The 56993-nt window shown below is 73.4% G+C and carries 49 protein-coding genes (2 of these 49 running past the window's edge); 27 read left to right on the top strand and 22 right to left on the bottom strand.

Annotated features, from left to right (window positions below; genetic code table 11):
• The 6 genes from NLU66_RS14065 to NLU66_RS14040 all read right to left on the bottom strand — a co-directional run.
• Positions 1–260, bottom strand: partial view of a carboxylate--amine ligase gene (locus tag NLU66_RS14065; protein ID WP_259360261.1) — the start only. It extends 1000 nt beyond the left edge of the window; only the first 260 of its 1260 coding nucleotides appear in the window; the start codon lies at positions 258–260; its stop codon lies beyond the left edge, outside the window.
• Between the two features lie 80 nt (positions 261–340).
• Positions 341–2035 (bottom strand): glycoside hydrolase family 13 protein, encoded by a 1695-nt coding sequence (locus NLU66_RS14060; RefSeq protein WP_259360260.1) that lies wholly within the window; start codon positions 2033–2035, stop codon positions 341–343.
• Between the two features lie 89 nt (positions 2036–2124).
• On the bottom strand, positions 2125–4110 hold the full coding sequence (locus NLU66_RS14055; RefSeq protein ID WP_259360259.1) for a glycoside hydrolase family 13 protein: 1986 nt from the start codon (positions 4108–4110) through the stop codon (positions 2125–2127).
• 5 nt (positions 4111–4115) lie between these two features.
• A complete protein-coding gene (locus NLU66_RS14050) occupies positions 4116–5009 on the bottom strand; it encodes a sugar ABC transporter permease (protein WP_259360258.1) in 894 nt (297 codons plus the stop codon).
• Positions 5010–5021: 12 nt separating this feature from the next.
• Entirely contained in the window at positions 5022–6608 is a 1587-nt protein-coding gene (locus tag NLU66_RS14045; protein WP_259360257.1) for an ABC transporter permease subunit, read from the bottom strand.
• Positions 6609–6716: 108 nt separating this feature from the next.
• Positions 6717–8012: a sugar ABC transporter substrate-binding protein gene (locus NLU66_RS14040; protein WP_259360256.1), complete on the bottom strand. Its 1296-nt coding sequence runs from the start codon at positions 8010–8012 to the stop codon at positions 6717–6719.
• A gap of 160 nt (positions 8013–8172) precedes the next feature.
• Between NLU66_RS14040 and NLU66_RS14035 the strand changes: the two genes are divergently transcribed.
• Positions 8173–9180, top strand: coding sequence for a LacI family DNA-binding transcriptional regulator (locus tag NLU66_RS14035; protein ID WP_259360255.1), 1008 nt, complete (start codon positions 8173–8175; stop codon positions 9178–9180).
• Positions 9177–10250, top strand: coding sequence for a tryptophan--tRNA ligase (gene trpS / locus NLU66_RS14030; RefSeq protein WP_259360254.1), 1074 nt, complete (start codon positions 9177–9179; stop codon positions 10248–10250). The genes NLU66_RS14035 and trpS overlap by 4 nt, the downstream gene beginning before the upstream one ends.
• An 86-nt stretch (positions 10251–10336) precedes the next feature.
• Here trpS and NLU66_RS14025 read toward each other — a convergent pair whose 3' ends face one another.
• Positions 10337–11887: a DUF5129 domain-containing protein gene (locus tag NLU66_RS14025; RefSeq protein ID WP_259360253.1), complete on the bottom strand. Its 1551-nt coding sequence runs from the start codon at positions 11885–11887 to the stop codon at positions 10337–10339.
• 202 nt (positions 11888–12089) lie between these two features.
• Between NLU66_RS14025 and cysK the strand changes: the two genes are divergently transcribed.
• Together cysK and epsC are read left to right on the top strand one after the other, a co-directional pair.
• On the top strand, positions 12090–13019 hold the full coding sequence (gene cysK / locus NLU66_RS14020) for a cysteine synthase A (RefSeq protein WP_259360252.1): 930 nt from the start codon (positions 12090–12092) through the stop codon (positions 13017–13019).
• Positions 13020–13022: 3 nt separating this feature from the next.
• Entirely contained in the window at positions 13023–13616 is a 594-nt protein-coding gene (epsC, locus tag NLU66_RS14015; RefSeq protein WP_259360251.1) for a serine O-acetyltransferase EpsC, read from the top strand.
• A gap of 15 nt (positions 13617–13631) precedes the next feature.
• On the opposite strand, the gene NLU66_RS14010 is transcribed toward epsC, so the two are convergent.
• Positions 13632–14423, bottom strand: coding sequence for an SIR2 family NAD-dependent protein deacylase (locus NLU66_RS14010; protein ID WP_259360250.1), 792 nt, complete (start codon positions 14421–14423; stop codon positions 13632–13634).
• Complete coding sequence (locus NLU66_RS14005; protein WP_259360249.1) at positions 14420–15268, bottom strand: aldo/keto reductase; 849 nt, start codon at positions 15266–15268, stop codon at positions 14420–14422. The genes NLU66_RS14010 and NLU66_RS14005 overlap by 4 nt, the downstream gene beginning before the upstream one ends.
• 117 nt (positions 15269–15385) lie before the next feature.
• Here NLU66_RS14005 and NLU66_RS14000 point away from each other — a divergent pair, with 117 nt between their 5' ends.
• Positions 15386–16675 (top strand): arginine deiminase family protein, encoded by a 1290-nt coding sequence (locus NLU66_RS14000; protein WP_259360248.1) that lies wholly within the window; start codon positions 15386–15388, stop codon positions 16673–16675.
• 21 nt (positions 16676–16696) lie between these two features.
• On the opposite strand, the gene NLU66_RS13995 is transcribed toward NLU66_RS14000, so the two are convergent.
• Positions 16697–17275: a GNAT family N-acetyltransferase gene (locus NLU66_RS13995; RefSeq protein WP_259360247.1), complete on the bottom strand. Its 579-nt coding sequence runs from the start codon at positions 17273–17275 to the stop codon at positions 16697–16699.
• A gap of 136 nt (positions 17276–17411) precedes the next feature.
• On the opposite strand from NLU66_RS13995, the gene gcvT reads away from it, so the two are divergent.
• The 7 genes from gcvT to NLU66_RS13960 all read left to right on the top strand — a co-directional run bounded on the left by gcvT (position 17412) and on the right by NLU66_RS13960 (position 25862).
• On the top strand, positions 17412–18545 hold the full coding sequence (gcvT, locus tag NLU66_RS13990; protein ID WP_259360246.1) for a glycine cleavage system aminomethyltransferase GcvT: 1134 nt from the start codon (positions 17412–17414) through the stop codon (positions 18543–18545).
• Between the two features lie 43 nt (positions 18546–18588).
• The gene (gene gcvH / locus NLU66_RS13985) at positions 18589–18960 is read left to right on the top strand and encodes a glycine cleavage system protein GcvH (RefSeq protein WP_259360245.1); all 372 of its coding nucleotides are present in this window, start codon (positions 18589–18591) and stop codon (positions 18958–18960) included.
• Between the two features lie 116 nt (positions 18961–19076).
• A complete protein-coding gene (gcvP, locus tag NLU66_RS13980) occupies positions 19077–22013 on the top strand; it encodes an aminomethyl-transferring glycine dehydrogenase (protein WP_259360244.1) in 2937 nt (978 codons plus the stop codon).
• Positions 22014–22174: 161 nt separating this feature from the next.
• Entirely contained in the window at positions 22175–23386 is a 1212-nt protein-coding gene (locus NLU66_RS13975) for a cobalamin-independent methionine synthase II family protein (RefSeq protein ID WP_259360243.1), read from the top strand.
• Positions 23387–23485: 99 nt separating this feature from the next.
• Positions 23486–24637, top strand: a complete 1152-nt coding sequence (locus NLU66_RS13970) for a glycosyltransferase family 4 protein (protein WP_259360242.1) — start codon at positions 23486–23488, stop codon at positions 24635–24637.
• Between the two features lie 128 nt (positions 24638–24765).
• Complete coding sequence (locus tag NLU66_RS13965; protein WP_259360241.1) at positions 24766–25521, top strand: gamma-glutamyl-gamma-aminobutyrate hydrolase family protein; 756 nt, start codon at positions 24766–24768, stop codon at positions 25519–25521.
• Between the two features lie 77 nt (positions 25522–25598).
• On the top strand, positions 25599–25862 hold the full coding sequence (locus NLU66_RS13960; protein WP_259360240.1) for a hypothetical protein: 264 nt from the start codon (positions 25599–25601) through the stop codon (positions 25860–25862).
• A gap of 93 nt (positions 25863–25955) precedes the next feature.
• On the opposite strand, the gene deoD is transcribed toward NLU66_RS13960, so the two are convergent.
• A complete protein-coding gene (deoD, locus tag NLU66_RS13955) occupies positions 25956–26678 on the bottom strand; it encodes a purine-nucleoside phosphorylase (protein ID WP_259360239.1) in 723 nt (240 codons plus the stop codon).
• An 81-nt stretch (positions 26679–26759) separates the two neighbouring features.
• On the opposite strand from deoD, the gene NLU66_RS13950 reads away from it, so the two are divergent.
• On the top strand, positions 26760–28085 hold the full coding sequence (locus tag NLU66_RS13950) for an MFS transporter (RefSeq protein WP_259360238.1): 1326 nt from the start codon (positions 26760–26762) through the stop codon (positions 28083–28085).
• Here NLU66_RS13950 and NLU66_RS13945 read toward each other — a convergent pair.
• A complete protein-coding gene (locus NLU66_RS13945; RefSeq protein ID WP_259360237.1) occupies positions 28072–28698 on the bottom strand; it encodes an L-threonylcarbamoyladenylate synthase in 627 nt (208 codons plus the stop codon). The genes NLU66_RS13950 and NLU66_RS13945 overlap by 14 nt on opposite strands.
• A 159-nt stretch (positions 28699–28857) precedes the next feature.
• Positions 28858–29223: a DUF952 domain-containing protein gene (locus NLU66_RS13940; RefSeq protein ID WP_259360236.1), complete on the bottom strand. Its 366-nt coding sequence runs from the start codon at positions 29221–29223 to the stop codon at positions 28858–28860.
• A 24-nt stretch (positions 29224–29247) separates the two neighbouring features.
• Here NLU66_RS13940 and NLU66_RS13935 point away from each other — a divergent pair, with 24 nt between their 5' ends.
• The 4 genes from NLU66_RS13935 to NLU66_RS13920 all read left to right on the top strand — a co-directional run bounded on the left by NLU66_RS13935 (position 29248) and on the right by NLU66_RS13920 (position 32037).
• Positions 29248–29589: a GNAT family N-acetyltransferase gene (locus tag NLU66_RS13935; protein ID WP_259360235.1), complete on the top strand. Its 342-nt coding sequence runs from the start codon at positions 29248–29250 to the stop codon at positions 29587–29589.
• Positions 29586–30089 carry a low molecular weight protein-tyrosine-phosphatase gene (locus tag NLU66_RS13930; protein WP_259360234.1) on the top strand — a complete coding sequence of 168 codons (504 nt, stop codon included), beginning with the start codon at positions 29586–29588 and terminating at the stop codon, positions 30087–30089. The genes NLU66_RS13935 and NLU66_RS13930 overlap by 4 nt, the downstream gene beginning before the upstream one ends.
• The gene (locus tag NLU66_RS13925; RefSeq protein WP_259360233.1) at positions 30086–31537 is read left to right on the top strand and encodes an amidase; all 1452 of its coding nucleotides are present in this window, start codon (positions 30086–30088) and stop codon (positions 31535–31537) included. Before NLU66_RS13930 ends, NLU66_RS13925 begins: the two co-directional genes overlap by 4 nt.
• Positions 31538–31635: 98 nt before the next feature.
• Positions 31636–32037 carry an RNA-binding S4 domain-containing protein gene (locus tag NLU66_RS13920; RefSeq protein WP_259362599.1) on the top strand — a complete coding sequence of 134 codons (402 nt, stop codon included), beginning with the start codon at positions 31636–31638 and terminating at the stop codon, positions 32035–32037.
• A 79-nt stretch (positions 32038–32116) separates the two neighbouring features.
• Here the strand turns inward: NLU66_RS13920 and NLU66_RS13915 are convergent, their stop codons facing one another.
• On the bottom strand, positions 32117–33550 hold the full coding sequence (locus tag NLU66_RS13915; RefSeq protein WP_267136235.1) for a PrsW family intramembrane metalloprotease: 1434 nt from the start codon (positions 33548–33550) through the stop codon (positions 32117–32119).
• Positions 33551–33830: 280 nt separating this feature from the next.
• Between NLU66_RS13915 and clpB the strand changes: the two genes are divergently transcribed.
• The gene (gene clpB, locus NLU66_RS13910) at positions 33831–36557 is read left to right on the top strand and encodes an ATP-dependent chaperone ClpB (protein ID WP_259360232.1); all 2727 of its coding nucleotides are present in this window, start codon (positions 33831–33833) and stop codon (positions 36555–36557) included.
• 57 nt (positions 36558–36614) lie between these two features.
• Here clpB and NLU66_RS13905 read toward each other — a convergent pair whose 3' ends face one another.
• Positions 36615–37892 carry a hypothetical protein gene (locus NLU66_RS13905; protein ID WP_259360231.1) on the bottom strand — a complete coding sequence of 426 codons (1278 nt, stop codon included), beginning with the start codon at positions 37890–37892 and terminating at the stop codon, positions 36615–36617.
• 121 nt (positions 37893–38013) lie between these two features.
• Between NLU66_RS13905 and NLU66_RS13900 the strand changes: the two genes are divergently transcribed.
• Positions 38014–39354 carry an MFS transporter gene (locus NLU66_RS13900; protein WP_259360230.1) on the top strand — a complete coding sequence of 447 codons (1341 nt, stop codon included), beginning with the start codon at positions 38014–38016 and terminating at the stop codon, positions 39352–39354.
• A 93-nt stretch (positions 39355–39447) separates the two neighbouring features.
• On the opposite strand, the gene leuS is transcribed toward NLU66_RS13900, so the two are convergent.
• The 3 genes from leuS to panD all read right to left on the bottom strand — a co-directional run bounded on the left by leuS (position 39448) and on the right by panD (position 44065).
• On the bottom strand, positions 39448–42369 hold the full coding sequence (leuS, locus tag NLU66_RS13895; protein WP_259360229.1) for a leucine--tRNA ligase: 2922 nt from the start codon (positions 42367–42369) through the stop codon (positions 39448–39450).
• A 236-nt stretch (positions 42370–42605) separates the two neighbouring features.
• Complete coding sequence (locus NLU66_RS13890; RefSeq protein ID WP_259360228.1) at positions 42606–43532, bottom strand: AEC family transporter; 927 nt, start codon at positions 43530–43532, stop codon at positions 42606–42608.
• A gap of 107 nt (positions 43533–43639) precedes the next feature.
• Entirely contained in the window at positions 43640–44065 is a 426-nt protein-coding gene (gene panD / locus NLU66_RS13885; protein ID WP_259360227.1) for an aspartate 1-decarboxylase, read from the bottom strand.
• Positions 44066–44123: 58 nt separating this feature from the next.
• Here panD and NLU66_RS13880 point away from each other — a divergent pair, with 58 nt between their 5' ends.
• A complete protein-coding gene (locus tag NLU66_RS13880) occupies positions 44124–45785 on the top strand; it encodes a DEAD/DEAH box helicase (protein WP_259360226.1) in 1662 nt (553 codons plus the stop codon).
• On the top strand, positions 45782–47185 hold the full coding sequence (locus NLU66_RS13875) for an L-serine ammonia-lyase (protein WP_259360225.1): 1404 nt from the start codon (positions 45782–45784) through the stop codon (positions 47183–47185). Before NLU66_RS13880 ends, NLU66_RS13875 begins: the two co-directional genes overlap by 4 nt.
• Here the strand turns inward: NLU66_RS13875 and NLU66_RS13870 are convergent.
• The gene (locus NLU66_RS13870; protein ID WP_259360224.1) at positions 47166–48287 is read right to left on the bottom strand and encodes an AMP-binding protein; all 1122 of its coding nucleotides are present in this window, start codon (positions 48285–48287) and stop codon (positions 47166–47168) included. The genes NLU66_RS13875 and NLU66_RS13870 overlap by 20 nt on opposite strands.
• A gap of 273 nt (positions 48288–48560) precedes the next feature.
• Between NLU66_RS13870 and NLU66_RS13865 the strand changes: the two genes are divergently transcribed.
• The 3 genes from NLU66_RS13865 to acs all read left to right on the top strand — a co-directional run bounded on the left by NLU66_RS13865 (position 48561) and on the right by acs (position 51674).
• The gene (locus tag NLU66_RS13865) at positions 48561–48728 is read left to right on the top strand and encodes a CopG family transcriptional regulator (RefSeq protein WP_259360223.1); all 168 of its coding nucleotides are present in this window, start codon (positions 48561–48563) and stop codon (positions 48726–48728) included.
• 33 nt (positions 48729–48761) lie between these two features.
• Positions 48762–49559, top strand: a complete 798-nt coding sequence (locus NLU66_RS13860; protein ID WP_259360222.1) for a hypothetical protein — start codon at positions 48762–48764, stop codon at positions 49557–49559.
• A 135-nt stretch (positions 49560–49694) separates the two neighbouring features.
• Positions 49695–51674 (top strand): acetate--CoA ligase, encoded by a 1980-nt coding sequence (acs, locus tag NLU66_RS13855; RefSeq protein ID WP_259360221.1) that lies wholly within the window; start codon positions 49695–49697, stop codon positions 51672–51674.
• Positions 51675–51774: 100 nt separating this feature from the next.
• On the opposite strand, the gene NLU66_RS13850 is transcribed toward acs, so the two are convergent.
• From NLU66_RS13850 to NLU66_RS13840, 3 genes are read right to left on the bottom strand one after another with little or no spacing between them, the layout of a single operon-like run.
• On the bottom strand, positions 51775–52713 hold the full coding sequence (locus NLU66_RS13850) for a DUF4097 domain-containing protein (protein ID WP_259360220.1): 939 nt from the start codon (positions 52711–52713) through the stop codon (positions 51775–51777).
• Positions 52710–53366, bottom strand: a complete 657-nt coding sequence (locus tag NLU66_RS13845) for a response regulator transcription factor (RefSeq protein ID WP_137771083.1) — start codon at positions 53364–53366, stop codon at positions 52710–52712. Before NLU66_RS13845 ends, NLU66_RS13850 begins: the two co-directional genes overlap by 4 nt.
• Positions 53363–54706, bottom strand: coding sequence for a sensor histidine kinase (locus NLU66_RS13840; protein ID WP_259360219.1), 1344 nt, complete (start codon positions 54704–54706; stop codon positions 53363–53365). The genes NLU66_RS13845 and NLU66_RS13840 overlap by 4 nt, the downstream gene beginning before the upstream one ends.
• Positions 54707–54848: 142 nt before the next feature.
• Between NLU66_RS13840 and NLU66_RS13835 the strand changes: the two genes are divergently transcribed.
• The 3 genes in view from NLU66_RS13835 to cysS are tightly spaced (at most 57 nt apart) and all read left to right on the top strand, a layout consistent with a single transcriptional unit that may run on beyond the window.
• Positions 54849–55973, top strand: a complete 1125-nt coding sequence (locus NLU66_RS13835) for a LacI family DNA-binding transcriptional regulator (RefSeq protein ID WP_259360218.1) — start codon at positions 54849–54851, stop codon at positions 55971–55973.
• A gap of 57 nt (positions 55974–56030) precedes the next feature.
• On the top strand, positions 56031–56528 hold the full coding sequence (locus NLU66_RS13830) for a phage holin family protein (protein ID WP_259360217.1): 498 nt from the start codon (positions 56031–56033) through the stop codon (positions 56526–56528).
• Positions 56529–56582: 54 nt separating this feature from the next.
• A protein-coding gene (gene cysS / locus NLU66_RS13825; RefSeq protein ID WP_259360216.1) for a cysteine--tRNA ligase crosses the window boundary here: on the top strand, positions 56583–56993 show its beginning. The gene runs 1038 nt beyond the window's last position; the window shows 411 of its 1449 coding nt (coding positions 1–411); its start codon is at positions 56583–56585; its stop codon lies off the right edge, out of view.

Genomic DNA, 56993 nt, shown 5'->3' with positions numbered 1-56993 from the left:
AGGGCGGGGCGGCCCTCGGGGCGCTGCGCGGCGAGGTCGAGGAGCGCGTCGCGCATGTCCTCGTCGGTCGCGTCGGCGCCGAGCGCGACGAGGTCGGTGGAGACGGTGCGGGCGTTCATCTCCACGGGGATCCGCACCACGGTGGTGCATCGCATCCCGTACTGCTGGTGGAAGGCGATCGTGAGGTTCAGGGAGTTCAGTCCCGCCCCGAGGACGACGACGTCGAAGCCGGGATCGGTCGGCGTGGAGGGCGTGCGCATAGGGGCGATCCTAACGAGGGCGCGGGCCCGGGCCGCGCAGCCACACGGCTGCGCGGCCCAGGTCACGCCGGGAGCCGGTGTCAGGCCGTGCGCAGCCAGACGGCGGTGTCCGCGGGGAGCTCGCCGGCGGGAGCCGGGTGCTCCCCGGAGCCGACGAGCACCTCGGCGCCCGCGAGCGCGGAGGGCAGGGCGACGGTCTCCTCCGAGGTGTTCACGAGCACCGTGACCTCGCCGCGGCGCACGCCGAGCACGCCCGCGGGCAGGCCGTCGAGGAAGGCGACGCCCGCCTCGGGACGCCCCAGTCCGAGCTCCGAGCGCAGCGCGAGGGCGCGGCGGTACATCTCCAGCGTCGAGCCCTCGCGGCCGGACTGGGCGTCCGCCGCGAGCGGTCCGAACTCGGCGGGCTGGGGGAGCCAGGACTCCCCGGTCGCGGAGAAGCCGAAGGCGGGGGCGTGCTGCTCCCAGGGCAGCGGCACCCGGCAGCCGTCGCGGCCGGGGACGCCCGCGCGGTGGTGGGAGGGGTCCTCGCGCAGCTCGTCGGGGATGTCGCGCACCTCCGGCAGGCCCAGCTCCTCCCCCTGGTACAGGTAGGCGGCGCCCGGCAGGGCCAGCATGAGCAGCGTCGCGGCGCGGGCGCGGGCGAGGCCCAACGCGGCGTCGGGCTCCTCGTCGCGGGCGAGGCCCTCGCCGAAGGCGTGGTCGGGGGCGAAGCCGTAGCGGGAGGCGTGGCGGATGACGTCGTGGTTGGAGAGCACCCAGGTGGTGGGGGCGTCGACGGCGTCGGCGAGGGCGAGCGGCTTCTCGATCGCGGCGCGCATCGTCTCCACGCCCCAGCGCGCCTGGAGGAAGCCGAAGTTGAAGGACTGGTGCGCCTCCTCCCGGCCGATGTAGAGCGGCAGGCGGTGCTCGGGGATCCAGGCCTCGAGCACCATCATGCGATCGCCCTCGTAGGAGTCGACGATCGGCCGCCACTCGCGGTAGATGTCCAGCACGCCGTCGTTGTCGAAGTAGACGGGGACCTCGCCCTCGGGGATGTCGATGAGCCCCTCGGCGTTGACGGTCGCGTCCGGCAGCCCCTCGGGCTTGACCATGCCGTGCGCGACGTCGACCCGGAAGCCGTCGGCCCCGCGGTCCAGCCAGAAGCGCAGCACGCCCTGGAACATCTCGTGGACGGCGGGGTTCTCCCAGTTCCAGTCCGGCTGGGTGGTGTCGAAGATGTGCAGGTACCACTGGCCGGGGGTGCCGTCGGCCTCCGTCACGCGGGTCCAGGCGGGTCCGTGGAAGATCGAGGTCCAGTTGTTCGGCGGCAGCTCGCCGTGCTCGCCGCGTCCCTCGCGGAACACGTACATGTCCCGCTCGGGGGAGCCGGGGGCGGCGGCGAGCGCCTGCTGGAAGAGCACGTGGTCGCTCGAGGAGTGGTTCGGGACGAGGTCCACGATCACCTTGAGGCCCAGGGCGTGCGCCTGCTCGATCAGGGCGTCGGCGTCGGCGAGGGTGCCGAAGCGGGGGTCGACGTCCGTGTAGTCGGCGACGTCGTAGCCGGCGTCGTTCTGGGGCGAGGTGTAGAAGGGGGACAGCCAGAGGGCGTCGACCCCGAGATCGCGGAGGTAGGGCAGGCGGGCGGTCACGCCGGGGAGGTCGCCCATGCCGTCGCCGTCGCTGTCGGCGAAGGAGCGCGGGTACACCTGGTACACGACGGCGTCGCGCCACCATTCGGCGCGGGCGGCCTGCTCGGACGATGCGGACTGCTCGAGGGGCGCGGGGGCGAGGGTCATGGGGTCCTTCCGGGGTGGGCCTGAGTCTCGGGACAGCTTCTCAGGAGTGGGGAGCGGGTGAGGCAGATCGGGAGCGGCGCGGACGCCGCTCAGGAGAGGGAGAGCACGATCGCGCCGGGGGCGGTGGCCGCGAGGCGGAGCACGGGCCCGTCGACGTCGGCGGTGACCGCGCCGACGGACTCCCGCACGGTGGGGGTCCCCACCGGCCCGGGGCCCTGCGGGTCCAGCAGGACCGGCGGATGGGCGTCGCGCGCGAGGTGCACGAGCACGTCGCCGTCCGGGTGCGTGCGCACGAAGGTGAGGGAGTCGGCCCCGGCATGGAGCCAGCGCAGGCCGCCGCGGCGCAGCGCGACCTGCTCGCGGCGCAGGCCCAGCAGTGCGCGGGTCGCGGCGAGCACCTCGGTGTCCACGGCCGTCGCGTCCTCGGCGGCGATCGCGTCCCAGGGCATCGGGGTGCGGGAGTGCTCCCCGGTGAGGCCCTCGGCGCCGATCTCGTCCCCGGCGAAGAGGGTCGGCACGCCGGGGAGGGTCGCGAGGGCGGCGACGGCGACGAGCTGCCGCTCCCGGGTCCCGACGACCGAGCGCGTGCGCGGGGTGTCGTGGCTCGAGAGCTGGTTCTGGGAGTGCAGGCGGGAGGGCCAGGGCAGGTGGGCGCCGTAGCCGGCGAGGGTGCGGCGCACGGCGGTGCCCGGCAGGGACGGCAGGGTCATCGGCAGTCCGAGCCAGTTGAGGGTCGAGGCGGGATCGGCGAGCCAGGCCCAGAGCGGGCGGGTGAAGCCCGCGTAGTTCATGGTGCCGTGCCAGCCGTCGCCGGCGAGGTCCCCCGAGGCGTCGTGGCCGTGCTCGGCGATCAGCCAGGTCTCCCGGCCGGTGCGCTCCTGCGCCTCCCGCAGGGTGCCGCGGATCTCGCGCGCGACCTCGTGGGTCACGTCCACGTCGCGGTGGCGGCCGGTCATGTTGGCGACGTCGATGCGCCAGCCGTCGGCCTCGATCGGCGCGTCGAGGTAGCGGCCCACCACCGATCCGGGGCCGCGGGTGAGGCGGTCCCGGAGCGCCTCGGAGCGCAGGTCGAGCTTGGGCAGCGAGGCGACGTCGAGCCAGCTGACGTAGCCGTCCGGGTGATCGGTGAAGAGGTAGAAGCCGGCCTCCTCGGAGGCAGGGTCCGCCTGGGCGGCGCGGAACCATTCGTGGGTGGCGCCCGTGTGGTTCGTGGTGAGGTCCAGCAGCAGGCGCATGCCGCGCTCGTGCAGCGCCGCGGAGAGCCGGGCGAGCGCCTCGTCTCCGCCCAGCAGCGGGTCCACGCGGTCGAAGGTCGAGGCGTCGTAGCGGTGCACGGAGCCGGCGGGGAAGACGGGCGTGAGGTAGAGGGTGTCCGCACCGAGGGAGGCGATGTGGTCGAGCCGGTCGATGACCCCGTCGAGGTCGCCGCCGTAGTACTGGCGGCCCGTGAGATCGCCGCGCACGGCGGGCTCCTCGTCCCAGGCCATGGGCACCGCCCAGCCCGGCAGCTCGGCGGGGGCGGGGCGGCCCCCGGCGTCGACGGGCACGCGGGCGCTGCGGGAGAAGCGGTCCGGGAAGACCTGATAGACGACCGCGTCGTCGACCCACTCCGGCGCGCCGTCGTGGGCCACGAGGCGGAAGTCGGTCGCGTCGGCCACGTCCCAGGGGACCAGGCCCGCGGCGGTGAGCCAGGCGTAGGCGGGCACGGGGGCGCCGGAGGCGGTCACCGCGCCGGGATCGGCGAGCACGCAGAAGCGGTAGCCCACCACGGGGTTCGCGGCGACGAGGGTCGTCGTGAACCAGCGGCCGCGCTCGCCGGGGGAGACCGGCTCCTCCTCGAGCGTGGCGGTGAGGATCTCCCCGTCGACCATGGCCCGCAGCGCGAGGGTGCGCGCCGGGTACGCGGCGGGCACCCACACGCGCAGGACGGCGGGGTCTCCGAGGCGCAGCGCGCCCTCGTGCCGCACGTGGCGGGGGCCGCCGTCGTGGTGCGGCTGCTCCGCGAGCGGCACGCCCGAGTCGTCGACGGGCAGGAGGCCGACGGGGCCGACGGGGCCGACGGGGAGATCGGTCACGGGGATCAGCCCTTCACGGCGCCGGCGGTCGAGCCGCCGACGATGTAGCGCTGGAGGAACTGGTACAGCACGATCACCGGGATCATGATCATCACGGAGCCCGCGGCGAAGACGCCGAGGTTGTTCGAGCGGTCCCCCGAGAGCAGGCCGTACAGGCCCACCGCGAGGGTCTTCTTGTCGTTCGCCGTGAGGAAGATCGAGCCCAGCAGGAACTCGCTGAGGACGCCCACGAGGGCGAGCAGCACGGTCGTGGCGAGGATCGGGGTGAGCGTGGGCAGCAGGATCCGGGAGAAGACCTGCCAGTGGCTCGCGCCGTCGATGATCGCGGCCTCGTCGAGCTCCTTCGGCACGGTGTCGAAGAAGCCCTTGATGAGCCACACCTGGCCCAGGGACCCGCCGAGCAGGACCACGATGTAGCCGGGAAGCGAGTTCAGGCCCAGGCCCGGGAAGATCTGGCCGAGGCCCGAGATCATCGTGTACACGGCGATCATCGCGAGCACCGAGGGGAACATCATGATCAGCAGCAGCGAGAGCAGGCCGATCCGGCGGCCCGCGAAGCGGAAGCGGCTGAACGCGTAGGCGGCGAGGGTCGAGAGGAACACCTGGACCACGGCGACGACGACGCACACGATGATCGTGTTGAGGTACCAGGTGAGGAACGGCCCGCGCGCGCCGGAGAGGAGCTCGCGGTAGTGCACGAGGCTGAAGGACTTCGGGATGATCCCGGTCGAGGAGACCGTGCCGAGCGGGTTCAGCGAGGCGGAGACCACGAAGAGGATCGGGAAGACCGCGAAGAGGACGGCGATGATGCCGACGACGTGGCGCCAGCCGATCTCGGCGAACCAGCGGCCGAGGGGGAGGCGCCGCTGCCGGGTGACGGAGGTGGGGGGAGTGCTCATGGTGGCCGCCTCTCAGTTGACGTCTTCGAGGACGTTCGTGAACCGGAACTGGATCGCCGCGAGGATGCCGGTGAGGGCGAACAGGGCGACGGAGACGGCGGAGGCGAAGCCGAAGTCGGCCCCCGAGCCGCCGAAGGCGATGCGGTAGATCATCGAGATGAGGATGTCCGTGCCGCCGCGCGTGTACTCGCCGGGGAGGAACGGTCCGCCCTCGGTGAGCAGCTGGATCGCGTTGAAGTTGTTGAAGTTGAAGGCGAAGCTCGCCACGAGCAGCGGGGAGACCGCGACCAGCAGCAGCGGCGTGACGACCTTGACGGTGGTCTGGAGGCGGTTCGCCCCGTCCATCCGCGCGGCCTCCATGACGTCGTTCGGGATCGCCTGCAGCGCGCCGGTGGAGACGATGAACATGTAGGGGAAGCCCATCCACAGGTTCGTCAGCAGCACCGCCGCCTTGGCGAGGGTCGGGTCGCCCATCCAGTTCAGCGACAGGCCCAGGGTCTCGTTGATGAGGCCGAAGTCCTTGTTGTAGAAGCTCGACCACACGAGCAGCGAGATGAAGCCGGGCACCGCGTAGGGCAGCAGCAGCACGGAGCGGTACAGGCGCCGGCCCTTCATCCGCTCGTCGTTGAGCACGAGCGCGAGGGCGAAGCCGACCACGAAGGTCAGCAGCACGGAGCCGAGCGCGAAGACGAGGGTCCACACGAAGGCGGCGCCGAACTGCTTGGCGATCGCGCCGTTGGTGAACAGGCGCAGGTAGTTCTCGCCGCCCACGCCCTGCAGCCAGGACTGGCTGAAGGCGCGCTTGCCGTCCGCGCCCACGAAGTACTCGGAGTCGCCGACCTTGCCGACCGTGTAGGTCTCGCCGGTGGCCGCGTTCGTGATGGTGTCGCTCGCCTCGTCGTAGGAGAGGGCGGTGGTGCCGACGAAGGCCTGGTTCGCGCCCTGGACGCGCACCGCGGAGGTGTCGTCGACGGGGACCGCGAGCTCCTGGAGCGCCTTGTAGGCGGTGTTGACCTGGCGGGCGTCGAGCACCTCGTAGTCCTTCGCGGCGGTGACGAAGCCCGAGGCGACGGTGACGTCGGAGGCGGGGACCGGCTCGAGGGAGGTCTCGGCGTCGCCCGCGAGCACCTCGCCGCTCGCGGGGTCCACGAGCAGGAGGGTGAAGGGACCGGCGGCGGGGTCGCCGCCCGGGTCGACGGCGACGGACATGTTGTACCAGGTCGAGTCGTCCGTCTGCTGCACGGAGTTCGCGACGATCTGCTCGATCGCCTGCTCCTTCGTGCCGCGGGTGCCGTCGCCGAAGTTCGTGAACGAGTAGCCGATCGTGAGGACGATCGGGGTGATGAGGAAGACGGCGAGGAAGAGCGTGCCCGGGAGCAGGTACTTCCCCGGGATGAAGCGCTTGGTCGAGTAGACGACGAAGATCGCGACCGCGGCGAGCAGCATGACCACGAGCCACATCCACTGCTGCTGGGCGACGGCGATCGGGACGGTGAAGGCGACCACCGCGAGGACGGCGCCGAGCAGCACCACGCGGGCGATCACGGCGGGGATGGTCGTGGTGCGCTCGCGGTGCGCGGGCGCCTGGGCGGAGGACATGGCGGCGTTGCCTTTCGGTCACGGCGGAGGGCCGGCGGGGTGCCGGCGGAGGGGGAGCGGGGTGCGGCGTGATCGCGCCGCACCCCGCTCGGGGTCACCCGGGGGCGGTCAGCCGCCGATCTGCTTGGTGATCTCCTCACCGGCGGAGGTCATGGTCGACTCCGGGTCGGCGCCGCCGACGATGTTGGCGTCGGCCTGGCCGAGCGGGCCCCAGATCGCGGCCATCTCGGGGATCGCGGGCATCGGCTCCGCGCTGCCGGCGAGCTCCGCGATCTTCACGATCTCGGGGTAGTCGCCGGAGAGCTTCTCCTGCAGCTCGAGGTTGATCGGGGGCAGCTCGTTCTTGGGGAACATCTGCTCGGCGATGTCCGCGGAGGAGGCGACGGCGGTCGCGAACTGCTGCGCGAAGGCGGGGTTCTTGCCGTTGGTCGCGACGTAGAAGGCGTTGACGCCGGCGAAGGGCACCGCGGGGTCCATGCCCTCGAAGCCGGGGACGGCGCTCATGGCGAAGTCGATCTTCGCGGTGCGGATGTCCTCGAGCGCCCACGGGCCGGAGACCAGGTAGGCCGCCTTGCCGTCGGTGAACAGGGAGATCGCGTTGTCACCGGAGATCGAGGTCTTCAGCACGCCGTCCTTGCCGAGCTCGCCGATCTTCTCGGCGGCCGTGATCGAGCCCTCCTTGCCGACGCCGACGTCGGAGGGGTCGAGGTTGCCCTCGCCGTCCTTGCCGAAGAGGTACCCGCCGGCCGAGGTGTAGAAGGGCTCCATGTGGTAGGCGTCGCCCTGCTCGCCGACCGGGAGCGCGAGGACGTTCTCGGCGCCGCCGGCCTTCGCGGCCTCGACGAGCTCCTCGACGGTCTTCGGCTCGGGGACGTCGGTGAGCGCCTTGTTCGCGAAGAGCACGAGGGTCTCGACCGCGTAGGGGGCGCCGTAGGTCTGGCCGTCGTAGGTCACGGCCTCGAGGCCGATCGGTGCGATGGCCTCCGTCGCGGCGGCCGGGAGCTGCACGGGCTGGATGGAGCCGTTCTGGACCAGGTTCCCGATCCAGTCGTGGGCCGCGACGATCATGTCCGGGCCGTTGCCGGCCTGGTTGGCGGTGATGAAGTTGGGCTGGAGGTCCTCGGCGACGGTCTGCACCGCGACGGTGAGGCCGTTGGCCTCGCCCCAGGCCTTCGCCGGCTCCTCGAGGGAGACGGCCTTCTCCTCGTCGGTCCAGATGACGAGGTCGGCGTCGGCGCGGGTGACGGCGCCGCCCGCGTCGGAGGCGCCCGAGGCCCCGCCGGCGTCGGAGGCGCCGCCGGTGGTGCCCGCGTCGTCGGAGGAGCCACCGCCGCAGGCGGCGAGCAGGGCAGTGGCGGTGGCGGCACCGCTGAGGGCCAGGAAGTTCTTGCGACGGATCAGCACGTCTTCTCCTTCGAATCGTGTCATGCCGGTCCACCCTTGGGCCGGCGAATGATGTGAGCACTGTAGATCCACGGATGGAAGATGTGCAAGAATGCGCAAGATCTTGCAGGCAACGAATCGGTCACGGGCGATGGCGCCACGATCGGAGAGGATGGGCGGCATGGCACGACTCATCGACATCGCCCAGGAGGCCGGCGTCAGCGAGGCGACCGTCTCGCGGGTGCTCAACGGCCGCAGCGGCGTCAACGAGGAGACCCGGCGGGTCGTGATCGACGTCGCCCGGCGGCTCGGCCGCGACGTGGGCCTCGACGCCGTCCGCAGCGGCCCGCTCGTGGGCCTGCTCGTCCCGGACCTCGAGAACCAGGTCTTCACCGCCTGGGCGGAGCGGATCGAGGCGGAGCTCTTCGAGCGCGGCGCCTCGCTGCTGGTCGGGATGCGCGCGCGGACCGTGGACCGCGAGCGGGAGATCCTCCAGCGCTTCCTCTCGAGCGGGGCGGAGGCGATCATCGTCGTCTCCGGCCACCACGCCCAGGAGGTCGGCCCCATGGACCACTACCGCGAGGTGATCGCCGCAGGGACCCCGCTCGTGCTCGTCAACGGCGTGCGCGACGACCTCGACGCCTCCTACCTCTCCACGGACGACGAGCACGCCGTGCGCTCCGCCCTCAGCCACCTCCAGGACCTCGGCCATCGCCGGATCGGCCTCGCGATGGGCGACGAGCACACCTGGCCCGTGCGCGAGAAGCTCCGCGCCTTCGACGAGGGCATGGCCGCCGCCGCGCCCGAGGACCGTCCCGTCGCCTTCACGGACTTCTCCTACGCGGGCGGGTACGAGGCGGCGCGCGATCTCGTGGACCGCGGCGCGACCGCGATCGTCTGCGGCTCCGACGTCATGGCGGCCGGCGCCCTCGAGGCGATCCGCGCCATGGGCCTGAGCGTGCCCGGCGACGTCTCCGTCGTCGGCTACGACGACGTCTTCTGGGCGGCGCTGACGAACCCGCCGCTGACCACCGTGCGACAGGCCGTGCCGGCGCTCGCGCGCGCCGCCGTGCGCGCGGCCCTCGGCGGCGGGGAGCAGTCCCGCCGGCCCGCCCGCACCGAGGTCGTGGTCCGGCCCCAGCTCGTGGCCCGCGGCTCGACCGGCGCGGCCGCTAGCATGGGGCGGTGACCGAGACAGACCGCACCGACAGCTACTCCACCTCCCAGCAGCGCAGCGACGCCCTCTGGGAGAAGATCCGCACCGATCCCTCCGGGCTGCGGATGCTCACCGGCGACCGCCCCACCGGCGCCCTGCACATCGGCCACTACTTCGGCTCGCTGCGCAACCGGGTGCGGCTCCAGGACGCCGGGGTGGAGAGCTGGGTCATCGTCGCGGACTACCAGGTCATCACCGACCGCGAGATCCTCGGCGACATCCAGGGCTCCGTGCGCGAGCTGCTCACCGACTACCTCGCCGCCGGGATCGACCCGGAGCGCTCCACGATCTTCACGCACTCCGCGGTCCCGGCCCTGAACCAGCTCATGCTGCCGTTCCTGTCCCTGGTCACCCAGCCCGAGCTCGAGCGCAACCCCACCGTGAAGGCGGAGCTGCAGGCCGCGGGCAAGACGGCCATGGGCGGCCTCATGCTCACCTACCCCGTGCACCAGGCGGCGGACATCCTCTTCTGCCACGGCAACCTCGTCCCCGTGGGCAAGGACCAGCTGCCGCACATCGAGCAGACCCGCGTCATCGCCCGCCGGTTCAACGAGCGCTACGCGGGCGGCGAGGCGTACTTCCCCGAGCCCGACGCCCTGCTCTCCGAGGCGCCCACGATCCTGGGCCTCGACGGCTCCGCGAAGATGAGCAAGTCCCTCGGCAACACCGTCATGCTGCGCATGAGCCCCGAGGAGACGCTCAAGAAGATCAAGAAGGCCAAGACGGACTCGGAGCGGCTGATCACCTACGACCCCGAGAACCGCCCCGAGGTCGCGAACCTGCTCATGCTCTCCTCCCTCTGCTCCGATCGCACGCCGCAGGAGATCGCGGAGGAGATCGGCGACAAGGGCGCGGGCACCCTCAAGATCATGACCGCGGAGCTGCTCAACGAGCACCTCGCCCCGCTGCGCGCCCGCCGTGCGGAGCTCGAGAGGGATCCCGGCCACCTCTTCTCCGTGCTCCGTGCGGGCAACGAGCGCGCGAACGCCGTGGCCGAGGAGACCCTCGCGCACGTGCGCGAGGTCATGGGGATGGTCTACTGATCCGCTGAGCCACCGGATGCCGAGGCGGCCCGGACCCCGTCACGGGGTCCGGGCCGCCTCTCGATCCCCGCGCGACGGGGACGGGCTCAGAAGCTGCTCGAGCTGCCCGCGCCGGAGAAGCCGCCGCTCGAGTAGCCGCTCGTGCTGCCGCTCGAGGTGGCCGGCGGGTGGCGGTGGGTGTCCAGGGCCGACGTCGCCCCGCCGTACCAGGCGCCCGTCCACAGCACGGGGCTCAGCGAGTAGTCCGTGGCGTAGGCCTCCGGGTGCCGGGCCCGGCGACGGCCCCGCACCGAGCTGGGGAACTCGCTCACGAAGCCCTTCTCCGGCTCGGCCTCCCGCATCAGCTCGATCTCGTCCCGGTCCTCCGCGCGGGCGCCGATGACCTCCTCCCGCAGCCGGGCGCTCGCCGTCGCCAGGCGCGTGGTCAGCTCGTCGAGCCGTTCCAGGCACTCGTCCGGGGTCCGGGCGCCCTCGAGGTAGTCGCGCGAGACCTGCTCGAGCTCCGGGGCGACCTCGCGGGCGGTCGCGCGCAGGGCATCCGCGGCCGCGCTGCGTCCCTTCTCCTCGACCTCGGCCTCGCGGATCGTCTCCTCGACCGCGGCGAGGGACTCGTCGAGCGGGCGCCGCTCCTCCTGCCAGGCCGCGCGGTGATCGCCCGTGCGGCCCAGCAGATGGGCCGCGGCGATGATGGTGTCGTCCGCGTCGTCGGCGATGCCCACCGCCTCCTCGTACTCCTTCCCGAGCCGGGAGGTGGCGGTGGAGATGCCCCAGAGCGGCCCCGGGCGCTCCGGGAGCCGCTGGACCAGGCGCTCCGCCTCGTCGGCCGAGCGGCGATGGTCCTCGACGTCCGCGAGGACCGCGGCGCCGTAGGCGGAGTCGCGGGGGATCCGCGCGGCCGCGTCCTCCGTCTCCCGGCGGCGGGCGCGGACGTCCTCGTGCCGCGCCCGGGCCTCGGCGACGCGGTGACGGACGCCCGCGCCGCGCCAGAGGGCGGAGATCGCGCCGATCGCGGCGAGGACGAGGGCGACGGCCGCGCCGAGGATCCCCCCGGGGCTCCGCCACCAGGGCCGTCCCAGGAGGTCCGCGTACTCCTGCGCCCCGGCCTCGAGCGCGTCCTCCCAGGCGCCGTCGGCCGCGTCCTCGCGCATCGCGTCCTGGACGTCCTCGAAGCCGCCGTCGGAGAGCGTGACGTCGTCGCCGGCATAGGTGCCGAGCTTGCGCTGGACCGGGTCGAGCGCGACGATCACGACGCCGTCCGCCCAGGTGTCCCCGTCGATCCACTCCGGGTGCTCCGCACGGGCGTAGGCGAGGACGGCGTCGTTGAGGACACGGTCGTCCGAGGTGTCCACGTCCTGGGTCGCGGAGTCGAGGGTGAGCACCTCGAGCTGCACCTCCTCGCGGAAGGTGACCTCGGTGATGCGGTCCTCGAGCGCCTGCGCATCGTCGAGCACCCCGGCCTCGTCGAGGACCTCGACCGCGGGCGGCGTCGCGTGCGCGGCGGGGACCGCCGCGAGCGGGGCGAGGAGGGCCAGCAGCGCGAGGGCGAGCAGCAGCAGGCGGTGGCTCCGCTCGCGCGGGCGGCCTCCGGTGCCCGGCGGCAGGGCGTCGGCGATGACGGGGACGGGTGATGCGCTCATGACCCCACCGTAGGCAGACCCTCGTCGCCGACGGGCCGACGATCGTCGGGAGCTCCGTCCGACACCGGTCGTCGCCGCATGACGCAGGGTGGACGGGGCTGCCCGATGTCCAGCTGGTCCCACCTATACTCCCCAGAAGCAGAACTTTGCACGGACTCCGCGGACCGCCGTGGCGGCCGCCCCAGGACAGGAGAGAACCCGCATGCCCATCTATGAGAACGTCTCCGAGCTCGTCGGCCGCACCCCGCTCGTCCGCCTGAACCATCTGGGCGAGGACGTCAAGGCGACCGTGCTCGCGAAGCTCGAGTTCTACAACCCCGCCAACTCCGTCAAGGACCGCATCGGCGTGGCCATGATCGACGCCGCGGAGAAGTCCGGCCAGCTGCAGCCCGGCGGCACCATCGTCGAGGCGACCTCCGGCAACACCGGCATCGCGCTCGCCATGATCGGCAGCTCGCGCGGCTACAAGGTCGTCCTCACGATGCCCGAGTCGATGTCCAAGGAGCGCCGCGCGCTGCTGCGCGCCTTCGGTGCGGAGCTCGTGCTCACCGAGGCCCCCAAGGGCATGAAGGGCGCCGTCGAGAAGGCCCAGGAGATCGCCGCGGAGACCGGCGCCGTCCAGGTCAAGCAGTTCGAGAACGAGGCGAACGCCCAGATCCACCGCGACACCACCGCGGAGGAGATCTGGTCCGACACCGAGGGCGAGGTCGACGCGATCGTCGCCGGCATCGGCACCGGCGGCACCATCACCGGCGTGGGTCAGGTGCTCAAGGAGCGCAAGCCCGGTGTGAAGGTCTTCGCGGTCGAGCCCGAGGAGTCCGCGATCCTCAACGGCGGCCAGCCCGGCCCCCACAAGATCCAGGGCATCGGCGCGAACTTCGTGCCCGCCCTCCTGGACACCGAGGTCTACGACGAGGTCCTCGACATCGACGCCGAGACCGCCATGGAGCGTGCCCGCGCCGTCGCCCGCAGCGAGGGCCTGCTCGTGGGCATCTCCTCCGGCGCCGCGATCGAGGCCGCCGTGCGCGTGGGCTCCCGCGAGGAGCTCGCCGGCAGGACGATCGTCGTGATCGTCCCGTCCTTCGGCGAGCGGTACCTCTCCACCCCGCTGTACGCCGAGTACATGGACTGACGGGTGCCCCGTCCCCTCGACCGCGTCCTCGACGCCGTCGCGAGCGTCCGCGAGGACCTCGCGGCGGCGCGTCGACGTGACCCCGCCTCGACCGACGACCTCACGATGCTCCTGAGCTCGCCGGGGCTGCACGCGATCTGGGTGCACCGCGCGGCCCACCGCCTGTGGGCGCGCGGCGACCGCGCCTCGCGCACCGCCGCGGTGGTGCTCGCGCAGGGCGCCCGCTCGATCACCGGCGTGGAGATCCACCCCGGCGCGACCCTCGGCCGACGCTTCTTCATCGACCACGGCATGGGTGTCGTGATCGGGGAGACGGCGGAGGTGGGCGACGACGTCATGCTCTACCACGGGGTCACGCTGGGCGGCCGCTCCATGCAGCGGGTCAAGCGCCACCCCACCGTGGGGGACGGCGCGGTCATCGGCGCAGGTGCCCGCATCATCGGCCCCGTGCTGGTCGGCGCGGGCGCGCAGATCGGCGCCAACGCCGTCGTCGTCAAGGACGTGCCCGACGGCGCCACCGCCGTGGGTGTCCCGGCGACCGTGCGGCGCGGTGCCGCCCATCCGCAGGAGCAGATGGATCCCGCGATCTACATCTGAGCCCGCGCCGCGGGATTAGGAGCCGAAGGGGTCCAGGAAGCTGCGCTGGGCGACGCCGTTGACGGCGCGCTCCCACGCGGGGAGCACCTCATGGGCGTCGCCCTCGATCACGAGGTCGAAGCCCGTGCGCGGCCCGGCCTGCGACGGCGGGTCGAGGTCGACGAGCACGGTCAGCGCGCCCGCCTCCCGCGCGAGCGGCGCGAGCTGCGCCGCCGGGAAGACGACGCCGCTCGTGCCGACCGCGGCGAAGAGATCCGCCGAGCGGGCCAGCTCGAGGGCGAGGTCGAGATCCGCCGCGGGCAGCTGCTCGTCGAAGAGCACCACGTCCGGACGGGTCGGAGCCCCGCACACGGGGCACGCCGCGGGCACGCCGTGGTCCTCCGCGCGCTCACCCGGCCCGGGGGCCGCGGGGGCGCGCCAGTCGCAGCGCAAGTCCAGACAGGTGGCCCGCAGTGCGCTGCCGTGCAGCTCCGCGACGCCCTCGCTCCCCGCCGCCTGGTGCAGCCCGTCGATGTTCTGCGTGATCACGTGCGCGCCCATCCGGGCGAGCGCACGATGACCGGGGGTGGGGCCGTGGGCCGCGGCGATCCCCGCCATGCGGCCCCACACGCTCCACAGCTGCGGGATCGAGCCGGGGAGCCGGCCGGCGTGCATGGCCGCCTCGAGCTCGGGCTCGAGGTCCCACACGCCGCCCGGCCCCCGGAACGTGCCCAGCCCCGTCCGGGCGCTCAGCCCCGCCCCGGTGAGCACCACGATGCGGTGGTGCTCAGGGCCGGGGACGAACGCGCCGCGACGGGGGGAGGTCACCACTCCTCGTGCTCGCGGGAGTCCCAGGCGGTCTCCTCGCCGAGGTCGAGGGAGGCGAGCAGCGCGCGGTCCGCGTCGTCCAGGACCAGCTGGTCGAGGGTCGCGTTCTCCCGGCGGCGCTCCGGGTTCGAGGAGCGGGGGATCACGACGACGCCCTGGTCGATCGTCCAGCGCAGGATGACGCGGGAGGTGCTCACGCCGTGCTTCTCGGCGACCTTGCGCAGCGCGAACTGCTCGCCCAGACCCTCACGGCCGCCGAGCGGGCCCCAGGCCTCGGTGACGATGCCGTGCTCGGCGTGGAAGGCGAGCGACTCCTGGCGGGGCAGGGCGGGGGAGAGCTGGATCTGGTTGACCTCGGGCCACACGCCGGTCGCGTCGAAGAGCTCCTGGAGCTGCTCGGGACGGAAGTTGGAGACGCCGATGTGCTGGGCGAGTCCCTCCTCCTTGAGGTCGATGAGCGTGCGCCAGGTGTCCAGGGCGAGACCGCGAGAGGGGTTCGGCCAGTGGATGAGCAGCAGCGCCACGCGGTCCAGGCCCAGCCGGCGCAGGGACTCCTGGAAGCCGACGCGGGCCTCCGCACGGCCCTGGTCGCCGCCCGCGATCTTGGTCGCGACGAGCACCTCGTCGAGGTCGACGCCGGAGCGGCGCACGCCCTCGCCCACGGCCGTCTCGTTGCCGTACTGGGCGGCGGTGTCGACGAGGCGGTAGCCCTCGCGCAGCGCGGCCGCGACGACCTCGGCGCCCGCGGGACCCTTGGGCTGACCGGTGCCGAGACCGATCAGCGGGAAGGGCGTGCCGTCGGCGAGGGTCGTGGTGGGGATGGTGAGGCCGGTGGTCTCGGACATGGGTTCTCCTCCGGGGAGCGGGTCACGGACGCCACCAGGCTAGTCCGAACGGCGAGGTCCGGGTGCACCGGGGAGGGCCGCTGGTAGCGTGCACGCACCGCGAGGTGAAGGAGAGCCATGACCGCCGCGCCGCCCGCCCGTCCCGCCCGTCCGGTCCTCGGGGTCCTCGACGAGATCTCGCCCCTGCGCTCGGTGATCGTCCACACGCCCGGGCCGGAGATCGACCGGCTCACCCCGGACACCCGCGAGCGCTTCCTCTTCGACGAGGTCCTGTGGGGCGACCGCGCCCGCGCCCAGCACGAGGACTTCATCACCCTGCTCGAGGGGGAGGGGGCGGAGGTGCTGCGCCTCGCGGACCTCCTCCGGGACGTGCTCGCCGATCCCACGGCCCGCGAGGAGCTGCTGGACGGCACCCTGGACCCGTGGGTGCTCGGCGACATGGCCGCCGCCGACCTCCGCGCCGCCTTCCGGACACTCGACCCCGAGCGTCTGCTCACGATCCTCCTCGGCGGGATCACGGTGGGCGAGCTGCGGGCGCTGGGCGTCGCCCCCCGCTCCCTCGCCCTGCAGCTCGCGGCCGAGGACGACATGGTGCTCGACCCGCTGCCGAACCACCTGTTCACCCGGGACCCCTCGGCCTGGATCGGGGACACCGCGGTGCTGAGCCCCATGCGCCGGGGTGCGCGTCGGCGCGAGTCCCTCCACCTCGAGGCGGTCTACCGTCACCACCCGCGCTTCGTCGGCACGGGCGAGGGCGCCGGGGCCGGATCGACGGGACTGCGACGTGTGCACGCACCGGGCCACGGCGGCGGCCGCGCGACCCTCGAGGGCGGCGACGTCATGGTGCTCTCGCCGCGGACCGTCGCGGTGGGGCTCTCCGAGCGCACGAGCGCGGTGGGGGTCGAGCACCTCGCCGCGGCCCTGCTCGAGGACGCCGCCCGCGGGGAGGGCACCGTCGAGAGGGTCGTCGCGATCGCCCTCCCGCACCGGCGCTCGATGATGCACCTGGACACGGTCACCACCGTCGTGGACCACGAGTCGATGCTGCGCTACGGACCGCTCGGCCCGCTGGAGACCATCGAGATCGAGCACGGTCCCGGAGGGCTCGTCACCCGGGCGCACCCGGCGGCGGAGATGGATGCGGTGCTCGCCCGCGGGATGGGGGTCGGGGCGCTGCGGGTGATCACGCCCCCGCTCGATCCGACGGCCGCGGCGCGGGAGCAGTGGGACGACGGCTGCAACGTGCTCGCGGTCGCCCCCGGCCGCGTCGTCGCCTACGCCCGCGCGAGCGCGACCAACGACCACCTGCGTTCGCTCGGCATCGAGGTGCTCGAGCTCGACGGGGACGAGCTGGGGCGCGGCCGCGGCGGACCGCGCTGCATGAGCTGCCCCGTCTCCCGCGGCTGAGGGGGCGTTCCGGGGGACCGCTCAGGCCCGGCGGCGCGTGGGCGGCGGCGGGTCGGCGGAGGTCTGCAGCGCGGCGGGGAGCGTGGGCAGGGCCTCGAGCAGCGAGCGCTCCATGAGCAGCTGCTGGGCCCCGAACTCCTCGAGCCCCTGGCGCACGGTGAAGCCGAGCCGACGCAGCAGGGCCACGCTCCGCTTGTTCCGGGTCTGGGTGACGGCGATGACGTGGCGGTCCTCGAGATGCGCCTGTGCCCAGGCGAGCACGGTGAGGCACGCCTCCGCGGCGTAGCCCTGGCCGGTGCGCTCGGGCAGCAGCGCGTAGCTGAGCGAGAGCTCCCCGCGGTCGCGGTCCAGGCTGATCGAGCCGATCATCGCGTCGTCCTCGCGCAGCGCGAGCGCCCACTGGCCCCAGCTGAGGCCGAGGGGGGAGAGCTCGAGCGCCTGGCGCGAGGCGTAGTCGACGCTGCCGCCCAGGTACTCCCGCGTCACGGGGTCCGTCATGAGGCGGATATGGGCGGGACGGTCGGCTTCGCGGGCCTCGCGGATCGAGAGCCTGTCGCTCTGCATCCGCACCGGCCATTCCCCTGCGCCCGTCGTCGTCACGCCCCCACCGTACCGGTCGGCGGTGGCGGGGCGGCGGGCTCCGCCGAACTCGCCGTGACCACCGCGGGCTGGCGGTAGGGTGACCCTGCGTCCGGCCGTGCCGGGCGCGTCAGGGCCAGCACCTCGAAGGAGACCCATGTCCACGTCGGACCTCCGCAGCACCCCCCTCGAGCAGGTGCACGAGCGCCTCGGTGCGACGTTCACCGACTTCGCCGGCTGGAGGATGCCCGTCCGCTACGGCTCCGACCTCGCCGAGCACGCCGCCGTGCGCACCTCCGCGGGGCTCTTCGACCTCTCGCACATGGGGGAGATCCACGTGCGCGGTCCGCAGGCGGGGGAGCTGCTCGACCATGCGCTCGCCGGGAAGCTCTCCTCGATGAGCGTGGGCCGGGCGAAGTACTCGCTGCTGCTCGCCGAGGACGGCGGCGTCATCGACGACCTCATCACCTACCGCCTCGCCGAGGACCACTTCCTCACGGTCCCCAACGCCTCGAACGCCGCGGCGGACCTCGCCGCGCTGCAGGAGCGCGCCGCCGGCTTCGATGCCGAGGTGCGCGACGCCTCCCTCGAGACCGCGCTGATCGCCGTGCAGGGGCCCGCGAGCGAGGAGATCCTCGTGGCGGCGCTGCTCGGGGCCGACGGCGGCGTGGACGGGTTCGGCGCGGAGGACCTCGCGGCGCTGCGCTACTACCGGGCGCTCGCGGGCACCTACCGCGGTGAGGAGCTGCTGGTCGCGCGCACCGGGTACACCGGCGAGGACGGCTTCGAGCTCTACGTGCCGAACGGCCTCGCCGAGCAGCTGTGGGAGCAGCTCGCCGCCGCCGGCGGGGACCGCCTCACGCCGTGCGGCCTCGCCTGCCGCGACACCCTCCGCCTCGAGGCGGGCATGCCGCTGTACGGGCACGAGCTCTCCCTCGACCTCGATCCCCGCCAGGCGAACCTCGGCCCCGTCGTCGTGCTGCGCTCCAAGGAGGACTTCGTGGGCCGCGCCGCCTACGAGGCCGCGGATCCCTCCGCCCTGCCCGTGCTCGTCGGCCTCGCCGGCGAGGGCCGCCGCGCCGGCCGCGCCGAGGCCGCCGTGCGGACCCCCGAGGGCGAGGAGATCGGCCGGGTGACCTCCGGGGCGCTCTCGCCGACCCTCGGTCACCCGATCGCGCTCGCGCTCGTGCGGCCCGACCTCGCCGCCGTCGGCACCCCGCTCGTGATCGACGTGCGCGGCAAGGACCTCCCGGTCGCCGTCGTCGAGCTCCCCTTCTACTCCCGCGCCTGACGCCGTCCGGCACGACCTCCGCACCCCGAGGAAGGACCACCCCATGTCCGACGAGATCCGCTACAGCAAGGACCACGAGTGGGTCCGCATCGACGCCGATGGCCACGCCGTCATCGGCGTCACCGACTTCGCCGCCGGCCAGCTGGGCGACGTCGTCTACGTCGACCTGCCCGCCGTGGGCGACGAGCTCACCGCCGGCACCGAGATGGGCGAGATCGAGTCGACGAAGTCCGTCTCGGACCTGTTCTCACCGATCGACGGCACCGTCCTCGAGCAGAACCAGGAGGTCGTCGACGCGCCCGAGCTCGTGAACTCCTCGCCCTTCGAGCAGGGATGGCTCCTCAGGGCGAGCTTCGAGGAGCTCCCGGAGGATCTGCTCTCCGCGGACGAGTACCGCCAGCTCACCCAGTCCTGAGCGGAGCCGACGGCCTCGCGGCACCCGCCGCGGGGCCGTCGGTCGTCCCGCCGCCGGCACGGCCCACCCCCGCCGTGCACCGCCGCCCGCCCCTCACCCCCGGGAGCCTCAGCTCGATGACCGCCCAGCCCGTCCCCTCCCACGAGTCCTTCGTGCCGCGGCACGTGGGCACCGACCCCGCCGCCCAGGAGCGCATGCTCGCCGCGCTCGGCTATGCCTCGCTCGACGAGATGCTGCAGGCCGCCGTCCCCTCGACGATCCTGCTCGACGAGGAGACCCGCGAGGCCACCTCCGTCCCCTCCGGCGTCGCCGAGCCGATCGCGCTCGCCGAGCTGCGCGCCCTCGCCGACCGCAACACCGTGCGGCGCTCGCTCCTCGGCACCGGCTACTTCGGCACCCACACCCCCGCGGTCATCCAGCGCAACGTGCTCGAGAACCCCGCCTGGTACACGGCCTACACGCCCTACCAGCCCGAGATCTCCCAGGGCCGCCTCGAGGCGCTCCTGACCTTCCAGACGATGATCTGCGACCTCACCGGGATGGACGTCTCCAACGCCTCGACCCTCGACGAGGCGACCTCCGCCGCGGAGGCGCTCATGCTCGCCCGCCGCACCGCGAAGCGGAAGGCGCCCGTGTTCCTCGTCGACGCGGACGCGCTGCCCGCCACGAAGGACGTGCTCGCGGGCCGGGCCGCGGGGCTCGGCATCGAGCTGCGCGAGGTGGACTTCGCGGTCGACGGCGCCCCCGAGGGGGAGGACTACCTCGGCGCCCTCGTCCAGTACCCCGGCGCCTCCGGCCGCGTGTGGGACCCGAGCGAGGTGCTCGCCGCCGTCACCGCGAGCAAGGCCGTCGCGATCGTCGCCGCGGACCTCCTCGCCCTCACGCGCCTCGCCTCTCCGGGTTCGCTCGGCGCGGATGTCGTCATCGGCTCCTCGCAGCGCTTCGGCATCCCGCTCGGGTTCGGCGGCCCCCATGCGGGCTTCGTCGCCGTGCGCAAGGGCCTCGAGCGGCAGCTGCCCGGCCGGCTCGTCGGCATCTCCGTGGACGCCGACGGCAACCCCGCCTTCCGCCTCTCGCTGCAGACCCGCGAGCAGCACATCCGCCGCGAGAAGGCGACCAGCTCGATCACGACCGCGCAGGTCCTGCTCGCCGTCATGGCCGCCATGTACGCCGTCTACCACGGGCCCGAGGGGCTCGCCGCGATCGGCGGGCAGGTCGCGGACCGCACCGCGACCCTCGCCGCGCAGCTGCGCGCGAGCGGCTTCGCGCTCGTCCACGACTCCTTCTTCGACACCCTCGAGATCCGCACCGCCGCCCGCGCGCAGGAGATCGTCGCGGCCGCCGCGGAGTCCGGATGGCTGCTGCGCGCCGTGGACGCGGACGTCGTCCACCTCTCCCTCGACGAGACGGTCACGGAGGCGGATCTCGCCGGGATCGCCGCGGTGCTCGCCCCGTTCGCGGAGACCCCGGGCGCCGAGCTCGCGCCCGTGGAGGCCGGCGAGGGCTGGGGGGAGCTCGTGCGCGAGGTCGACTACCTGCGCCACCCCGTCTTCTCCTCCTTCCGCTCGGAGACCGCGATGATGCGCTACCTGCGCCGCCTCGCGGACCGCGACTTCGCGCTGGACCGCGGGATGATCCCGCTCGGCTCCTGCACGATGAAGCTCAACGCGGCGACCGAGATGGCGGGCATCACCTGGTCCGGCTTCAACGCCGTCCACCCGCTCGCGCCGCGCGAGGACGTGGAGGGCTACCTCGACCTGGTCACCCAGCTCGAGCAGTGGCTCGCGGACCTCACCGGCTACGACACCGTCTCCCTGCAGCCCAACGCCGGTTCCCAGGGCGAGTTCGCGGGCCTGCTCGCGATCCGCGCCTACCACGCCTCCCGCGGCGAGGGCTCGCGGGACGTGTGCCTCGTGCCGAGCTCCGCCCACGGCACGAACGCGGCCTCCGCCGTGAACGCCGGCCTGCGGGTCGTGGTCGTCGCCTCCGACGAGCGCGGCAACATCGACATCGACGACCTCCAGCAGAAGATCAAGGACCACGGCGAGGAGCTCGCCGCGATCATGATCACCTATCCCTCCACGCACGGCGTCTACGAGGAGCAGGTGCGGACGGTCTGCCAGCTCGTGCACGACGCGGGCGGCCAGGTCTACGTGGACGGCGCGAACCTCAACGCGCTGCTGCAGGTCGCGCGGCCCGGCGAGTTCGGCGGCGACGTCTCGCACCTGAACCTCCACAAGACGTTCTGCATCCCCCACGGCGGCGGCGGGCCGGGCGTGGGTCCGGTCGCCGCGAAGGCGCACCTCGCCCCGTTCCTGCCCGGCCATCCCGCGATCCAGCAGGCCGAGCACCCCGTGACCGGGGCCGGCGCGCAGGTCCACGGCGGCGCCCCGGTGTCCCAGGCGCCCTACGGCTCCGCCTCGATCCTCCCGATCTCCTGGACCTACATCCGGCTCATGGGCGCGGAGGGGCTGCGCCATGCGACCGCCTCCGCGGTGCTCGCCGCGAACTACCTCGCCGCCCGGCTCTCCGAGGCCTACGAGATCCTCTACACGGGGGAGAACGGGCTCGTCGCCCACGAGTGCATCGTGGACCTGCGCCCCTTCACCGCCCGCACCGGGATCACCGTGGACGACGTCGCCAAGCGCCTCGTGGACTACGGCTTCCACGCGCCCACCATGTCCTTCCCGGTGGCGGGCACGCTCATGGTCGAGCCCACCGAGTCCGAGGACCTCGTCGAGCTGGACCGCTTCGTCGACGCGATGCTCATGATCGCGAAGGAGGCCGAGCAGGTCGCCGCGGGCGTCTGGCCGGCCGATGACAACCCGCTCGTGGGTGCCCCGCACACCGCTGCGTCGGTCGTCGCGGGGGAGTGGACCCACCCCTACTCCCGTGAGGTGGCCGTGTACCCGGGCACTTGGGCCACGCCGGAGGACCTCTCGGTGCACGACAGCGTCCAGATGCGGATCCAGTCGAAGTACTGGCCGGCCGTGCGCCGCATCGACCAGGCCCACGGGGACCGCAACCTCGTGGCGACCTGGCCCCGGGACTGAGCCCCGGGGGCGGACGTCGGGGACGCGCCCAGGGCGTGAAGCCTGAGCGTGCGCCCCGCCCGCCGCCGGCCCGTCGGAGCACCGCTCCGACGGGCCGGCGGCATGTGAACGGTCGTGACGAGCAGATGACGAGCGGACGATCAGGCCGCTAGCCTGCACGTATGACCGAGATCCTCACCACGCACGCCGGCTCCCTGCCCCGCAGTCCCGAGCTCATCGCCGCCAACTCCGCCCGCCAGGTGGGCGAGGACGGACTGACCCCGCAGCCCACGGACGAGTTCCGCGGCGTGCTGCGACAGGCGGTGGCGGACGTCGTCGCGAAGCAGCGCGAGATCGGCATCTCGATCCCGAACGACGGCGAGTACGGCCACCTCATGACCTCCGCCGTGAACTACGGCGCCTGGTGGTCCTACATCTTCGACCGCGTCGACGGCCTCGAGCTCACGGGGGAGGACCACTTCTCCTCCGAGCCGGTGCGCTCGTCCCCCGGCGACGTGCGCCTGACCGTCTTCCCGGACCGCCGCGACTGGACGATCTTCCAGCGCGCGTACCAGGACCCCACCTCCGGGATCACCGTCGGCGCGCAGACGACGTTCCCGGCCGCGACCGGCCCCGTCTCCTACTCGGCCACGGGCCGGGAGCTCGTCGCCCAGGACACCGCGAACCTCCGCGCCGCGCTCGACGCCTCGGGCTACGCGACCGGCTTCCTGCCCTCCCTCTCCCCGGGATCCGGCAGCCGCATCGTCGACGCGCACTACGGGACCGTCGACGCCTTCCTCGACGCCTGGGTCGAGGTCATGGCCCCCGAGTACGAGGCGATCGCCGCGGCGGGCCTCATCGTGCAGGTCGACGACCCCTCGATCGCGGAGAACTGGGACCAGATCAACCCCGAGCCGAGCGTCGAGGACTACGTCGCCTTCACCCGCAAGCGGGTCGAGGCCGTGAACCGCGCGCTCGCGAACGTGCCCACCGAGCAGACCCGCTTCCACCTGTGCTGGGGCTCGTGGCACGGCCCCCACACGACCGACATCGAGCTGCGCCACATCGTGGGCCTCCTGCTCGAGATCGACGCGACGTACTACTCCTTCGAGGCGGGCAACGTGCGCCACGAGCACGAGTGGACCGTGTGGCAGGACGTCGAGCTGCCCGAGGGCAAGGTCATCGTCCCCGGCGTCGTCTCCCACGCCACCAACGTCGTCGAGCACCCCGAGCTCGTCGCCCAGCGCATCGAGCGCTTCGCGCGGATCGTCGGCCCCGAGCGCGTGATCGCCTCGACGGACTGCGGCCTCGGCGGGCGCATCCACCCCGACATCGCGTGGGCGAAGCTCGAGTCGCTCGTCGCGGGCGCGCGGATCGCCTCCTCCCGCCTCTGAGCGCCGGGGCGCCCGGGGAGCGAAGAGTTCACCCGGGCGTCCCCGACGCGTCACGCGTCGGTGGGGCCGTGGAAACGGCGGGGGCGGATCATCGCAGGCGTGAGGATCCTCGTCATCACCGAATCGTTCCTTCCGCACATGAACGGCGTCACCAACTCCGTGCTCCGCGTCGTGGACCACTTCGCGGGCCAGGGTGACGACCTCGAGATCATCGCCCCCCAGTGGCCGCACGCCGACCGCTTCTGGCGCACCTCGGGCGGCCGCAGGGTCCGCGTGCACCGCGTGGCCTCGGTGCCGCTGGCCGGCTACACCGACGTGCGGATCGCGGCGGCGAGCGCGACCGGCCTGCGCCGCCGGATCGCCGAGTTCGCCCCGGACGTCATCCACCTCGCCTCGCCCACGATCCTCGGCGGCCGCGCCGTGGTCGCCGCGCAGAAGGCCGGCGTCCCCACCGTCGCCGTCTACCAGACCGACATCCCCGGCTACACCGCCAAGTACGGGATGCCCTTCCTCGAGGCCGCGTCCTGGCAGCTGCTCAAGGACGTCCACAACCGCGCGACGGTGAACCTCGCGCCCTCGACCGCGACCCGTGACCAGCTCGCGGCCCACGGGGTGGAGCGGCTCGCGCTGTGGCGCCGCGGCGTGGACACCTCCCTCTTCTCCCCGTCGCTGCGCAGCGCCCGGCTGCGGGCCCGCTACGCGGAGGCCGACGAGAAGCTCGTGGTCTACGTGGGCCGCCTCGCGCCGGAGAAGCAGGTCGCGGATCTCCAGGTCATCCATGACATGCCGGGTGTGCGGCTGCTCGTGGTGGGCGACGGGCCCGAGCGGGACGCGCTGCGCCGGGCCATGCCGCGGGCGCGCTTCGCGGGGTTCCGCTCCGGCACGGACCTCGCCGCGCACCTCGCGAGCGCGGACCTCTTCATCCACCCCGGGGAGCTCGAGACCTTCGGGCAGACCATCCAGGAGGCCATGGCCTCGGGTCTGCCGGTCATCGCCCCGCGCCGCGGAGGACCGGTCGACCTCGTGACGCCGAGCCGCACCGGCTGGCTCTACACGCCGGGGATGCTCGACGAGCTCCGCGATCACGCCGCCGATCTCCTCTTCGACGACGCGAAGCGGCTCGCGTTCGGGAGGGCGGCGCTGGACGCGGTGCGCAAGCGCACCTGGCCGGTCCTCGCCGAGCAGCTGCGCGGCCACTACGCGACGGCGATCGCCCGGCACGCGGACGTGCACCAGCGCACCCTCCGCTGAGCCGGGGGCGCGCCGTCACCTCCGGTCGTCGTCACATTCGGCCATAGAGGTCGCCGCGGGTGCGCGCGATGGGGTGACATGGTCCTGTCGCCGCACGGCGGCCACCCTGCCCGCGGAAAGGACCACTCATGGCGCAGCGCTCCACCACCCGTCGCCCGCTCATCGGCGTGACCGCAGGGACCGGCCGCATGATGTCCGGCGCGTGGGAGGGGCACGAGGCCGTGACCCTCACCGCGCACTACGTCCGCGCGATCCGCGAGGCCGGCGCCCGTGCCGTGATCATCGCCCCGCAGGACGAGTGGACGGACGAGGAGGTCCAGGACCTCGACGGCCTCGTCCTCACCGGCGGCACCGACCTCGACCCCGCGCTCCTGGGCGAGGCCCCGCGGGAGACGGACATGGCGGCGGACCCGGCGCGCGACGCCTTCGAGACCGCGCTGTACCGTGCGGCGCGCCGCACCGGGGTGCCCGTGCTCGGCGTCTGCCGGGGCCTGCAGCTCGTCGTCGTCGCCGAGGGCGGCGACCTCCACCGCCACCTCCCCGTGGACCTCCCTGCGCATCCCCTCACGGGCATCGTCCCGACGCCCGTGACCGCGGAGGTCGACGCGGACAGCGACACCGCGCTCGCCGTCGGCACCCGCGCCGAGGTCACCGCCTTCCACCACCAGGGCGTGCGAGAGGTGCCCTCCTCGCTGCGCGTCGTGGCCCGCCACGCGAGCGGCCTGCCGCTCGCCGTCGAGGCCGTCGCCGGCAGCCCCGTCATCGCCGTGCAGTGGCACCCCGAGCTCGAGAGCGGGCACGCCCCGGGGGAGGGCCTGTTCGCGGCGCTCGTCACGGCCGTGCGCACGGCGGGCCGGTCCGCGGCACCGTCGGCGCTGGTCTAGGATGGGGCACGACCGTCTGCGCCCCGTCCCGAACCCGGGACGGCCGGCGCGCCCGGGAGGAGCGGAGGAAGCAGAGCATGAGCCAGAGCATGAGCGCTGAGCAGGCCACCGGCGCTGTCGTCGCCAAGGGCGATCACGTCGAGACCGTCGAACCGGCCACCACGTCGGAGGGCAACAGCACCGTCCTGTCCGTCGTGCTGTTCGCGCTGCTGTTCGTCCTCTTCGCGGGCGGGCTGTACGTGCTGAGCCTGTTCACCCCCGTGACCTTCATCGTGGGTCTCGCGATGGTGCTGCTCTCGCTGTACCTCACCTTCGACACGGTCCCGCGCTTCCTCGCCTGACGAGGACGCCCCGCGACGAACCGGGCCCGGCACCGCGAGGTGCCGGGCCCGCCCGCGTCCCGGGGGCGTGCGCGCGCCCCCGGGATCACCGGGTCAGGAGGACCGCCCGTCCACCCGGACGATCGTCTCGAGCGCCATCACGACCATGTCCTCGAAGGTCTCCTGGCGCTCCTGGGCGCTCGTCTCCTCCCCCGTGACGAGGTGGTCGGAGACCGTGCACAGGGCGAGCGCACGCCGGCCGAACTGCGCCGCGAGCGTGTACAGGGCGGCAGCCTCCATCTCGATGCCGAGCACGCCGTAGCCCGCGAGCGTGCGCGTGACCTCGGGGGCGGGGGAGTAGAACTGGTCCGCCGAGAACAGCCCGCCCGCGACGACCGGCAGCAGCCGCTCCTCGCCGACGGCGGCCGCGATCCGCGCCAGCTCGAAGTCCGCGGCCGGGGCGAAGGTGACGTCCCCGAAGCGCGCCCGGTTCATGGCGGAGTCCGTGGAGGCCGCGACGCCGAGCACCACGTCCCGCACGCCGACCCGCTCCGAGAGGCCCCCGCAGGTGCCCACCCGGATGATCGTCTCGACGTCGTACTCGCTGAACAGCTCGTGGGCGTAGATGGCGAGCGAGGGCTGGCCCATGCCGGAGCCCTGCGCGGAGACGCGGACCCCGGCGTAGGTGCCGGTGTACCCGAGCATGCCGCGGACGTCGTTGTACTGGACGGGGTCCTCGAGGAAGGTCTCGGCGATCCACCGCGCGCGGTAGGGGTCGCCGGGCATGAGCACGGCAGGGGCGATCTGGTCCGGAGCGGCTCCGATATGGGTCGACATGCCGCCAGCGTACGGTCGCGCGGCGCCCCGGCGGCGCGGCGCGCTGTCGCCCGGCGCACGAGGGCAGCACAATGGTGCCCCGTGAACGCTCACTCCCCGCAGCCCGGCGATGCCCGGCCCGCCGCGTCCTCGACCGGTGTCGCCGCGGACGCCCGCCGCGCCCGCTGGGCGGTCTCGCTGCTCTTCTTCCTCAACGGCGCCTCGTTCTGCGCGATCCTGCCCCGCTACCCCGAGCTGGTCGAGCACATCGGGCTCAGCAACGCCGCCTTCGGGCTCGCCGTGGGCCTCGGACCCCTCGGAGGGCTCACCGCGGGCCTCACCGTCGCCGCGCTGATGACCCGGTTCGGCTCCGCGCGGGTGAGCGTCGCCGCCCAGGTGGTCGCCTCGACCGTGCACCTGGCCGTCTACGTCTCCGGGTCCTGGCTGTGGCTCGCCGTCTCGCTGTTCCTCGCCGCCGCGGCCGACGCCGTCACCGACGTCGCCATGAACTCCCACGGCATGCGCGTCGAGCGCCGCTACCGCCGCTCGATCATGAACAGCTACCACGGCTGGTGGTCCCTCGGCGCGGTCACCGGCGGGCTGCTCGGCTCCCTCGCCGCCCAGATCGCCCTGCCCACCTGGGGCCAGGGCGTGCTCGGGCTCGTGGTCTTCGGCGCCCTGGCCCTGCTCGCCCTGCGCGGCATGCTCCCCGGCCACGACACCCTCGAGCGGGAGCAGGGTGCCCCGGGCGGGACCACCGCCCAGGCGGCGCCGTCGGCCGCCTCCGCCGCCGAGGTCCCCGCGGACCCGGCCCCCTCCGGGCTGCGGATCGCGGGCATGGCGCCGCGGGCGCTCGGGCTCGTGCTCGCCCTCGGCATGCTGCTCGTCTTCGCGGGCTCCACGGAGGACGCCGGCAACACCTGGGGCGCCCTGTTCATGACCTCGACCTACGCCGTCGGCCCCTTCGTCGCGGGCATGGCCTTCGTGGCCCTCCAGGGGGCGCAGACCATCGGCCGCTTCACCGGGGACGCGGTCGTGGACCGCCTCGGCGACCGGACGACCGCCCGGATCGGCGCGCTCGTCTCCGCCGCCGGCATGTCCTTCGCGCTGCTCGTGCCGAGCCCCGTGACCGCCGTGATCGGCTTCGCGTTCGCGGGCTGGGGCGTCGCGACGCTGTTCCCCGCCGTGTACCGCGCGGCCGACGAGGTCCCCGGCGTCCCCCACGGGGTGGGCATGACCGTCGCCGGCTGGCTCGCCCGGCTCGGGTTCTTCGTCTCCCCGCCGATCATCGGCGCGCTCGCCGACGCGCTGACCCTGCGCCACGCCCTGTGGCTCGTGCCGCTCTACGCCCTCGGGATCCTCGTGGTCTCCGGCGCGCTCGCGGGACGGGACCGCGGCGTCGAGGAGGGGAGCGTCAGAACCGGCTGACGTCCCCCGCGCCCTCACGGGCGATCACGAGCTCCCCGGAGGAGAGGTCCACGACGGTCGTCGGCTCGATGCCCACCTCGCCCGAGTCGATGATCACGTCGACCTGGTTGTCCAGCAGGTCCTGCACGACCCAGCCCTCCGCCGGCGGGTCCTCCTGGCCCGGCAGCAGCAGGGTCGAGGAGACGATCGGCTCGCCGAGCGCCTCCACCAGGGCGTGGGCCACGCGGTGATCGGGGATGCGCACGCCCACCGTGTGCTTCTTGGGGTGGGACATCCTGCGCGGCACCTCCTTGGTGGCCGGCAGGATGAAGGTGTACGGGCCGGGCGTCGCGTTCTTCACCAGGCGGAACACCGGGTTCGAGACGATGACGAACTGCCCCAGCTGCGCGAAGTCCGCGCACACGAGCGTGAAGTGGTGGTCCTTGCCCACCTGGCGGATGCGGCGGATCCGCTCGAGCCCCTCCGGGGAGTCGAGCGTGCAGCCCAGCGCGTAGCAGGAGTCCGTGGGATAGGCGATGAGACCGCCGTCGCGCAGCACGCGCACGGCCTGGTCGATGTTCCGCGCCTGGGGGTCCACGGGATGGATGTCGAGGTAGCGAGCCGAGGGAGCCATGCTCGATGCTACGTCCGCGGGCGCCGCGACGGCGGCAACCGCACGTCGATCAGGCGGTGCTCGATGGACTGATCTCCTGCCGCTCGTTCCTCGCAGCACGTCGATCAGGCGGTGCTCGGTGGCCTGATCTCCTGCCGCTCGTTCCTCGCAGCACGTCGATCAGGCGACGACGACGAACTCGCGGCCGATCCACTTCGTGCGGCGCAGCCGCTGCACCGCGCCGATCGGGAGCGGGCCGTTGATGTGCGGATAGCCGCGGCCGCGGCCGTCGCGATCCGCCTCGATGTCCACGGCGACGCCGGTGGCCTCGACACGGGCGACGTCGATCTCGAGGATCACGAGATCGGCGGGGCGGTCCGGGTACACGCGCTTGGCGACCATCGACACCTGCTCGGGCCAGCAGGCGTGCAGGAACCCCACCTCGGCGAGATCGCGGCCGCGGGTCGAGCAGGTGTAGGTACCCTCCCGGACGGCCGCCTCCCAGGCGGCCAGCTCGGTGATGTGCCAGATCAGGGGCGGGGGCATGAGGGGCAGTGTAGCGTTCCGTGCATGCACGAGAAGCCCGGCGGACCCCCGCACGTGCGGCTGGTCCACGATGAGGATCGCGATCGCTTCGAGGCGCTCGCCGGCGACGGCGTCGTGGGGGTGCTCGCCTACGGGCCGGACCCGCTCCGCGATGGCGTCCGCGACCTGCGCTCCACGGTGGTCTCCGCGGAGCACGGCGGGCAGGGGATCGGCTCCGCGCTCGTCCGCGCCGCCGTCCAGGACTCCCGCGAGCGCGGCCTGCGTCTCACCGCCACCTGCTGGTTCGCCCGCGCCTGGCTCGAGCGGCATCCTGAGCACCACGATCTCCTCGCCGACGTCCCCGAGGAGGGGAAGGACCCCCGGTGACCTATCGCATCCTCACCGTCTGCACCGGCAACATCTGTCGGTCGCCGATGGCCGAGTTCCAGCTGCGCGCCGCCCTCGAGGAGGCCGGCCTCGGCGACCGCGTCGACGTCGCGAGCGCCGGCACCACCTCCTACGAGGAGGGTAATCCTGTGGACCCCCGCGCCGGGGCCCTCCTGCGCGAGCACGGCATGGACCCCTCCGCGCACCGCGCCCGCGCCGTGACCCGCGAGGAGCTGTCCCGGGCGGACCTCGTCCTCGCCCTTGACCACGACCACGTCCGGCCCCTCGAGCGGCTCTCCGGCGAGAGGCTGGGGGAGCGGATCCGCATGCTGCGCTCCTTCGACCCGCAGGCGGGGGAGGACCTCGGCATCCGCGATCCCTGGTACGGCGGCGACGAGGACTTCGAGACCACCTACACCCAGGTGGACGCCGCCCTCCCGGGGCTCGTGGAGCACGTGCGCGGCGCCCTCGCCGCGGGCGGGCACGGCACCGCCTCATGAGCGCCCTCGGGACCGCCGCCGCGCTGCGTGCCGGGGACCTCGACGCCCGGGAGCTCACCGAGCAGACCCTCGCCGCGGCCGCGACCCGCGGAGCCGCTGTCGGCGCCTTCGCCCACGTCCTCGAGGAGCTCAGCCGGGAGCAGGCCGAACGGGCCCAGGGGGAGCTCGAGGACGCCCGTCGCGCCGGACGCCTCGAGGACCTCGCCCGCCGCCGGCCCCTGCTCGGCGTGCCGCTGCCCGTGAAGGACCTCACCCGCATCGCCGGCCAGCCCTTCGAGGCAGGGAGCACCGTGCTGCGCGGCACGATCGCGGAGGTCACCGACGGCGTCGCCGCACGGATCCTCGACGCCGGCACGGTGACGATCGGCAAGACCACGACGCCCGAGTTCGGCATGCCCGCCTACACGGAGCCCGCGACCGGTGCGCCGGCCCGCACCCCCTGGGACGTGCGGCGCACGGCCGGCGGCTCGAGCGGCGGGGCCGGGGCGGCGGTCGCGAGCGGGGTCGTCGACCTCGCCCACGGCTCCGACGGCGGCGGGTCCGTGCGGATCCCCGCGGCGTGCTGCGGCCTCGTCGGGATCAAACCCTCCCGCGGCCTCGTCTCGACGGGGCCCTTCGGCACCGAGGGCGCCGGGCTCGTCGCCGACGGCATGCTCGCCACGACCGTGCGCGACGCGGCGGCCGGCCTCGACCTCATCGCCGGACCCCGCCCCGGCGACGCCCAGCCGGCACCGCTCGTGCCCGGCGGCTACCTCTCCGCCTGCGAGGAATCGGCACCCGAGGGGCTGCGGATCGGCGTGCTCACGACGCCGCTCGCGGCCGAGGTCGACGTGCATCCCGCCGCCCTGCGCGCCGTGGAGCGCACGGTCGCGCTGCTGCGCGACCTCGGCCACCACCCCGTGCCGGTCTCCGCCCCCTTCACCCCGCAGGAGTGGCGCAGCTTCATGCCCCTGTGGACGGTGGGCGCCGCGATGATCCCCGTGCCCCCGGAGCGTGAGGGCGAGCTGCTGACCCTCACCCGCTGGCTGCGTGAGCAGGGACGCGGGTACAGCGGGACGGATCTGCTCACGGCGATCTCCGGCGTGCAGGCGCTCGCACGGCGCACGGGGGAGGCCTTCGCGGAGCTGGACCTCGTCCTCACCCCGGGGCTCTCGGGCCCGCCCGCCCGCCCGGAGACCCTCCAGCTCGACGACGGCGCCGCGGACTTCGACGCCCAGTGCGCCTTCACCCCGTGGACGAGCACCTGGAACATGACCGGCGCCGCCGCGATCGCCGTTCCCGCGCACCGCGAGGTGGTCGACGGTGTGCTGCTGCCCTTCGGCGTCCAGCTGGGCGGCACCGGCCCCGGCGCCGAGGCCCTGCTGCTGCAGGTCGCCGCCCAGATCGAGCAGCACGACCCGTGGCCGCTGCGCGCCGCGGACGCCTCCCGGGGCGGGACGGGCGCATGAGCGGGGCCGAGGAGGCCGCTGCGGCGAACACGGAGGCATCGGAGGGCCCCGGGGAGGCGACACCGGCGCCCGCGCGCCCCGCTCCGACCGTCGCCGCGGTGCGCCTGGACACCTGGCTGTGGAGCGTGCGGCTGTACCCCACCCGCTCCGCGGCCACCGCCGCCTGCCGCGCGGGCCACGTGCGACGCAACGGCGAGCCCACCAAGGCGAGCCAGAGGATCGCGGTGGGGGACGAGCTGCGCCTGCGCTCCCCGGGGCGCGAGCGCATCGTCGTGGTCACGCAGCTGCTCGGGAAGCGGGTGGGCGCGCCCGTCGCGCGCACCGCCTACGAGGACCACAGCCCGGAGCCGCCGCAGCTCTTCGGCGCCCCACCGCGACGGGACCGCGGGGCGGGGCGCCCCACCAAGCGGGAGCGGCGCGCGCTGGACCGGCTGCGCGGCCGGGACCTGCCCGGCGTCGAGCACGACGAGGACCTGCCCGAGGACCGCGCCGGGCGCTGAACCCGGGAACGACGGGGCTCACGCCACGTCGCGTCGGCGTCGCCCGGCCGGGAGTCGCCTCCCGGCCGGGCGGAGCGGCTCAGCGCGGCTGGCCGCTCGCCGCGAACAGCTGCTGGCGGTTGGTCGAGAGGCGACCCAGCAGGCCCGCCTCGAGGGCGACGACCTTGGGATTCGCGCCGTCGGCCAGGAGCCGCTGGCGCACGGAGGCGAGATCGGCGCTCTCGCGGATGAAGCGCTTCATGAGCGGCTTCGCGCCGATCTGCTTCGCCCAGGCGCGGCCCTCACGGCGCCCCTTCCAGGTGGCGAGCATCGTGACCTCCTCGTGGGTGAGCCAGCCGGTGTTCGCGTAGTCGCCCAGGCGCACGCGCGTGAGCCGGGCCTCGTCCCAGACCAGCACGCCGATCAGGCACAGCCACAGCAGGGACAGCAGCGCCTCGAGCGCGAACATGATGATCGTGACGGTCCAGCCGCCGGCGAGGCTCGCGGTGAGGTTCCATCCGGCGTGCAGCAGCATCCCGGGGATCACGGCGACCACGAACACGAGCAGGCCCGAGATCGTGCCCCATTTGCGGGCGACGAAGCCCATAATCATGCCCGTCAGCGACGTGTAGATGGCGTGGCCGAAGATGTTCAGCGCTCCGCGCATGACGACCAGCACGGCCACGCCGCCCAGGCCCATCTGATCGAAGCCGTTCGCGTAGTACAGGATGTTCTCGGTGAAGGCGAAGCCGCCGCCGATCAGCGCGCCGTAGATGAGGCCGTCCAGCGGCCCGTTGAAGTAGCGGCGGGCGAGCAGCATGAGGACCAGCAGCCCGAGCCCCTTCGTGGTCTCCTCGACGATCGGGGCGCTGATGACGGGGCCGAAGAAGCTCGTGACCGCCTCGCTGCCCGTGATCCGCCAGACGAGGACCGAGCCCAGGGTGTTCACCCAGAAGCTCACGAAGCTCGCGATGGCGGCGCCCCACATGACCGCGATGAGCAGCAGCGGGATCGGCTGCGGGTCCCAGCGGTCCGCGAGCAGGATGATCCCGACGATCACGACGAGGGACAGGAACGCGAGGAAGCCCATGACGGGCCACCAGACGGGGCTCGAGGAGTACGACAGCGTGAGGTAGACGAAGAAGAAGCCGAGCACGAGGAGCAGCCCGATGCCGAGGACGGCCAGGGCGATCCAGGTGAGGACCGTGACGCGGGGGACCGGCTCCGCCTCACGCCCGACCTCCTGCACCCGTCGGGTCTGGGTCGCCCAGGCCGACTGCGGCTGCGGCTGCACGGGCCGCTGGATCTGCGCGGGGGCGTAGCGCGCGGCGGTGAGGCCCGAGGCGGGTCGCACGGAGGTGTCGTAGGAGCGGGGGATGCCGTAGTCGACGTACTGGGGCTGCGCCTGGAACCCCGGCGCGCCCGCGGCGGGGGAGCCCGCGCCGGGGCGGGGCCGGCCGGTGGGCTGCTGTCCCGGCTGCTGGGGGCGACCCGGGGACGGGGGCCCCGGGTGGGCGGACGGCGGCTGGGTCATGGGAGGAGCGCCTTCGGGATCGGGGAGGGACGACGGCGGAGCGCGTCGCCCGGGGCGGTGCGGGGGAGGAGGGGAGCGGACCGCATGGTCCCCTCCCCCGGGGACGGATCGATCTGGATGCGATGCTACCGGTGATGCTCGCCACGGCGAGGGGGTCCGCACCGGCTGTGGACGGGGCGGAGGGAGGCCCTGACCCCTCGCTCCCGCACCTTGAGCGGAATAGACTCAACTCTGTACCCGTTGCACCTCATGTCCCCGCGCACAGCATGGAAGGAGCGCCGTGGAGTTCCAGTTCACCACCCGATCGCAGGAAGCGATCACCACCGCCGCCCAGCACGCCGCAGAGCTCGGCAACCCCCAGGTCAGCTCCTTGCACCTGCTGCAGTCGTTGCTCGGCCAGGCGGACGGCATCGGCCGCGCCGCCCTCGTCGAGGCCGGTGCCGAGCCCGCCGCCGTCCTCGAGCAGGTCGCGACCGCGATCGGGCAGCTGCCCCAGGTCAGCGGGGGCGGCGCCGGCCATCCGACCTTCGTCGGCACCGGCTACGACGCCCTCGAGGCCGCCCGCCACGAGGCCGACGCCGCCGGCCGCACCTACCTGTCCACCGAGCACCTCCTGATCGGCATCGCGCTCGGCAAGGACGCCGCCGCCCGCCTCCTCCAGGCGGCCGGCGCGGGCCCCGCCGCCCTGCGCGATGCCGTCACCCGACTCACCTCCGGAGAGGACCGTATGAGCACCATGGATTCCCAGAACCCCGAGGGCACCTTCCAGAGCCTCGAGAAGTTCGGCCTCGACCTCACCGAGCAGGCCCGCGAGGGCAGGCTCGACCCCGTCATCGGCCGGGACACCGAGATCCGCCGCGTCGTCCAGGTGCTCAGCCGCCGCACCAAGAACAACCCGGTGCTCATCGGCGAGCCCGGCGTCGGCAAGACCGCCGTGGTCGAGGGCCTCGCGCAGCGCATCGTCGCGGGCGACGTCCCGGACTCGCTGCGCGGCAAGCGCCTGATCTCCCTGGACCTCTCCTCGATGGTCGCCGGGTCGAAGTACCGCGGCGAGTTCGAGGAGCGCATGAAGGCCGTCCTCGACGAGATCCGCACGAGCAACGGCCAGATCATCACCTTCATCGACGAGCTGCACACCGTCGTGGGCGCGGGCGGCACCGGCGACGGGGCGATGGACGCCGGCAACATGCTCAAGCCCATGCTCGCCCGCGGCGAGCTGCGGATGGTCGGCGCGACCACCCTGGACGAGTACCGCGAGAACATCGAGAAGGACCCGGCCCTCGAGCGCCGCTTCCAGCAGGTGTTCGTGGGCGAGCCCAGCGTCGAGGACACCATCACGATCCTGCGCGGCCTCAAGGACAAGTACGAGGCGCACCACAAGGTCTCGATCACCGACGCCGCGCTGGTCGCCGCCGCGACGCTCTCGGACCGCTACATCTCCGGGCGCCAGCTCCCCGACAAGGCCATCGACCTCGTCGACGAGGCCGCGTCCCGCCAGCGCATGGAGCTCGACTCCTCCCCGGAGGAGCTGGACATCCTGCGCCGTCAGGTCGACCGCCTGCGGATGGAGGAGATGGCCCTCCAGGGCAGCGAGGACCCGGGCAGCATCGCCCGCCTCGACTCCGTGCGCGGGCAGCTCGCGGACCGCACCGAGCGGATGACCGCGCTCTCCGCCCGCTGGGAGCGGGAGAAGGCCGGACTGAACCAGGTCGGCGAGCTCAAGGCCCAGCTCGAGCAGCTGCGCATGCAGGCCGATCGCGCCCAGCGCGAGGGCGACCTCACCGCCGCCTCGAAGATCCTCTACGGCGACATCCCCGCGCTGAAGACCCAGCTGCGCGAGGCGGAGGAGTCCGAGGCCGCGGGGGAGGTGGGCGACGAGCGCCCGCTCGTGGCCGATCACGTGGGACCCGACGACATCGCCGAGGTGGTGGGCACGTGGACGGGCATCCCGGCCGGCCGCCTGCTGCAGTCCGAGACGCAGAAGCTGCTCGAGATGGAGGACATCATCGGCGAGCGGCTGATCGGTCAGCGGCGCGCCGTGGCCGAGGTCTCCGACGCGGTGCGTCGTGCCCGCGCGGGCATCGCCGACCCGAACCGCCCCACCGGCTCGTTCCTGTTCCTGGGGCCGACGGGCGTCGGCAAGACCGAGCTCGCGAAGGCGCTCGCCGAGTTCCTCTTCGACGACGAGCGGGCCATGATCCGCATCGACATGTCGGAGTACGGGGAGAAGCACACCGTCTCCCGTCTCGTCGGCGCCCCTCCGGGGTACGTCGGCTACGACGAGGGCGGTCAGCTCACGGAGGCCGTGCGGCGCCGGCCGTACTCGGTGGTCCTGCTCGACGAGATCGAGAAGGCCCACCCCGACGTCTTCGACATCCTGCTGCAGGTGCTCGACGACGGCCGGCTCACCGACGGCCAGGGTCGCACGGTGGACTTCCGCTCCACGATCCTCATCCTCACCTCGAACCTCGGCGCCCACGTGCTGCAGGACACGTCGCTGCCGGAGGCCGAGAAGCACGAGCGGGTCATGCAGGTGGTCCGGGCGTCCTTCAAGCCGGAGTTCCTCAACCGCCTCGACGACGTCGTCATGTTCGACGCGCTGCAGCGTGAGGAGCTCTCGCGGATCGTCTCCCTCCAGATCGAGGCGGTCGGCGCGCGGCTCGCGGACCGTCGGATCCGGCTCGACGTCGACGAGGCGGCGACGCACTGGCTGGCCGACGCGGGCTTCGACCCGCTCTACGGCGCGCGCCCGCTCAAGCGGCTGGTGCAGAAGGAAATCGGCGACGCGCTCGCACGGCTGATCCTGCGCGGCGAGGTGCTCGACGACGCCACGGTCGCCGTGCGCGTGGCTCCGGGCGGCGACGGTCTCGTCCTGTCCGTCCTCGAGGGCGGTCACCAGGAGGAGCGCGTCGACGCCGGGGACCCGGATCTCGTCGACGCGGGAACCTCCGACGGGGCGCCCGCCCCCGGATCCGCGGACGCCTCCGGGGACCCCGCACGGCGCTGAGTTCCTGCCCGCGCGGGAGGGCCGGACGGGTGAGCCCCGTCCGGCCCTCCCGCCGTCTCAGGCGCTGCGCCGCTCCCACGGGAACGGTGCGTTCTCGAGCCGGTAGCGGTAGATCTTCTCGGTGTCGGTGATCTCGTCGACCTTCGCCTGCCAGGCCTCACCCGCACCGCGCATCGCCTCTCCCGCCTCCCGCAGCGCATCGCCGCTGCCGGGGGAGGCCATGTCCATGACATCGGCCCCGCGCCCGGCGACGGTGCCGATCGCCTCGCTGAGCGCGGGCACCGGGGTCGCGGTCAGCGCATCCGCGCTCGCTCCGAGGTGACGCAGCATGCCGCGCTCGCCGGCACGGGCCGCCCCGGCCCAGTCGCCCTCGCCCACGGACTCGGAGATCTCCGCGGAGGTCTGGGAGACGTTCGCGAACTGCTGGTCCACGGCGCCCGTGACGGTGTCGTAGACGGACCCCTCGCCCAGGGCGACGCCGGCGAGGTCATGGGGGATCCGGGCGAGGCCGACGATCGGCGTCGCGGCGCCCAGTCCCGCGGACTCCATCCGGGACTCGACCCCGTCGAGGAACTCGCCGCTGCTCTCGGTGAGCGTCGCGGCCGTCTGCAGACCGCCCAGCCCGGGGACCTGGCCGAACAGGATCTTCCGGTTCGTGGACGCCTCGGTGACCCGGTCCTGGTCCAGGGCGAACGGGGTGTCGTCCTGCACCGTGCCCCGTTCCGGCACCGGGGCGGGCACCGGGTCGGGCAGTCCGTCGGTGGGGTCGTGGGGCAGCGGGGGGAGCGTCGGGTCGATCGGGGCGGCGAGGGGGCCGCCGAGCAGCGGGCGGATCTTCTCGAAGGTCTCCCCGGCTCGCTCGCGCCAGCGGTCGAGCGTCTCGTGGGTGTCGAAGGGCTCCTCGGGACCGGAGGGGCCGATCGGATGTCCGAGGGGGCCGCCGATCCACGGGCCGAGGTCACCGGGATCGGGCAGCCCGGCTCCGGTGGACGGCCGCAGGCGCCCGCCGAGGTCCCGGACCCCGTCGAAGGCGTCCATCCGCACCATCGCGTAGGGGTCCCCGCCGCCCTCGGCGGAGGAGGCGCGCTCCTGGGCGTCGCGGTGGCCCTCGAGCAGGGCCCGGCGCGCGGCGAGCAGGTCGCACGCGCCGCCCAGCTCATCGGTGACCGCGCTGGTGCGCGAGCGGTGCGCCGCGGCGTCCGGCCCGGTCCAGTCGACGGAGGCGGAGGTGCTGCGGAGCAGCTCGACGAGGTCCCGCAGGAGCTCGATCCGCTCATCGATGCTCTCGATGTACTCGTCCATGTCGAGGGGGTCGCATCCCCAGAAGGTGTCCATGCGGCGAACCTAGGCGCGACGGAGCGGCGCGCGCCGGGCGGCCGCCCGGGCTGTGGACGACGGTGTCCTGGGGAGGAACCATTTCTGCGGGGCGCCTCCCCGCGGTCCTACAGTGGCGCGCATGTCCTTCCCCCACACCCCCGACCACCCCGCTCCCGCGCCGACCCCCGCCCGCCAGTCACGGGCGAAGACCCTGCTGGGCACCGGGATCGGCAACGCGCTGGAGTGGTACGACTGGAACGTCTACGCGTCCTTCGCCGTCTACTTCTCCGCGCAGGCCTTCGACAGCAGCGACCGCACCTCCGCCTTCCTCTCCACGATGGCGATCTTCGCCGTCGGCTTCGTCGCTCGCCCCTTCGGCGGCGTCGTCTTCGGCTGGATCGGCGACCGTGTGGGCCGCAAGCACGCGCTCTCCCTCGCCGTGCTCGCCGCCTCGATCGGGTCCCTGCTCATCGCCGTGCTGCCGACCTACGGCACGGTCGGCGTTCTCGCGTCGTTCCTGCTGCTCCTGGCCCGTCTGATCCAGGGGCTCGCGCACGGCGGCGAGCTCCCCTCCGCGCAGACCTATCTCGCCGAGCACGCCCCGCGCGAGCACCGCGGCTTCTGGGCCAGCTCGATCTACGTGACCGGCACCCTCGGCCTCCTCGCGAGCCTCGTGCTGGGCCTCGCGCTCAGCACCGCCCTCACCGAGGAGCAGATGGCGGCCTGGGGATGGCGCGTGCCCTTCGCGATCGGCGCCGTGCTGGGCCTCGTCGCCCTGTGGATCCGCCGCTCGATGGAGGAGTCCGAGGTGTTCGAGGCCTCCCGCGCGGAGGACGGCACCGCGGGTCCCCGGGAGAACGTCCTCGTGGGCCTGTTCGTGCACTGGCGCACGAGCCTCCAGGTGATCCTCATGACCGCGGGGCTCACCGTCGTCTTCTACATCTGGTCCGTCTCGATGGCGTCCCTCGCCTCCCAGAACCTGGGGTACAGCGCCCAGCAGGCCTTCGGCGCCTCGGTGATCGGCAACGTCGTGCTCGTGCTCGTGCTGCCGCTCTGGGGAGCGCTCTCGGACCGGATCGGCCGGAGGACCTGCGCGCTCATCGCCCTCGTGGGCAGCGGCATCTGCTACCTGCCGATGGTCTCGCTCGTCGAGGGCGGGCAGATGTGGCAGCTCGTCGTCGCGATCAGCGTGCAGCTCGGGCTCATCGCCGGCTTCCTCTCCCACGCCCCGGCGATGTACGCCGAGATGTTCCCGACCTCGCGCCGCACGAGCGGTTTCGGCATCCCCTACGCGGTCGCGATCGCCCTGTTCGGCGGCACCGCCCCGTACCTCAACACCGCGATCGGCGATCAGCACCTCTTCGGCATCTATGCGATCGCGCTCATCGCGATCTCGTCCGCCACGATCCTCACGCTGCGCGAGACCAAGGGGAAGGACCTCACCGAGCCCGTCGGCGCCGCGGCGAGCACCACGGCCTGAGAGGCCGGCGCCGGCGTCCACGGGGCGCCGGAGGAGCGACGGGCCGCGGGGAGCAGTGCTCCCCGCGGCCCGTCCGCGTCGGCGACAGAGACCTCAGACGACGATGTTCACCACGCGCGGCGCCTTCACGATCACCTTGCGCACCGTCTGCCCCTCGAGCAGCTGCTGGACCCGGCCCTCGGCCATGACCAGCGCCTCGAGCTCGGCCTCGCCGATCTCGGGATCGACCTCGACCTTGTGGCGCACCTTGCCCTTGATCTGGACGACGCAGGTGACCGCCTCGGCCTTGGCGAGCTCCGGGTCGGCGACCGGGTAGGGCGCCCGCACGAGGGACTCCTCGTGGCCCAGTCGCTGCCACAGCTCCTCCGCGAGGTGCGGGGCGAAGGGCGAGACCATGAGCACGAGCGGTTCGAGCGCGGCGCGCGGGGCGCCGTTCTCGCCGGAGGTCTTGGTCAGGTGGTTCACGAGCTCGATGAGCTTCGCGATCGCCGTGTTGAACTGCATCTGCGCCATGTCCCGGGTGACGCCCTCGATCGTGCGGTGCACGGTCTTCAGGGTCGCCTGCTCCGGCTCGGCGTCGGAGGCGATCAGCTCACCGGTCTCCTCGGAGACCGCCAGGCGCCAGAGGCGCTGGAGGAAGCGCTGCGAGCCCACGACGGCGCGGGTCTCCCAGGGGCGGGACAGGTCCAGCGGGCCCATCGACATCTCGTACACGCGCAGGGTGTCCGCGCCGTACTCCTCGTACATGTCGTCGGGGGCGACGGCGTTCTTGAGCGACTTGCCCATCTTCCCGTACTCCTGGGTGACCTGCTCGCCCTGGTACGTGAAGGTGCCGTCGGCCTCGGCGACGACCTCCTCCGCGGGGACGTGCACGCCCCGGGAGTCGGTGTACGCGAAGGCCTGGATGTAGCCCTGGTTGAACAGGCGGTGGAAGGGCTCCTGGCTCGTGACGTCGCCGCGGTCGAAGAGCACCTTGTGCCAGAACCGCGCGTACAGCAGGTGCAGCACCGCGTGCTCCACACCGCCCACGTACAGGTCCACGCCGCCCGTGCCGCCCGCCTCGCGGGGGCCCAGCCAGTACTCCTCGTTCTCCGGGCGCACCAGGTGCTCGGTGTCCGTGGGGTCGATGTAGCGCATCTGGTACCAGGAGGAGCCGGCCCACTGCGGCATCGTGTTCGTCTCGCGCAGGTAGCGCTTGGGGCCCTCGCCCAGGTCCAGCTCGACCTCGACCCAGTCCGTCGCGCGGGAGAGCGGGGTCTGCGGCTCGGTGTCCTTGTCGAAGGGGTCGAAGGTCTTCGGGGAGAAGTCCTCGACCTCCGGCAGGTCCACGGGCAGCATCGAGGCGGGCAGCGGGATCGGGGTCTCCGGGTCCGCGGGGTCGTAGACGACCGGGAACGGCTCGCCCCAGTACCGCTGGCGCGAGAACAGCCAGTCGCGCAGGCGGTAGGTGGTGCGGGCGCGGCCGAACCCCTTCTCCTCGGCGAAGGCGGTGGCGCGGGCCTTCGCCTCGTCCTTGTCCAGGCCGTCGAGGTCCAGCTCGGCGGAGGCGGAGTTGATCTTCTCGCCCTCGCCGGTCCAGGCGCCGCCGGTGAAGTCCTCCGGAGGGCGCACGGTGCGGATCACGGGCAGCTCGAAGCGGTCGGCGAAGGCGAAGTCGCGCTCGTCCTCGGCGGGGACGGCCATGATCGCGCCGGTCCCGTAGCCGGTGAGGACGTAGTCCGCGGTGAACACGGGGATCTCGCGGCCGTCCATCGGGTTCACGGCGAACCAGCCGGTGAACACGCCGGTCTTCTCGCGGTCGTCCGCGGTGCGCTCCTCCGCGCCGAGGGACGCGGCGCGCTCCTGGTAGGCGGTGACCGCCTCGCGCGGGCTCGCCGCGCCGCCGGTCCAGGCGTCCTTCGTGCCGGCGGGCCAGGCGGCGGGCAGGGCGGAGGCGTCCTCGAGCAGCGGGTGCTCGGGGGAGAGGACCGTGAAGGTCGCCCCGAAGAGGGTGTCCGCTCGGGTCGTGAACACGTCGAAGGTCGCGCCCTCGACGCCGGCCAGCGGGAAGGTGACCTCGGCGCCGTGGCTGCGGCCGATCCAGTTGCGCTGCATGGAGCGCACGGACTCGGGCCAGTCCACGCGGTCCAGGTCGTCGATGAGGCGGTCGGAGTACGCGGTGATGCGCATGTTCCACTGGCGCAGGCGCCGCGTGAAGACGGGGAAGTTGCCGCGCTCCGAGCGGCCGTCGTTGGTGACCTCCTCGTTGGCCAGCACGGTGCCCAGGCCCGGGCACCAGTTCACCGGGGTCTCCGAGATGTAGGCCAGGCGGAAGGCATCGGCCAGCTGCGCGATCTCGGCGTCGGAGGCGGTGGGGACCTCGGCGGCGGTGCGGCCGGCCCAGGCCTCGGGCAGCGTGATCGACTGCCGCTGGGCGAGCACGAACGGGTCGACGGTCCCGGCGCGCAGCTCCTCGCGCAGCTCGGCGATCGGCCGTGCGCGGCCGACGATGCCGTCGGCGTTCTCGGCGGTCGGGTCGTACCAGGAGTCGAAGATGCGCAGGAAGATCCACTGCGTCCACTGCACGAACTCGCGGTCGGTGGTCGCGAGGGAGCGGCGGGAGTCGTGGGACAGCCCCAGACGGTGCAGTTGGCGGCGCATGTTCGCGACGTTCGACTCGGTGGTCACGCGGGGATGCGTGCCGGTCTGGACGGCGTACTGCTCCGCGGGCAGGCCGAAGGCGTCGTAGCCCATCGTGTAGAGCACGTTCTTGCCGAGCATGCGCTGATGGCGCGCGATGACGTCGGTCGCGATGTAGCCCAGCGGGTGGCCCACGTGCAGCCCCGCCCCCGAGGGGTACGGGAACATGTCCATGATGTACATCTTCTCGCCGAGCTCCGCGGCGGTGCGCCCGTCGGAGAGCGCGCCGACGGGGTTCGCGGCACGGAAGGTGCCCTCCTCGTCCCAGCGCCGCTGCCAGCGCAGCTCGATCTGATCCGCCACCTCTGCCGTGTACCGGTGGGGTGCCTCGCTCATGGATGTCTCGCCTTCCTCGGATGGTGCGGAGCCTCCGCACGACGGTCCTGACATGAAGAAACCCCCGCACAGGCGAGGGGAGCCGCGCCGGTCCCGTGCTCCGCGCCCGGCACCGTGGTGCGGGGGAGGCGGGATTGTCCGACGCGGCTACGGAAGCAGGAGCCGTCGAGTCACCCGTCCATGCTACCGCGCGTCGTGCGGGACGGTCCTGCCTGCCCGGGGGAGCCGGTCGGGAGTCACACGCCGAGCAGCGCGGAGACCGCGAGCAGCGCGAGGACCGTGCCGATCGTCGTGATGAGGACCGTGTCCCGGGCGAGGTTCTCCGCGGCCTGGTAGCGGGCGGCGGCGACGTAGACGTTCTGCGCCGTCGGGAGCGCCGCCATGACGACGACCTCGTACAGCCCGTGGCCGCTGAGCCCGAACAGCAGCCCGATACCGAGCGCGAGCAGCGGCATGAGAACGATCTTCGCGATCGAGGAGATCGCGATGAGGCCCCGGTAGCCGTCGTCCTTCGCGAGCGGCCTCGACCCGTGCAGGGAGAGCCCGTAGGCGAGGAGCATCGCGGGGATCGCCATGTCCCCGAGGGAGGAGAACGGCTCGAGGACCACCTCGGGCAGCCGCACGCCGGCGCCGGCGAGCACCCCGCCCACGGCGGCCGCGATGATCGTCGGGTTCGCGCCGATGCTGCGCGCGATGCCGGCGAGCCCGAGCTTCGATTCCTGTGTCTGCGCGTGCAGGACGAAGAGGTACAGGGGCGTGTAGACGGCCTGCTGGAAGAGGATCACCGGCAGGGCGTGCGAGATGTCGCCGAGCACGTAGGCGGCGATCGGGAAGCCCATGTTCGCGCCGTTGACGACGGAGCCGCTGATCGCGGCGATCGTGAGCTCGGTGCCGCGACGCTTCGTGAACAGCCGCAGGCCCACCCACAGCAGCACGCCCATGAGGAGCCCAGAGATGCCGGCCACCGCCATCGGCACCGAGAACACCTCGCGGGGGTCGGAGCCGAGCAGGCCCACGAGCACCAGGGCGGGGGAGGCGAGGAAGAAGGTCGCGCGGTTCAGGACGTAGCGGCCCTGGGGGCCGAGGATCCCGGTGCGCCCGGCGATCCATCCGATCGCGATGAGCGTCCAGACGATGAAGAACCCGGCCAGGACCCCGCTCATCGGGCGGGGGAGGGCACAGGGGTCAGCACGGTCCCGATCCTATAGGGGTGGGCCGACGCCCGCTGCTGGGGTCCAGCGCGCGGGACGGCGCCGGGACGGGGGAGCGGTCAGCGGGCCCCGACGCTGTGGCGGCCGCTGATCTGGTCGGCCGTGCCCGGGACGGGCTCGGCGCCGTCGTGCCCGAGGGCCACGATCCGGTTGAGGTCGTCGACGTGGACGACCTTCGGCTCGTGCTCGGCGACCTCGCGCTCGTCCATCTGGCCGTAGCCCATGATGATGACGAGGTCCCCGGGGGCGACCAGATGGGCGGCCGCGCCGTTGATGCCGATCACACCGGTCCCGGCGTCGCCGCGGATCACATAGGTGGTCAGACGGGCGCCGTTGGTGATGTCGGCGATCGTCACCTGCTCGTTCTCGACCAGGCCGGCGGCATCCACGAGATCGGCGTCGATCGTCACCGATCCCACGTAGTGCAGGTCCGCCTGGGTGACCGTGGCACGGTGGATCTTCGAGGTCATGAGAGTGCGCAGCACGTGCACCAGTCTCCCATGCGCGATGATGGGGGCGCCCGCATCCGTCAGGAGGATCACGATGCCCAAGGCTCGCCGCCGTTCCACCCACCGATCCAGCCGGTTCGAGGACATGGCCCTGCCCGAGGAGCTGCTCGGCGTGCTCGCCGAGCAGGGACTCGACCGCGCCTTCGAGATCCAGGAGGCGATCCTCCCGGACGCCCTCGCGGGTCGCGACGTCCTCGCCCGCGCGGAGACCGGCTCCGGCAAGACCCTCGCGTTCACGCTCGCGATGACCGCTCGCTTCCGGCACCGCAAGGTGCACCGTCGCCGGCCGCTCGGCATCGTGCTGGTCCCCACCCGTGAGCTCGCCGTGCAGGTCGTGGACACGATCCACCCCTTCGCTCGCGCCATCGGCGTGCGCGCCCAGCTCGTCTCCGGCGGCATGAACATCGACAAGCAGGCCGAGGCCCTGAACCGCGGCGTCGAGATCGTCGTGGCCACGCCCGGCCGCCTCATCGACCTCGCCGAGCGCGGCGGGATCTTCCTGGACCGCGTCGAGACCACGGTCATCGACGAGGCCGACCACATGGCCGATCTGGGCTTCCTGCCCCAGGTGCGCGACATCCTCGCCGCGACGGAGATGGGCACCCAGAAGATGCTCTTCTCGGCGACGCTGGACGGGCAGGTCGAGGAGATCGTCGACACCTTCCTCGTGGATCCGGTCACCCACGAGACCACCCCGGTCGCCGCGGCCGTCGAGACGATGGCCCACCACGTGCTCGCGATCGCCCCCTCCGCCAAGCGCGAGGTGACCGCCCAGCTCGCCAACCGCGAGGGCCGCACGCTCGTGTTCACGCGCACGCAGCTGGGCGCGGAGCGCGTCGCCCAGGAACTCATCGAGGTCGGGGTCCCCGCCGCGGCGCTGCACGGCAACAAGCAGCAGGGCCTGCGCACGAACGTGCTCGCCGGGTTCCGGCAGGGCGCCTACCCGGTGCTCGTGGCGACCGACGTCGCCGCGCGCGGCCTGCACATCGACGACGTCACGATGGTGATCCACGTCGACCCGGCCGACGACGTCAAGGAGTACGTGCACCGCTCGGGACGCACCGCGCGCGCGGGCGCCGCCGGCACCGTCGTCACCCTCGCGCTCCCGCACCAGGTCAAGGTCACCCGCTCCGTGCTCGAGGGCGCGAAGATCGAGGGGACCTGGGCCGACGCCCCCGACGCCTCGGTCGAGGCGATCGCGGCGCTGGGCGGTCGCACGCCGCTGGGCGAGCCGGCCGAGGACCCCGCCGCGGTGAAGTACAAGGGCGCCCCGCGCAAGCTCGACCTCAGCCGCAGGGGCGGGGCGAGCGCGCGCAAGGCGGAGGAGCGCCGTGCGAACGAGGAGCGGCGCGCCTCCTGGGAGGAGGAGCCGGAGAGCGGCTCCGGACGCCGCGGCGGCGATCGCTCCGGCGGCGGTCGCCCGGGCGGTGCCGGACGTGCGGGAGGTGCGGGGTCCCGGGGACGCTCCGGCGCCCCCACCCGCGCCCCGCGCGGCGGAGCCTCCGGCCGCGGCCGCGGGGAGGATGCCGAACAGGGCGGCCGCGGTCGCAGCGGCGCAGCCGATACCGGCAGCGGGCGGCGCGGTGGCACCGGTCGCGGTCGGTCCGGCGGCCCCGATGCCGGCCGCGGCACGGGTCGCGGGTCCGGTCGCGGGCGCGGCCCCGGCGCAGGCGGGAAGGGCCGCGGCTCGCGATGAGCATCAGCCTGTTCGACATGTTCAAGATCGGGATCGGCCCCTCGAGCTCGCACACCGTCGGACCGATGCGGGCGGCCGCGCTGTTCGCCCGTGAGCTCCTCGCCGATCCCGCGCTCGCCCCGCGCGTGGCGGACGTCGCCGTCCACCTCTACGGCTCCCTCGCGGCCACCGGGGCGGGCCACGGCACCCTCGACGCCGTCGTCATGGGGCTCGAGGGCGCGGATCCCGAGACCGTGGACCCGGTCGCCGCCCGGGAGCGGGTCGCGCACATCGAGGCGGAGGGCGGGCTGCTGCTGGGCGGCGCCGTGCCCGTCTCCCTGCGGCCCTCCACGATCGTCCTGCACCCGCTGACCTTCCTGCCCCAGCACTCCAACGGGATGACGTTCATCGCCCTCGACGCGGCGGGCGAGGAGATCGCCCGCCGGCCCATGTTCTCCGTGGGCGGCGGCTTCGTCGTCGACGAGGCGGACATGGACCGCCCCCTCGCGGAGCTCGCCGCGGAGGACGACGGCCGGGCGATCTTCACGACCGGAGCGCAGCTGCTGCGGGTCTGCGAGGAGCGCGGGATCTCGGTCTCCGAGGCGATGCTGCTGCGGGAGCGGCAGTGGCGCAGCGACGAGGAGATCCGGTCCGGGGCGCTCGCGATCTGGCAGGTCATGAGCGAGTGCATCGATCGGGGCGTCCGCACCCAGGGGGTGCTGCCGGGCGGCCTCGAGGTGAAGCGGCGCGCCGCCTCCTGGTTCGACTCGCTGAGCGCCGAGGACCCGGTGCGCCTGCCGATGAACGCCTTCGAGTGGGTCTCCCTCGCCGCGCTCGCCGTCAACGAGGAGAACGCGGCGGGCGGTCGCGTCGTCACCGCGCCCACGAACGGGGCCGCCGGGATCATCCCCGCCGTACTCCACTTCGCGACCCGGTACATCGAGGGCGTGGACCCGGACGAGATCGCGGTGCGCTTCCTGCTGACCGCCGGGGCGATCGGCTCGCTGTACAAGGAGCACGCGTCGATCTCCGGCGCCGAGGTGGGCTGCCAGGGCGAGGTCGGCTCGGCGTGCTCGATGGCCGCCGCGGCGCTGTGCGAGGCCATGGGCGGCAAGCCCGCCCAGGTCGAGAACGCGGCGGAGATCGCGATGGAGCACAACCTCGGGCTCACCTGCGATCCCGTGGGCGGGCTCGTGCAGGTGCCGTGCATCGAGCGCAATGCGATGGCGGCGGTCAAGGCGATCACCGCGGCGCGGTTCGCGCTGCGCGGCACGGGCGAGCACTTCGTGTCCCTCGACGCGGTCATCGAGACCATGCGGCAGACCGGCAAGGACATGTCCGAGCGCTACAAGGAGACCGCCATGGGCGGGCTCGCCGTGACGATGGGCCAGGGGGTCCCGGTCAGCGTCCCCGACTGCTGATCCGCACCTCGCGCGGGACGGAGGAGGCGCCGAGCCGGTCCCGGACCAGCGCCCGCACCCCGTGCGGCGTGATGACGCGACCCTCCTCTCGCTCCTCCTCCTCGAGCACCACGTGGGCGACGGTGCGCCGGCCGAGCTCCTCGTCGGGCACGAAGCGCAGGTGCACCGAGCGGATGCCGTCCTGCGACTGCAGCAGGCGCACCACGCCGCGGGGGTCGCGGAGCATGCCGGGGCTCGCGTCCGGGGCGTCGGCCCGCGCGGTCACGTGCACGGCGCCCTGCTCGTCGATCTCGCCGTGGTCGGTGACGAGCCAGCGCCGGCGGGTGAAGGTGGTGCGGGTGCGCAGCACGCCGTCCCGCACCCGGATCTCCACGCCGTGGAGGGGCCTGCCGTCCACGGTGAGGGTGCCGGTCTCGACGCTCCCGTAGACGTCGTGGACCCGGGCGTGCCAGTGGCGGGCGAGGTCCGCGCGGAGCTCGTCGGGCAGGACGTCGGTCGTCGAGACGATCCGGTCGATCCGCAGCGGCACGTGCCCGCTGAGCTCGCGGTCCGCGGCGAGGATGTCCGCGAGGTGCACCGGGGTGCCCACGAGCATCCGCGGCGAGGTGCGGTGCAGCAGGGCGACCCGGTCCACGACCCGCAGATGGCTCACGTCCACGAGCGGGGAACCGGCGCTCAGCGCGGCGAGGGCGAGCAGGAGCCCGTGCGCGTGGACCCCGGGGATCGCGGTCGCCACACGGGCGCCCTTGCGCACGCCGATCCGGCGGGCGAGGTCGGTGAGCGTGCGCAGCTGCGGCGCGGTGAGCGGCCCGCGCTCGAGCACCCGGGGGGCGCCGGTGGTACCGCTCGAGCGCAGGTCGAGGTGGCCGTGGCCGGCGAGCGCCGTGACGAGCACCTGGCGCAGCGGCGCCCAGGGAGGGAGCTCGCCGAGCCGCGGGCGCTCCGCCCCGCGCCGCTCGAGCAGCTGGAGATGACCCTGCAGGTCCCCGGCCGTGAGCTCGCCGTGCACGTCGATGAGCACGACGGACCGAGGTCGCGTCGCGGCCCGCAGCCGCAGGGCGGTGCGGGCGTGGGAGAGCCGGCCGGGGCGGTGCAGCGCCATGGTCACCGCACCCCTGCGCGCGGGCGCGGCGCGCTCTCCCCGGTGCGGGCGGGGAGATGCGGACCGGCGGCGCCGCGGAGCGGGCCGTCGGGGGAGGGGAGTGCCATGGGCACCACGGTAGTCGGGGCGCGCCGTCGCCGCAGGTGCGCCCGTCCTCCGGGCCGCGTGTCGGTGGGGCGGGGACGTGCGCGTCCGCTCCGTGCCCCCGGGCCCTTCGCCGGCTCGCACCGCCGACCCCTTGTCGCCCTCGATCGAGGTTGCTAGCATCCTCGCATGGTAGAGAACAGCTCGAGGTCACGCCCCCCGAAGGTGCAGTTCAACGTGTACCTGCCGCCGGATCTCGTCCGCGAGGTCAAGCATCGTGCGATCGACGAGTCCCTCAGCCTCAGCGCGCTCGTCGAGGAGGCGCTCCGCCGCTACCTCGACGACACCCCCGCCTGACGTCGGCAGTCCCGCCCCACCACAGGAGATCCCGTGACCACCATCGACCCCGCCTCCGACACCGCCATGTTCACCGTCTTCCCCCTCCGCTTCACCGATGACGTCCCCGCGATGATCGCGTTCCTCCGCACGCTCGGCCTCGAGCGGCTCGTGACCGCCGGTGACGACGCCTTCGGCGACCTCGCCGCCGGCGCCGGGCGGGTCATGCTCCACTCCGTCGCCGGTGCGGCGAGCGGCGCCCGCCCCGGGGACACCGACCTGTGTCTCGCCGTGCCGGATGCGGACGCCGCCGCGGCCCACCTCGAGGAGGCCGGCGTGGAGGTCTCCGTGTGGGACGAGAGCTTCGGCCGCCAGGGCAGGATCGACGGGCCGGCGGGGGAGGGCATCTCCCTGAACGAGGACCAGCAGGACCTGTACGGCTACCAGGGGCACGACGCCTCCGGGGCGGATGCCCGCCTCGCCGTCGTCGCGGTGCTCTCGAGCGAGGACCCCGAGCGCGACGCTGCCCATCTCGCCCACCTCGGCCTCCTGCCCGTCGGCCCCGCCGCCCCCGGCTGGCAGGAGCTGCGCGGGCCGGGCCGGGCGGGATCGATCGGTCTGCACGCCCCCCTGCCGGGAGCGCCCCGCACCCGCGCCACCTCCTCCGAGTACGGCGACGCCCTGCAGGTGCGCCTCGGCTTCTCCACGACGGAGGATCTCCCGTCGCTGGCCGCCCGGCTCACCGCGGCCGGGCACGAGGCGCGCGTGGTCCAGGGCGAGGGCGTGAGCGCCGTGCACGTCACCGATCCTGACGGGATCGCGCTCGAGATCCATCCCCGGCAGGACGGCTGAGCGCGCCGGGCTCGGGGTCGCGGAGGGCGTCGCCCGGAACCTCGGACCGCGACCTGTGGCCTGGGTCTCAGGCGCTATGGTGGGTGCCGAACCGAACGCCCAGGGCCCTCGCGGGGCCCAGGAACAGGAGCGCTGATGTCCGACGACGCCGTCACCGGGATCGACCACCTCGGCTCCGGGAGCCGCACCTTCCCGCCGCCCACCGAGTTCGTCCAGAACGCCGTGGCGCGCCCCTCGCTCTACGAGGAGGCCGCGCGCGACCGCCTCGGCTTCTGGCGCTCGCGCGCGCAGCTGCTGAGCTGGAAGACGCCGTTCACGCAGACGCTGGACTGGTCGAACCCGCCGTTCGCGAAGTGGTTCGCCGACGGCACCCTGAACGCCGCCTACAACGCCGTGGACCGCCACGTCGAGTCCGGCCACGGCGACCAGGTCGCGCTGCTCGCGGAGTACGAGGACGGCTCCGACGGCACCTACACCTACGCCCAGGTGAAGGACGAGATCTCGAGGATGGCGAACGTGCTCACCGATCTCGGTGTGCGCACCGGCGACCGGGTCGCGATCTACCTCCCGATGATCCCCGAGGCCGTCTTCGCGATGCTTGCGTGCGCCCGCCTCGGGGCCCCTCACTCGGTGGTCTTCGGCGGCTTCAGCGCCGACGCCCTGCGCTCCCGCATCGAGGACGCCGAGGCCCGCGTGGTGATCACGGCGGACGGCCAGTTCCGCCGCGGCAAGGCGATGGCGCTCAAGCCCGCGGTCGACGAGGCGCTCGCCGGCGGCGGCGAGTCGGTCCAGAAGGTGCTCGTGGTGCGCCGCACCGGCGGGGACGTCGAGTGGACCGAGGGCCGCGACGTGTGGTGGCACGAGGCGCGCGAGACCGCCTCCGCCGAGCACGAGCCCGTGTGGGTCGAGGCCGAGCACCCGCTGTTCATCCTCTACACCTCCGGCACCACCGGGAAGCCCAAGGGGATCGTCCACACCACCGGCGGCTACCTCACGCAGACCGCGTACACGCACCGCGCGGCCTTCGACATCAAGCCCTCCACGGACGTCTACTGGTGCACGGCCGACGTCGGCTGGGTGACCGGGCACAGCTACGTCGTCTACGGCCCGATGGTCAACCGCACCACCCAGGTCATCTACGAGGGCACCCCGGACACCCCGCATCAGGGCCGCTGGTGGGAGATCGTCGAGAAGTACAAGGTCACCCAGCTGTACTCCTCGCCCACCGCGATCCGCACCGCGATGAAGTGGGGCGAGGAGATCCCGGGGAAGTTCGACCTCTCCTCCCTGCGTCTGCTGGGCAGCGTCGGCGAGGCCATCAACCCCGAGGCATGGATGTGGTACCGCCGCGTGATCGGCGGGGACCGCTGCCCGATCGTCGACACCTGGTGGCAGACCGAGACCGGCGCCCTCATGATCTCGCCGCTCCCGGGCGTCACCGAGACCAAGCCGGGCAGCGCGCAGGTCCCGCTCCCGGGCATCAGCGCCGAGGTCCTCAACGACGCGGGCGAGCCCGTGGAGAACGGCCAGGGCGGCTACCTCGTGCTCACCGAGCCGTGGCCGTCGATGCTCCGCGGCATCTGGGGCGACCCGGAGCGCTTCGAGGAGACCTACTGGTCCCGCTTCCCCGGCAAGTACTTCGCCGGCGACGGCGCCCGCAAGGACGAGGACGGCGACATCTGGCTGCTGGGCCGCGTGGACGACGTCATGAACGTCTCCGGGCACCGCCTCTCGACCACCGAGATCGAGTCCGCCCTCGTCAGCCACGAGTGGGTCGCGGAGTCGGCCGTGGTCGGCGCGGCCGACGAGACCACCGGCCAGGCCGTGGTCGCCTTCGTCATCCTGCGCTCGGGCACCGAGGACGCGGTCGCGGAGGCCGGCGGCGAGGACAAGGCTGTGGAGATCCTGCGCCAGCACGTGGGCAAGGAGATCGGCCCGATCGCGAAGCCCAAGCGGGTCCTCCTGGTCACGGAGCTGCCCAAGACCCGCTCGGGCAAGATCATGCGCCGCCTGCTGCGCGACGTCGCCGAGAACCGTCAGGTGGGGGACACCCAGACCCTCGCCGACTCCTCGGTCATGGATCTCATCCAGAAGGGCCTCACCGGCAAGGGCTGACCGGGACGAGCGGTCCGTGCCCGAGGCGCGGACCGGACCGGCAGCGAGGACGCCGGCCGCGACGGGATCCCGTCGCGGCCGGCGTCCTCGTCGTGCACGGTCAGCGGGTCACGATCACGTCCCCCGCGGAGGACTCCACCGCGATGTGGCCGACGATGTCGCCGTCGGCCCCCGTCACGAGCGGGTCGACGCGCGTCTCGCCGAGGTCGGTGACCGCGTCGACGGTGCGGCGCGCCGTGCCCGGCGCACGGACGGTGACGCTGCCGAGGTCCGCGGCGATCCGGACGTCCCCGGCGGCATCGGGGGCGAGCCCCAGGTCGACCTCACCGGTGTCGCTCGTGATGTCGACGCCCGAGGTGACGGGGGAGGCGAGGTCGATGGAGACGTCGCCGAAGTCCGTCGCGACCGTGAGCGGGCCGGCCACCGTGAGGTCCTGCAGGTCCACGGCGCCGGTGTCGGCCGCCACGTCCAGGGCGGTGAAGGAGCCCTGGGCCTCGACCTCGCCGTAGTCCAGCTGGATGTCCAGGTCGAGGTCGAGGTCCTCGGGGACCACGAGCAGGAGGTCCCGGGTGTCGTCGAGCCACGGCACGGGGTTCCCGCCGGAGGGCTGGCGCACCGAGATCGCCGGGTGCTGGGCGGTGCCGGAGTCCGTGAACCGTGCGAGCACGGTCTCCCCGGACGGCGGCGGCGTCGTCGCGCCGGACTCCACGAGGGAGAGCGTGACCTGCTGCGCGTCCGCCTCCCGGACGACGGTCACGTCGCCCACGTCGGCCTCGAGGGAGAGCGCGGTCGGGCTGCCGAGCTCCTGCGTCGAGGCGACGGTGGTCATGTTCCGGTCGAGGTACCAGGGGATGAGCACGCTCGCCGCGAGCAGGACCAGGACCAGCACGACGATCAGCGACCCCAGGAGCACGCTCGCCGTGCGCCACGGGCGGTCGCGGCGAGGATCCGGCGTGAGGTGCCGGGGCGGGTCGAGCCGGTGGCGGGGCTCCGGGGCCGGCGCGACGGCGGGGGCGGGGGCGGGAGGCAGGGCGGTCATGAGCGGTCCTCGGATTCCAGGTAGCGCAGCACGGCCATGACACGGCGGTTCTCGCCGTCCACGGGCGGGAGGTCGAGCTTGGTCAGGAGCGAGGAGATGTGCTTCTCCACGCTCCCCGCGGAGACGAACAGGGCATCGGCGATCGCCTGGTTGGAGCGGCCCTGCGCCATGAGCGAGAGCACCTCCCGCTCCCGCGGCGTGAGCTGCTCGAGCACCCGCCGGCGCCGGGAGCGGACGAAGATCTGCTGGACCACCTCGGGGTCGAGCCAGGTGCCGCCCCGGCCCACCTCGTCGACCACGCCGAGGAAGTCCTCGACGTCGGCGACGCGGTCCTTGAGCACGTAGCCCAGGCCCCGCGGGGAGTCCGCGATGAGCTCGGAGGCGTAGCGCTCCTCGACGTACTGGGAGAGCACGAGGAGGGCGACGTCCGGGTCCTGCGCCCGGATGAGGGTCGCCGCCCGCACCCCCTCGTCGGTGAAGCTGGGGGGCATGCGCACGTCGATCACGGCGAGATCGGGGGAGTGCTCGGTGACGGCGTGGAGCAGCGGGGTCGCCTCGCCCACGGCGGCGACGACCTCATGACCGGCGTCGGTGAGCAGGCGCTCGAGCCCCGCCCTCAGCAGCACGGCGTCGTCGGCGATGACGATCCTCATCGGGTGGCCTCCTCAGGGGCGGGGACGGCGACGCGGGCGGGCGTCGCGGGGGAGCGGGGCGGAGCGGTGTCGGGAAGGGGGATCACGGCGAGCAGCACGGTGCCGCCGCCCTCGGGGCTCGCGACCTCGAGCCGGCCGCCGGTCGCGCGGACCCGGTCGGTGAGACCGGCGAGACCGGTCGAGCGGCCGTCGCGGTGCACGCGGGCGCCTCCGCGGCCGTCGTCCTCGATGCGCACGCGCAGGGCGTCCTCGGACTGGGCGAGGGCGACCGACGCGTGCCGGGCGTCGGCATGCTTGGCGATGTTCGTGAGCGCCTCGGCGACGACGAAGTACGCCACGGCCTCCCGCTCCCGGTCCAGCGGGCGGGGCAGGTCCACCTGGAGGTCGACGGGCACCGCGGAGCGGGCGGCGAGCGCCGAGAGCGCCGCGTCCAGGCCGCGGTCGGTGAGCACCGCCGGGTGGATGCCCCGGGCGAGCTGGCGGAGATCGGTGATGACCGCCTTGGTCTCCGAGTGCGCCCGGGTGACGAGCTCCTCCGCGCGGTCCGGGTCCGTGCGGATGCTCTGCCGCGCCATGCCGAGCGTCATGCCGAGCGCCACCAGTCGCGGCTGCACGCCGTCGTGGAGGTCCCGCTCGATCCGCAGCCGCTCCTGGGTGGCGGCGTCGACCGCGCCCTGGCGGCGCACGGCGAGCTCGGCGACCTGGCCGCGCAGGTCCTCCTCGGAGCCGGAGATCATCGCGCGGGCGAGCCCGCGGTCCGAGAGCGCCCCCAGCACGAGCATCAGCAGGGAGACCACGAGCGCGGCCGCGCCGATCCCCGCGAGACCCCAGCGGGGGAGCTCGACGGTGCCGAGGGTGAGCGCCCCGTGGCGCACGGCGACGTCGACCGCGAGCCAGGAGACGAACAGGGCCACGAGCGAGAGCAGGGCGAAGACCCCGGCGACGAGCATCGCGAGGTGATGATGCAGCACGCCCTTCCAGAACCAGCCCGAGCACACGTCCAGCCACAGGTCGTGCAGCCACCCGGCGACGCCGCCGCGGGTGGAGCGGCGGCGGGACGGCACGATCACCTCGAGGCCGTGCACCGCGACGGCGCGGCGGCGCTCGACGAGCACGGCGACCCGCATGGCGAGCACCCACGGCACGAGCAGCAGCAGACCGCTGCCCAGCGCGGCGAGACCGCCGAGGCCCGTGAGCAGGAGGGTCAGCGAGATCCAGAACCAGGTGAGCAGGAGCATCCCGCCGATGACCACGGAGGCCAGCGAGGCGGGGGTCACCCGGGCGCGGCGCGGGGCCGATCGGGTGCGGCCGGGGGCCGGCGGGGCGGAGGTGTCGTCCATGGACAGGACACTATGCGGCGGCCGGAGCCCGGCCCCACCGGGGACTCCGACGGATCCCGCGGGGGATAGCCCCCGCCCCGACGTGGCGCGGGACTCGCCCGGGAAGGCCCGACCCCGCCCGCCGATGCGGTTCAATGGGTCCATGAGCAGTGACGCGAAGACCCCGGCCGACGACTCCGCCCCCACCGAGCGCGACGGGGCGGCATCGTCCTCGAGCTCGCCCCAGGGCTCGCTGCGGGACGTGGCCAACTCCCTGGGCATCTCGAGCGCGGTCGCCCTGCGCGCCCTGCGCGGCATGGACGACATCCGACCCGCCCTCCGCCGCCGCGTGCAGGAGGAGGCCGAGCGCCTCCGCTTCCCGCTGGAGGAGCTCGCGGGCGAGACCGACCACCGCGGCGTCGTCGCCGTGCTCGTCAACACGATGCGCAACACCTGGATCTCCGACCTCGTGCGCTCGATCCGCATCGAGCTCACCGCGACCGGTCGCACCGCCGTCGTGGTCCCGACCCGTCGCCGCGTCCCCGAGTACCCCGTCGCCGCGGACACCGACGCGATCGAGTCGCTCGTGCGCCTCGGCGTGGACGGCTTCCTCATGGTCTCCGACCTCGCGGACATGGACAGCGTCATCGCGGCGACCGGCGACCGTCCCTTCGTGGGCATCGGCTGCTCGCAGGAGTACGTGGGCCGCATCGACACCGTCCGCATCGACGACGAGGTGGGCCAGGGCCTGCTCGTCGACCACCTGGTCGGCCTCGGTCACCAGGACATCGCGCACGTCGGCGGGGTCGGCGCGGCCGTGGCCCGTGAGCGCGCGGACGCCTTCCGCCGCGCCATGGCGCGCCACGGACTCGAGGACCACGCACGCATCGAGCCCGGCGACTTCACCGAGCAGGTGGGGCAGACCGCCGGCAACATGCTCCTGCGCGGCAGCCACGTGCCCACCGCCGTCACCTGCGCGAACGACGTGACCGCCGTGGGCGTGCTCTCCGCCGCGCGCGAGGCCGGCTTCTCCGTGCCGGACCAGCTCGCCGTCGCCGGCTACGGCAACACCTCGCTCGCCTCCTCCGGCATCGCCCAGCTCACGAGCGTGGACCCGAACTCCGATCGCCTCGGGGCGCTCGCCGCGCAGTTCCTCGTGGAGCGCGTCTCCGGCCACGAGGTCGAGGCCCGGGACGTCGCCGTCGCCCCGACGGTCGTCGTGCGCCGCTCGAGCTCCGCCGGCCCTCGGGCCGAGTCGCCCAAGCGCAAGCGGATCTCGGTCGACTGACCGCCGGCCCCGCGTCACCCTTTCCTGACCCTGCGAACCCTGCGATAGGCTCCGACCATGATCAACACCACGAACGATCCGAGCACGCCGCCGACCCAGCGGTCCATCGGTGAGCTCGTCCAGTCCATCAAGGACGAGATCCTCGGCGTCGTCCATCACGAGATCGACATCGCCAAGAAGGAGCTCACCGCCCTCGGCATCAAGGTGGGCATCATCGCCGCCTGCGCCGCGGTGCTGCTCTTCCTCCTGCTCTCCGCCTGGGTGATGCTGCTGTTCGCCGCGGCCGCCGGGCTGCAGGCCCTGGGGCTGCCGGCCTGGGCCTCCTTCCTCATCGTGGCGGGCGTGTTCATCCTGCTCGGCGCGATCGCCGGCCTGATCGCCTTCCTCGTCTCCAAGAAGCTCAAGGCCCCCGAGACCACGATCGAGACGGCGCAGTCCGCCGTCGGCGCGGTCCAGGGCAAGCGCCGCAGCAACACGGTCTCCTACGACGACACCTTCGAGGAGCTCTACGGGAAGCCGGCGGCCACGACCGCCACCTCCTCCAGCTCCTCCTGAGACCCGCGCCCCACCAGGGCGATCCCGGGCCGCGCGCCCGGTACCCTGGTCGGCGTGACTCTCCACCTGCACGACACCGCCACCCGCACCACCACCGCGCTCACGCCGGTGCGCGAGGGGGCGGTGTCGCTGTACGTGTGCGGCCCCACCACGCAGGGCGGCCCGCACCTCGGGCACCTGCGCACCTTCCTCGCCTTCGATGTGCTCGTGCGCTGGCTCGAGCGCAGCGGGTACGCGGTCACCCATGTCCGCAACGTCACCGACATCGACGACAAGATCCTCGCGAAGGCCGCGGAGAACGACGCCGAGTGGTGGGCCTGGTCGCTGCGCTTCGAGCGTGACTTCCACGCCCTGCTCGACGCCGTCGGCAACCGCCGACCCGACTACGAGCCGCGCGCCACGGGCCACGTCCCCGAGATGATCGCGTTCATGGAGCGGCTGATCGAGCGGGGCCACGCCTACCCG

Origin of the sequence: Brachybacterium sp. NBEC-018 (assembly GCF_024860185.1) — a bacterium.
Taxonomy (GTDB): domain Bacteria; phylum Actinomycetota; class Actinomycetes; order Actinomycetales; family Dermabacteraceae; genus Brachybacterium; species Brachybacterium rhamnosum.
Note: the sequence above shows the minus strand (reverse complement) of the source record. Positions and strands in the feature narration are given on the sequence as shown.

Coding starts and splice junctions, on each gene's coding strand:
- NLU66_RS13875 (WP_259360225.1), top strand. CDS start 45,782: ATGAGCATCAGCCTGTTCGACATGTTCAAGATCGGGATCGGCCCCTCG.
- gcvT (WP_259360246.1), top strand. CDS start 17,412: ATGTCCACGTCGGACCTCCGCAGCACCCCCCTCGAGCAGGTGCACGAG.
- deoD (WP_259360239.1), bottom strand. CDS start 26,678: ATGTCGACCCATATCGGAGCCGCTCCGGACCAGATCGCCCCTGCCGTG.
- NLU66_RS14050 (WP_259360258.1), bottom strand. CDS start 5,009: ATGAGCACTCCCCCCACCTCCGTCACCCGGCAGCGGCGCCTCCCCCTC.
- NLU66_RS14000 (WP_259360248.1), top strand. CDS start 15,386: ATGACCGCCGCGCCGCCCGCCCGTCCCGCCCGTCCGGTCCTCGGGGTC.
- NLU66_RS13865 (WP_259360223.1), top strand. CDS start 48,561: ATGGTAGAGAACAGCTCGAGGTCACGCCCCCCGAAGGTGCAGTTCAAC.
- NLU66_RS14045 (WP_259360257.1), bottom strand. CDS start 6,608: ATGTCCTCCGCCCAGGCGCCCGCGCACCGCGAGCGCACCACGACCATC.
- gcvP (WP_259360244.1), top strand. CDS start 19,077: ATGACCGCCCAGCCCGTCCCCTCCCACGAGTCCTTCGTGCCGCGGCAC.
- NLU66_RS14005 (WP_259360249.1), bottom strand. CDS start 15,268: ATGTCCGAGACCACCGGCCTCACCATCCCCACCACGACCCTCGCCGAC.
- gcvH (WP_259360245.1), top strand. CDS start 18,589: ATGTCCGACGAGATCCGCTACAGCAAGGACCACGAGTGGGTCCGCATC.
- NLU66_RS13870 (WP_259360224.1), bottom strand. CDS start 48,287: ATGGCGCTGCACCGCCCCGGCCGGCTCTCCCACGCCCGCACCGCCCTG.
- NLU66_RS13945 (WP_259360237.1), bottom strand. CDS start 28,698: ATGGCTCCCTCGGCTCGCTACCTCGACATCCATCCCGTGGACCCCCAG.
- acs (WP_259360221.1), top strand. CDS start 49,695: ATGTCCGACGACGCCGTCACCGGGATCGACCACCTCGGCTCCGGGAGC.
- NLU66_RS13965 (WP_259360241.1), top strand. CDS start 24,766: ATGGCGCAGCGCTCCACCACCCGTCGCCCGCTCATCGGCGTGACCGCA.
- NLU66_RS13940 (WP_259360236.1), bottom strand. CDS start 29,223: ATGCCCCCGCCCCTGATCTGGCACATCACCGAGCTGGCCGCCTGGGAG.
- NLU66_RS13835 (WP_259360218.1), top strand. CDS start 54,849: ATGAGCAGTGACGCGAAGACCCCGGCCGACGACTCCGCCCCCACCGAG.
- NLU66_RS13840 (WP_259360219.1), bottom strand. CDS start 54,706: ATGGACGACACCTCCGCCCCGCCGGCCCCCGGCCGCACCCGATCGGCC.
- NLU66_RS13830 (WP_259360217.1), top strand. CDS start 56,031: ATGATCAACACCACGAACGATCCGAGCACGCCGCCGACCCAGCGGTCC.
- NLU66_RS13900 (WP_259360230.1), top strand. CDS start 38,014: ATGTCCTTCCCCCACACCCCCGACCACCCCGCTCCCGCGCCGACCCCC.
- NLU66_RS13845 (WP_137771083.1), bottom strand. CDS start 53,366: ATGAGGATCGTCATCGCCGACGACGCCGTGCTGCTGAGGGCGGGGCTC.
- leuS (WP_259360229.1), bottom strand. CDS start 42,369: ATGAGCGAGGCACCCCACCGGTACACGGCAGAGGTGGCGGATCAGATC.
- cysK (WP_259360252.1), top strand. CDS start 12,090: ATGCCCATCTATGAGAACGTCTCCGAGCTCGTCGGCCGCACCCCGCTC.
- NLU66_RS13960 (WP_259360240.1), top strand. CDS start 25,599: ATGAGCCAGAGCATGAGCGCTGAGCAGGCCACCGGCGCTGTCGTCGCC.
- NLU66_RS13915 (WP_267136235.1), bottom strand. CDS start 33,550: ATGACCCAGCCGCCGTCCGCCCACCCGGGGCCCCCGTCCCCGGGTCGC.
- NLU66_RS13935 (WP_259360235.1), top strand. CDS start 29,248: ATGCACGAGAAGCCCGGCGGACCCCCGCACGTGCGGCTGGTCCACGAT.
- NLU66_RS13850 (WP_259360220.1), bottom strand. CDS start 52,713: ATGACCGCCCTGCCTCCCGCCCCCGCCCCCGCCGTCGCGCCGGCCCCG.
- NLU66_RS13905 (WP_259360231.1), bottom strand. CDS start 37,892: ATGGACACCTTCTGGGGATGCGACCCCCTCGACATGGACGAGTACATC.
- NLU66_RS13975 (WP_259360243.1), top strand. CDS start 22,175: ATGACCGAGATCCTCACCACGCACGCCGGCTCCCTGCCCCGCAGTCCC.
- NLU66_RS13880 (WP_259360226.1), top strand. CDS start 44,124: ATGCCCAAGGCTCGCCGCCGTTCCACCCACCGATCCAGCCGGTTCGAG.
- NLU66_RS14035 (WP_259360255.1), top strand. CDS start 8,173: ATGGCACGACTCATCGACATCGCCCAGGAGGCCGGCGTCAGCGAGGCG.
- NLU66_RS14025 (WP_259360253.1), bottom strand. CDS start 11,887: ATGAGCGCATCACCCGTCCCCGTCATCGCCGACGCCCTGCCGCCGGGC.
- NLU66_RS14060 (WP_259360260.1), bottom strand. CDS start 2,035: ATGACCCTCGCCCCCGCGCCCCTCGAGCAGTCCGCATCGTCCGAGCAG.
- NLU66_RS13925 (WP_259360233.1), top strand. CDS start 30,086: ATGAGCGCCCTCGGGACCGCCGCCGCGCTGCGTGCCGGGGACCTCGAC.
- NLU66_RS13890 (WP_259360228.1), bottom strand. CDS start 43,532: ATGAGCGGGGTCCTGGCCGGGTTCTTCATCGTCTGGACGCTCATCGCG.